Source organism: Mesorhizobium sp. Pch-S (genome assembly GCF_004136315.1).
In the GTDB taxonomy this organism is placed as follows: Bacteria; Pseudomonadota; Alphaproteobacteria; order Rhizobiales; family Rhizobiaceae; genus Mesorhizobium.
Window position 1 is genome coordinate 5,676,712 of sequence record NZ_CP029562.1, and the last position, 55,438, is coordinate 5,732,149.

General features: G+C 60.7%; 58 protein-coding genes and 1 pseudogene (2 of these 59 running past the window's edge). 37 read left to right on the forward strand and 22 right to left on the reverse strand.

Translation table 11 applies throughout. The annotated features are described in order from the left end of the window. The 3 genes from C1M53_RS26785 to clpA all read left to right on the forward strand — a co-directional run. Window positions 1–315: the 3' portion of a phasin family protein gene (locus C1M53_RS26785; protein WP_129415035.1), read on the forward strand. Its footprint begins 15 nt before the window's first position; 315 of the gene's 330 nt are visible here — the last part of the coding sequence; its start codon lies beyond the left edge, outside the window; the stop codon is at window positions 313–315. Window positions 316–580: 265 nt separating this feature from the next. Beyond that, window positions 581–907 (forward strand): ATP-dependent Clp protease adapter ClpS, encoded by a 327-nt coding sequence (gene clpS / locus C1M53_RS26790; RefSeq protein ID WP_165358363.1) that lies wholly within the window; start codon window positions 581–583, stop codon window positions 905–907. 6 nt (window positions 908–913) lie between these two features. Continuing rightward, a complete protein-coding gene (gene clpA, locus C1M53_RS26795; RefSeq protein WP_129415036.1) occupies window positions 914–3,379 on the forward strand; it encodes an ATP-dependent Clp protease ATP-binding subunit ClpA in 2,466 nt (821 codons plus the stop codon). A 126-nt stretch (window positions 3,380–3,505) separates the two neighbouring features. On the opposite strand, the gene C1M53_RS26800 is transcribed toward clpA, so the two are convergent. Then, window positions 3,506–4,300, reverse strand: a complete 795-nt coding sequence (locus C1M53_RS26800; RefSeq protein ID WP_129415038.1) for a class I SAM-dependent methyltransferase — start codon at window positions 4,298–4,300, stop codon at window positions 3,506–3,508. A gap of 141 nt (window positions 4,301–4,441) precedes the next feature. Here C1M53_RS26800 and C1M53_RS26805 point away from each other — a divergent pair, with 141 nt between their 5' ends. Together C1M53_RS26805 and C1M53_RS26810 are read left to right on the forward strand one after the other, a co-directional pair. Then, window positions 4,442–5,152 (forward strand): AzlC family ABC transporter permease, encoded by a 711-nt coding sequence (locus C1M53_RS26805; protein WP_245488303.1) that lies wholly within the window; start codon window positions 4,442–4,444, stop codon window positions 5,150–5,152. Further along, window positions 5,149–5,499 carry an AzlD domain-containing protein gene (locus C1M53_RS26810; RefSeq protein ID WP_129415041.1) on the forward strand — a complete coding sequence of 117 codons (351 nt, stop codon included), beginning with the start codon at window positions 5,149–5,151 and terminating at the stop codon, window positions 5,497–5,499. The genes C1M53_RS26805 and C1M53_RS26810 overlap by 4 nt, the downstream gene beginning before the upstream one ends. 12 nt (window positions 5,500–5,511) lie before the next feature. On the opposite strand, the gene C1M53_RS26815 is transcribed toward C1M53_RS26810, so the two are convergent. Beyond that, window positions 5,512–5,934: an HIT family protein gene (locus C1M53_RS26815; RefSeq protein WP_129415043.1), complete on the reverse strand. Its 423-nt coding sequence runs from the start codon at window positions 5,932–5,934 to the stop codon at window positions 5,512–5,514. 75 nt (window positions 5,935–6,009) lie between these two features. On the opposite strand from C1M53_RS26815, the gene C1M53_RS26820 reads away from it, so the two are divergent. Further along, entirely contained in the window at window positions 6,010–6,345 is a 336-nt protein-coding gene (locus C1M53_RS26820; protein WP_129415044.1) for a multidrug efflux SMR transporter, read from the forward strand. 56 nt (window positions 6,346–6,401) lie between these two features. On the opposite strand, the gene C1M53_RS26825 is transcribed toward C1M53_RS26820, so the two are convergent. From C1M53_RS26825 to C1M53_RS26835, 3 genes are read right to left on the reverse strand one after another with little or no spacing between them, the layout of a single operon-like run. Beyond that, entirely contained in the window at window positions 6,402–7,616 is a 1,215-nt protein-coding gene (locus tag C1M53_RS26825; protein WP_129415046.1) for a GNAT family N-acetyltransferase, read from the reverse strand. Window positions 7,617–7,657: 41 nt separating this feature from the next. Next, window positions 7,658–8,386, reverse strand: coding sequence for a glycerophosphodiester phosphodiesterase (locus tag C1M53_RS26830; RefSeq protein ID WP_129415048.1), 729 nt, complete (start codon window positions 8,384–8,386; stop codon window positions 7,658–7,660). A gap of 11 nt (window positions 8,387–8,397) precedes the next feature. Continuing rightward, on the reverse strand, window positions 8,398–8,862 hold the full coding sequence (locus tag C1M53_RS26835) for a RidA family protein (protein ID WP_129415050.1): 465 nt from the start codon (window positions 8,860–8,862) through the stop codon (window positions 8,398–8,400). A gap of 136 nt (window positions 8,863–8,998) precedes the next feature. Here C1M53_RS26835 and C1M53_RS26840 point away from each other — a divergent pair, with 136 nt between their 5' ends. The 5 genes from C1M53_RS26840 to tsf all read left to right on the forward strand — a co-directional run bounded on the left by C1M53_RS26840 (window position 8,999) and on the right by tsf (window position 12,875). Next, window positions 8,999–9,832, forward strand: coding sequence for a cell envelope integrity EipB family protein (locus tag C1M53_RS26840; RefSeq protein ID WP_129415052.1), 834 nt, complete (start codon window positions 8,999–9,001; stop codon window positions 9,830–9,832). Window positions 9,833–9,851: 19 nt separating this feature from the next. Beyond that, window positions 9,852–10,130: a DUF4031 domain-containing protein gene (locus C1M53_RS26845; RefSeq protein ID WP_129415054.1), complete on the forward strand. Its 279-nt coding sequence runs from the start codon at window positions 9,852–9,854 to the stop codon at window positions 10,128–10,130. Then, a complete protein-coding gene (locus tag C1M53_RS26850; RefSeq protein WP_129415056.1) occupies window positions 10,127–10,738 on the forward strand; it encodes a LysE family translocator in 612 nt (203 codons plus the stop codon). The genes C1M53_RS26845 and C1M53_RS26850 overlap by 4 nt, the downstream gene beginning before the upstream one ends. A 211-nt stretch (window positions 10,739–10,949) precedes the next feature. Then, window positions 10,950–11,735 (forward strand): 30S ribosomal protein S2, encoded by a 786-nt coding sequence (rpsB, locus tag C1M53_RS26855; protein WP_129415057.1) that lies wholly within the window; start codon window positions 10,950–10,952, stop codon window positions 11,733–11,735. Window positions 11,736–11,954: 219 nt separating this feature from the next. Continuing rightward, complete coding sequence (gene tsf, locus C1M53_RS26860) at window positions 11,955–12,875, forward strand: translation elongation factor Ts (protein ID WP_129415059.1); 921 nt, start codon at window positions 11,955–11,957, stop codon at window positions 12,873–12,875. A 112-nt stretch (window positions 12,876–12,987) separates the two neighbouring features. Here tsf and C1M53_RS26865 read toward each other — a convergent pair whose 3' ends face one another. The 4 genes from C1M53_RS26865 to C1M53_RS26880 all read right to left on the reverse strand — a co-directional run bounded on the left by C1M53_RS26865 (window position 12,988) and on the right by C1M53_RS26880 (window position 16,168). After that, on the reverse strand, window positions 12,988–13,491 hold the full coding sequence (locus C1M53_RS26865) for a hypothetical protein (RefSeq protein ID WP_129415061.1): 504 nt from the start codon (window positions 13,489–13,491) through the stop codon (window positions 12,988–12,990). 55 nt (window positions 13,492–13,546) lie between these two features. Continuing rightward, the gene (locus C1M53_RS26870) at window positions 13,547–14,149 is read right to left on the reverse strand and encodes a methyltransferase domain-containing protein (protein WP_129415063.1); all 603 of its coding nucleotides are present in this window, start codon (window positions 14,147–14,149) and stop codon (window positions 13,547–13,549) included. Window positions 14,150–14,230: 81 nt separating this feature from the next. Then, window positions 14,231–15,076 (reverse strand): AraC family transcriptional regulator, encoded by an 846-nt coding sequence (locus C1M53_RS26875; protein ID WP_129415064.1) that lies wholly within the window; start codon window positions 15,074–15,076, stop codon window positions 14,231–14,233. 156 nt (window positions 15,077–15,232) lie between these two features. Then, window positions 15,233–16,168 carry a LysR family transcriptional regulator gene (locus tag C1M53_RS26880; RefSeq protein WP_129415066.1) on the reverse strand — a complete coding sequence of 312 codons (936 nt, stop codon included), beginning with the start codon at window positions 16,166–16,168 and terminating at the stop codon, window positions 15,233–15,235. 97 nt (window positions 16,169–16,265) lie between these two features. Between C1M53_RS26880 and C1M53_RS26885 the strand changes: the two genes are divergently transcribed. From C1M53_RS26885 to lpxB, 14 genes and pseudogenes are all read left to right on the forward strand, one after another. Beyond that, on the forward strand, window positions 16,266–16,991 hold the full coding sequence (locus tag C1M53_RS26885) for an SDR family oxidoreductase (RefSeq protein WP_129415068.1): 726 nt from the start codon (window positions 16,266–16,268) through the stop codon (window positions 16,989–16,991). 42 nt (window positions 16,992–17,033) lie between these two features. Beyond that, complete coding sequence (locus C1M53_RS26890) at window positions 17,034–17,576, forward strand: nuclear transport factor 2 family protein (protein WP_129415069.1); 543 nt, start codon at window positions 17,034–17,036, stop codon at window positions 17,574–17,576. Between the two features lie 41 nt (window positions 17,577–17,617). Continuing rightward, window positions 17,618–18,724, forward strand: coding sequence for an aldo/keto reductase (locus tag C1M53_RS26895; RefSeq protein ID WP_129415071.1), 1,107 nt, complete (start codon window positions 17,618–17,620; stop codon window positions 18,722–18,724). 159 nt (window positions 18,725–18,883) lie between these two features. Continuing rightward, window positions 18,884–19,606, forward strand: a complete 723-nt coding sequence (gene pyrH / locus C1M53_RS26900; protein WP_054310889.1) for a UMP kinase — start codon at window positions 18,884–18,886, stop codon at window positions 19,604–19,606. Between the two features lie 55 nt (window positions 19,607–19,661). Then, window positions 19,662–20,216 (forward strand): ribosome recycling factor, encoded by a 555-nt coding sequence (gene frr, locus C1M53_RS26905; RefSeq protein WP_129415073.1) that lies wholly within the window; start codon window positions 19,662–19,664, stop codon window positions 20,214–20,216. Continuing rightward, complete coding sequence (locus C1M53_RS26910; protein WP_281040938.1) at window positions 20,149–20,967, forward strand: isoprenyl transferase; 819 nt, start codon at window positions 20,149–20,151, stop codon at window positions 20,965–20,967. The genes frr and C1M53_RS26910 overlap by 68 nt, the downstream gene beginning before the upstream one ends. Beyond that, complete coding sequence (locus tag C1M53_RS26915; RefSeq protein ID WP_129415077.1) at window positions 20,964–21,791, forward strand: phosphatidate cytidylyltransferase; 828 nt, start codon at window positions 20,964–20,966, stop codon at window positions 21,789–21,791. Before C1M53_RS26910 ends, C1M53_RS26915 begins: the two co-directional genes overlap by 4 nt. Before the next feature lie 96 nt (window positions 21,792–21,887). Next, window positions 21,888–23,030, forward strand: coding sequence for an RIP metalloprotease RseP (rseP, locus tag C1M53_RS26920; RefSeq protein WP_129415078.1), 1,143 nt, complete (start codon window positions 21,888–21,890; stop codon window positions 23,028–23,030). Window positions 23,031–23,250: 220 nt separating this feature from the next. Beyond that, window positions 23,251–25,643: pseudogene (gene bamA, locus C1M53_RS26925) on the forward strand (outer membrane protein assembly factor BamA). 75 nt (window positions 25,644–25,718) lie between these two features. Next, window positions 25,719–26,771: a UDP-3-O-(3-hydroxymyristoyl)glucosamine N-acyltransferase gene (gene lpxD / locus C1M53_RS26930; protein WP_129415080.1), complete on the forward strand. Its 1,053-nt coding sequence runs from the start codon at window positions 25,719–25,721 to the stop codon at window positions 26,769–26,771. Beyond that, entirely contained in the window at window positions 26,764–27,234 is a 471-nt protein-coding gene (fabZ, locus tag C1M53_RS26935; protein ID WP_054310883.1) for a 3-hydroxyacyl-ACP dehydratase FabZ, read from the forward strand. Before lpxD ends, fabZ begins: the two co-directional genes overlap by 8 nt. 14 nt (window positions 27,235–27,248) lie before the next feature. Next, a complete protein-coding gene (gene lpxA, locus C1M53_RS26940; protein ID WP_129415081.1) occupies window positions 27,249–28,082 on the forward strand; it encodes an acyl-ACP--UDP-N-acetylglucosamine O-acyltransferase in 834 nt (277 codons plus the stop codon). After that, window positions 28,057–28,962 (forward strand): UDP-2,3-diacylglucosamine diphosphatase LpxI, encoded by a 906-nt coding sequence (gene lpxI, locus C1M53_RS26945; protein WP_129415083.1) that lies wholly within the window; start codon window positions 28,057–28,059, stop codon window positions 28,960–28,962. The genes lpxA and lpxI overlap by 26 nt, the downstream gene beginning before the upstream one ends. Continuing rightward, the gene (lpxB, locus tag C1M53_RS26950) at window positions 28,959–30,128 is read left to right on the forward strand and encodes a lipid-A-disaccharide synthase (protein WP_129415085.1); all 1,170 of its coding nucleotides are present in this window, start codon (window positions 28,959–28,961) and stop codon (window positions 30,126–30,128) included. The genes lpxI and lpxB overlap by 4 nt, the downstream gene beginning before the upstream one ends. 24 nt (window positions 30,129–30,152) lie before the next feature. Here lpxB and C1M53_RS26955 read toward each other — a convergent pair whose 3' ends face one another. From C1M53_RS26955 to gltX, 4 genes are all read right to left on the reverse strand, one after another. After that, window positions 30,153–30,614, reverse strand: coding sequence for a hypothetical protein (locus tag C1M53_RS26955; RefSeq protein ID WP_129416382.1), 462 nt, complete (start codon window positions 30,612–30,614; stop codon window positions 30,153–30,155). Between the two features lie 142 nt (window positions 30,615–30,756). Continuing rightward, window positions 30,757–31,149: a DoxX family protein gene (locus C1M53_RS26960; protein ID WP_129416383.1), complete on the reverse strand. Its 393-nt coding sequence runs from the start codon at window positions 31,147–31,149 to the stop codon at window positions 30,757–30,759. A gap of 279 nt (window positions 31,150–31,428) precedes the next feature. Beyond that, on the reverse strand, window positions 31,429–32,718 hold the full coding sequence (gene gltA / locus C1M53_RS26965) for a citrate synthase (RefSeq protein ID WP_129415086.1): 1,290 nt from the start codon (window positions 32,716–32,718) through the stop codon (window positions 31,429–31,431). Window positions 32,719–32,895: 177 nt separating this feature from the next. Then, window positions 32,896–34,317: a glutamate--tRNA ligase gene (gene gltX, locus C1M53_RS26970; RefSeq protein ID WP_129415088.1), complete on the reverse strand. Its 1,422-nt coding sequence runs from the start codon at window positions 34,315–34,317 to the stop codon at window positions 32,896–32,898. A 334-nt stretch (window positions 34,318–34,651) separates the two neighbouring features. Between gltX and C1M53_RS26975 the strand changes: the two genes are divergently transcribed. Beyond that, window positions 34,652–36,934, forward strand: coding sequence for a ComEC/Rec2 family competence protein (locus C1M53_RS26975; protein WP_348630012.1), 2,283 nt, complete (start codon window positions 34,652–34,654; stop codon window positions 36,932–36,934). 27 nt (window positions 36,935–36,961) lie between these two features. Here C1M53_RS26975 and lexA read toward each other — a convergent pair whose 3' ends face one another. Both lexA and C1M53_RS26985 read right to left on the reverse strand, forming a co-directional pair. Next, window positions 36,962–37,684, reverse strand: coding sequence for a transcriptional repressor LexA (gene lexA, locus C1M53_RS26980; RefSeq protein WP_129415092.1), 723 nt, complete (start codon window positions 37,682–37,684; stop codon window positions 36,962–36,964). 186 nt (window positions 37,685–37,870) lie between these two features. Further along, window positions 37,871–38,764 (reverse strand): LysR family transcriptional regulator, encoded by an 894-nt coding sequence (locus tag C1M53_RS26985; protein WP_129415094.1) that lies wholly within the window; start codon window positions 38,762–38,764, stop codon window positions 37,871–37,873. Between the two features lie 115 nt (window positions 38,765–38,879). On the opposite strand from C1M53_RS26985, the gene C1M53_RS26990 reads away from it, so the two are divergent. Together C1M53_RS26990 and C1M53_RS26995 are read left to right on the forward strand one after the other, a co-directional pair. Further along, entirely contained in the window at window positions 38,880–39,230 is a 351-nt protein-coding gene (locus tag C1M53_RS26990) for an antibiotic biosynthesis monooxygenase (protein ID WP_245488304.1), read from the forward strand. A 264-nt stretch (window positions 39,231–39,494) separates the two neighbouring features. Next, entirely contained in the window at window positions 39,495–39,848 is a 354-nt protein-coding gene (locus C1M53_RS26995) for a DUF1236 domain-containing protein (protein ID WP_129415097.1), read from the forward strand. Window positions 39,849–39,924: 76 nt separating this feature from the next. On the opposite strand, the gene glp is transcribed toward C1M53_RS26995, so the two are convergent. Genes glp through C1M53_RS27020 form a run of 5 tightly spaced genes read right to left on the reverse strand, consistent with a single transcriptional unit; the run spans window position 39,925 to window position 45,349 of the window. Next, window positions 39,925–41,130 (reverse strand): gephyrin-like molybdotransferase Glp, encoded by a 1,206-nt coding sequence (gene glp, locus C1M53_RS27000; RefSeq protein ID WP_129415099.1) that lies wholly within the window; start codon window positions 41,128–41,130, stop codon window positions 39,925–39,927. Then, window positions 41,130–41,615: a cyclic pyranopterin monophosphate synthase MoaC gene (moaC, locus tag C1M53_RS27005; protein ID WP_129415100.1), complete on the reverse strand. Its 486-nt coding sequence runs from the start codon at window positions 41,613–41,615 to the stop codon at window positions 41,130–41,132. Before moaC ends, glp begins: the two co-directional genes overlap by 1 nt. A 2-nt stretch (window positions 41,616–41,617) precedes the next feature. Further along, window positions 41,618–42,430 (reverse strand): indole-3-glycerol phosphate synthase TrpC, encoded by an 813-nt coding sequence (gene trpC / locus C1M53_RS27010; protein ID WP_129415102.1) that lies wholly within the window; start codon window positions 42,428–42,430, stop codon window positions 41,618–41,620. 16 nt (window positions 42,431–42,446) lie between these two features. Further along, complete coding sequence (gene trpD / locus C1M53_RS27015) at window positions 42,447–43,457, reverse strand: anthranilate phosphoribosyltransferase (RefSeq protein ID WP_129415104.1); 1,011 nt, start codon at window positions 43,455–43,457, stop codon at window positions 42,447–42,449. After that, entirely contained in the window at window positions 43,454–45,349 is a 1,896-nt protein-coding gene (locus tag C1M53_RS27020; RefSeq protein ID WP_129415106.1) for a SurA N-terminal domain-containing protein, read from the reverse strand. Before C1M53_RS27020 ends, trpD begins: the two co-directional genes overlap by 4 nt. Window positions 45,350–45,468: 119 nt before the next feature. Between C1M53_RS27020 and tpiA the strand changes: the two genes are divergently transcribed. The 7 genes from tpiA to C1M53_RS27055 all read left to right on the forward strand — a co-directional run bounded on the left by tpiA (window position 45,469) and on the right by C1M53_RS27055 (window position 51,530). Further along, window positions 45,469–46,236, forward strand: coding sequence for a triose-phosphate isomerase (gene tpiA / locus C1M53_RS27025; RefSeq protein WP_129415107.1), 768 nt, complete (start codon window positions 45,469–45,471; stop codon window positions 46,234–46,236). A 141-nt stretch (window positions 46,237–46,377) separates the two neighbouring features. Then, complete coding sequence (secG, locus tag C1M53_RS27030; RefSeq protein WP_129415109.1) at window positions 46,378–46,857, forward strand: preprotein translocase subunit SecG; 480 nt, start codon at window positions 46,378–46,380, stop codon at window positions 46,855–46,857. A 169-nt stretch (window positions 46,858–47,026) separates the two neighbouring features. Continuing rightward, on the forward strand, window positions 47,027–47,410 hold the full coding sequence (locus tag C1M53_RS27035) for a rhodanese-like domain-containing protein (protein ID WP_129415111.1): 384 nt from the start codon (window positions 47,027–47,029) through the stop codon (window positions 47,408–47,410). A gap of 99 nt (window positions 47,411–47,509) precedes the next feature. After that, entirely contained in the window at window positions 47,510–47,788 is a 279-nt protein-coding gene (locus C1M53_RS27040; protein ID WP_129415113.1) for a DUF1905 domain-containing protein, read from the forward strand. 286 nt (window positions 47,789–48,074) lie between these two features. Then, on the forward strand, window positions 48,075–49,199 hold the full coding sequence (locus C1M53_RS27045) for a L,D-transpeptidase (RefSeq protein ID WP_129415115.1): 1,125 nt from the start codon (window positions 48,075–48,077) through the stop codon (window positions 49,197–49,199). 140 nt (window positions 49,200–49,339) lie between these two features. Then, window positions 49,340–50,977: a CTP synthase gene (locus C1M53_RS27050; protein ID WP_281040909.1), complete on the forward strand. Its 1,638-nt coding sequence runs from the start codon at window positions 49,340–49,342 to the stop codon at window positions 50,975–50,977. Window positions 50,978–50,990: 13 nt separating this feature from the next. Continuing rightward, complete coding sequence (locus tag C1M53_RS27055; RefSeq protein WP_129415118.1) at window positions 50,991–51,530, forward strand: DUF1697 domain-containing protein; 540 nt, start codon at window positions 50,991–50,993, stop codon at window positions 51,528–51,530. 90 nt (window positions 51,531–51,620) lie between these two features. Here C1M53_RS27055 and C1M53_RS27060 read toward each other — a convergent pair whose 3' ends face one another. After that, window positions 51,621–53,069, reverse strand: a complete 1,449-nt coding sequence (locus tag C1M53_RS27060; protein WP_129415120.1) for an NCS1 family nucleobase:cation symporter-1 — start codon at window positions 53,067–53,069, stop codon at window positions 51,621–51,623. Between the two features lie 197 nt (window positions 53,070–53,266). Between C1M53_RS27060 and C1M53_RS27065 the strand changes: the two genes are divergently transcribed. Next, a complete protein-coding gene (locus tag C1M53_RS27065; RefSeq protein WP_207213043.1) occupies window positions 53,267–53,785 on the forward strand; it encodes a GNAT family N-acetyltransferase in 519 nt (172 codons plus the stop codon). Between the two features lie 18 nt (window positions 53,786–53,803). On the opposite strand, the gene C1M53_RS27070 is transcribed toward C1M53_RS27065, so the two are convergent. Then, window positions 53,804–54,553, reverse strand: a complete 750-nt coding sequence (locus tag C1M53_RS27070; RefSeq protein ID WP_129416385.1) for a sulfite exporter TauE/SafE family protein — start codon at window positions 54,551–54,553, stop codon at window positions 53,804–53,806. Window positions 54,554–54,813: 260 nt separating this feature from the next. Between C1M53_RS27070 and C1M53_RS27075 the strand changes: the two genes are divergently transcribed. After that, window positions 54,814–55,438, forward strand: the 5' portion of a protein-coding gene (locus C1M53_RS27075) for a VOC family protein (RefSeq protein ID WP_245488305.1). 278 nt of this gene lie beyond the right edge of the window; 625 of the gene's 903 nt are visible here — the first part of the coding sequence; it begins with the start codon at window positions 54,814–54,816; its stop codon lies beyond the right edge, outside the window.

Sequence of the window (55,438 nt, forward strand, 5' to 3'; positions counted from 1 at the left end):
GAGGATTTCAGCAAATACGGCAAGGAATTCGCTGACACCGGCCTGAAGAGCTTTGCTTCGCTCTCCAAGGGCGTGCAGGCGATCGCCACCGAGGCGACTGAATACACCAAGAAGAGCTTCGAGAACGGCGCTGCGCACGTCGAAAAGCTTCTCTCGGCAAAGTCGATCGAAAGTGCTGTCGAACTCCAGACCGATTATGCCAAGCAGGCCTATGAGGCCTTCGTGGCCGAGGCGACCAAGATCAGCGAACTGTATGCCGATCTCGCCAAGGACGCCTACAAGCCGTTCGAATCGCTGACCGCCAAGGCGAAGTAAGCCTCATTTTTACGCCAGTTTGCGGGTTTCTGGCCCGCTCAACGAGCCCGGTTGCGCCTGCGCAGCCGGGTTTTTTCGTATCTGCCGGCGGGACGTCTTCACGTTTGCTAAAAACGGTACTGAATGAGGACCTAGCCATATTGTCAGCTAACCAGAAGGGCTTAAAATCCTGCATCGATACCCTACATGTCGGGTTCTGATGGGGATTCGATCCAGAAGGCAGGAATACGTGACCACCGGTAAGACTGCCACGAGCGTGGCGCGAATGCAGAACGGCAGCGACGGTAATGGTACCGGTCGCGGAACGGCCGTCATCACGCGCACAAAAACCAAGACCAAGAAACCCAGCCTGTACCGGGTTCTGATCCTCAACGACGACTACACCCCGATGGAATTCGTGGTTCACGTGCTGGAGCGTTTTTTCCAGAAGGACCGCGAGGCCGCCACGCGCATCATGTTGCATGTCCACAATCATGGCGTGGGCGAGTGCGGGGTCTACACCTACGAAGTGGCCGAGACCAAAGTGTCTCAGGTTATGGATTTCGCCCGACAGAACCAACATCCGCTGCAATGCGTGATGGAGAAGAAGTGAGGTAACATGCCGGCTTTCTCCCAGGGCCTGGAAAAGGCGCTTCATCAGGCGCTGACCTTCGCCAATGAACGTCATCATGAATATGCGACGCTCGAACATCTCCTGCTGGCCCTGATCGACGACAATGAGGCAGCTGCGGTGATGCGCGCCTGCAATGTCGATCTGGACGAGTTGAAGCAGACCGTCCTGACTTATATCGACACCGAACTCGACAATCTCGTCACCGGTTATGACGAAGATTCCAAGCCGACAGCGGGTTTCCAGCGCGTTATCCAGCGCGCCGTTATCCATGTGCAGTCGTCCGGCCGCGAGGAAGTCTCGGGCGCTAACGTGCTCGTTGCCATCTTCGCGGAGCGCGAGAGCCATGCTGCCTATTTCCTGCAGGAGCAGCAGATGACCCGTTATGACGCGGTCAACTACATCTCGCACGGAATAGCCAAACGTCCCGGTTCGTCCGAGAGCCGGTCGCCGCGCGGCGCCGAGGAAGAGCAGAGCGGGACCAATGGTCCCGAGCAGCAGGAAGAGGGTAGCAAGAAGAAGCAGCAGGACGCGTTGACAGCCTACTGCGTCAATCTCAACAACAAGGCAAAGGCGGGCCGCATCGACCCGCTGATCGGTCGTGCCTCCGAAATCAACCGCACGATCCAGGTGTTGTGCCGCCGCTCCAAGAACAACCCGCTTTACGTTGGTGATCCCGGCGTCGGTAAAACCGCGATCGCCGAAGGTCTGGCGAAGCGTATCGTCGAAGGTGATGTGCCGGAAGTGTTGTCCGATGCCACCATCTTCGCGCTCGACATGGGCACGCTGCTGGCCGGAACGCGCTATCGCGGCGACTTCGAGGAGCGTCTGAAGCAGGTCGTGAAGGAGTTGGAGGATTATCCCGGCGCCATCCTGTTCATCGACGAGATCCACACCGTCATCGGAGCTGGTGCGACGTCGGGCGGTGCCATGGATGCATCGAACCTGCTCAAGCCGGCCCTGTCGTCTGGCGCGATTCGTTGCATTGGCTCAACGACTTACAAGGAGTTTCGTCAGTTCTTCGAAAAAGACCGTGCGCTTGTTCGCCGGTTCCAGAAGATCGATGTCAATGAGCCGACCGTCGAGGACGCCATCGAGATCATGAAGGGCCTGAAGCCTTATTTCGAGGAGTTCCACAAGGTCAAATATACGAGCGAGGCGATCAAGGCTTCGGTCGAGCTTTCGGCCCGCTACATCAACGACCGCAAGCTGCCGGACAAGGCGATCGACGTGATCGACGAGACCGGTGCCTCGCAGATGCTGTTGCCCGAAGGCAAGCGCAAGAAGACAATCGGCATCAAGGAGATCGAAGCGACGATCGCCACCATGGCGCGCATTCCGCCGAAGACGGTTTCCGCCGATGACGAGAAGGTCCTCGCCGGTCTCGATGTCGAGCTGAAGCGTGTCGTTTATGGCCAGGATACGGCAATCTCCGCGCTCACTTCGGCGATCAAGCTGGCGCGTGCCGGCCTGCGCGAACCGGAGAAGCCGATAGGCTCCTACCTGTTCTCAGGCCCGACCGGCGTCGGCAAGACCGAGGTCGCGAAGCAACTCGCAGCTTCCCTCGGTGTCGAGCTGCTGCGCTTCGACATGTCGGAATACATGGAACGCCACACGGTCTCGCGGCTGATCGGTGCGCCTCCCGGCTATGTCGGGTTTGATCAGGGTGGTCTGCTGACCGATGGTGTCGACCAGCATCCGCATTGCGTACTTCTGCTCGATGAGGTGGAAAAGGCACATCCGGACCTGTTCAATATCCTGTTGCAGGTGATGGATCACGGCAAGCTGACCGACCACAACGGCAAGCAGATCGACTTCCGCAACGTGATCCTCATCATGACCACGAATGCGGGTGCGGCGGATGCACAGCGTGCGGCGATCGGTTTTGGCTCGACCAAGCGCGAAGGCGACGATGTCGAGGCGATCAACCGGCTGTTCACGCCGGAATTCCGGAACCGTCTCGATGCCATCATCCCATTCGGTTCGCTGCCGGTGCCAGTCGTGCACCAGGTCGTGCAGAAGTTCGTCATGCAACTGGAAGCGCAGCTTTCAGAGCGTGGCGTCACCTTCGACCTGTCGCCGGAGGCGATCGCCTGGCTCGCTGACAAGGGTTACGACGAGCGCATGGGTGCCCGTCCGTTGGGCCGCGTCATCCAGGAGCACATCAAGAAGCCGCTGGCCGACGAGGTGCTGTTCGGCAAGCTGAAGCATGGCGGTACGGTGCGTGTCAGCGTCGAGAAGAAGGAGACCGGCGAAGCCGGGCTCAAGCTCGAAACGCTGGCTGACGAGACGCCCGTGAAGCCGAAGAAGGAACCGGAAGAGGACGCACCGAAGCCACGCAAGGCGACCGCCAGGAAGGCTGTTGCCAAGAAGGCGGTCGCTTCCAAGACGGAACCCAAGGGCAAGGACAACGGCAAGCGCAGCCTGGTGCCGCAACTGCCGCGCAAAGGCTGATCCGCCGAGCGCAACTGCAGAAAAAGCCCCGGTGACGGGGCTTTTTTATTTCATCACGGAATGCGTGCGGGGGTGCGCGTCTTAAAGACAGCTGCGTGGTGGCCGTCCCGGCAATCGACTGGCTGGCTATGCCTTCGCCGGCTTGCGCAGCCGAAAATGCAGGAAGATGGGCGCGACCCGGGTATCAGCTACGACAGGTTCCGCCAGGGCAGTCTCTTCGCTTGCCATGGGTTCGCCCAACGCCTCGATGGTGAAACCGGCCTGCACGATCATGGCTACCCACTGGCTGAGTGTGCGGTGGAAGCGAGGTACTTGGAAAGGTTCGACCTTGGCTCGTTCCGCTGCTGGCGCGGCAGAAAAGTGCCAGCTTTCGATCGCGCCGTCCGTTGCCTGGAAATAGCGACCGACCTCGACGGCGAGCACCTCGCCGCTGTCGTCGCGGATGTTGCGGCGATAGGGCGGTACGAAACAGGGATGCAGGATCGAGAACTGGAAGAAACCACCTGGTTTCAGCACGCGATACGCCTGGACAAGTGCAACTTCCGGTCCGGCTATGTCCATCATCGACATGAAGGCCGTTGCGAAGTCGAACGTCGCATCGGGGAAGGGCAGTGCCGTTGCGCTGGCATGCCGGTAAGTAATGCCGAGTGGCGCGGCGGTTTCGGAGGCGCTGGCATGGCGAATGAAGGTAGGCGCGATGTCGATCGCCTGCATGCGGGCGCCCAGTCGCGCGAGCTGGCGCGTGTTCTCGCCTTCACCGCAACCAATATCCAAGCCTGACAGTCCCTGGACAGGCGGCAGGAATGCCAGAAATGCGGGTGTATTCAGCGCGTCGCGATAGACGTCGTAACCGGCGCGGACGTGCCGGGTCCATGTCTCGGCATTGGCTTCCCAGTATTGGCCGACTTGCAACTCATCCATCGTGGTATCTCCGGATAGGGTAGCCTGCATGCCATCTTTCCTGGATCAATGGAAAGATGGCATGCACCTTTTGGTGTGGTCGCGCCACACGATGGCCCGTGCTATGGCCGGGACATGTCGCCTTTGGTCTCCGACACGCCAATGTCCCGTTCGATATGGTTTTTGCGCGGCGTTCGTGCCGCTTTTTCTCTTCCCGGCCTGATCCTTGTGAGTTCCTTCGTCGGGTTTGCTGCACTGGCGAAAGATGCCGGGGTCACGATGGTGCAAGCCGCCTTCATGACCGGGACCGTCTGGGCATTGCCTTCCATGGTTGTTCTGGTGGGCGCGATCGTGTCGGGTGTCGCGCTGCCGGCTGCATTGTTTGCGGTGACGTTGTCGGCCATACGCCTGATGCCGATGGTGATGGCGCTCGTGCCCGAGATGCGGGCCGAGAAGACCCGGCAATGGGTGCTCTACCTGCTCGCGCATTTCGTGGCGGTGACTTCGTGGGTCCTGGCTATGGAGCGCTTCAAGCACATTCCGCGCGACATGCGTACGACCTTCTATGCTGGGCTCGGTGGCACGCTGGTAGCGTCGAACATCATTGTCGTTACCGCCGTCTATGCGGTGGCGGACGCACTGCCTTCCACCATTTCGGCGGCGCTGCTGATGCTGACGCCGATGTATTTCCTGACATCGTTGTGGGGTTCTGCACGTGAGCGAGTGGGGCACGTGGCGATGGTTCTGGGCCTTGTTCTCGGACCGTTCTTCCACGTGCTGTTACCGCAATTCGATCTTTTGGCCGCTGGAGTGGTTGGGGGCGCGGCTGCCTATGGCTGGCATCTTTGGCGGCGCAAGGCAGGCGCGGTATGAGTTATTTTTCCAGCACCGCCTGGTGGTGGCCATATCTGTTCATTCTCGCTGCCGGCTTCGCCGCCACCGATATCTGGCGCTTCCTTGGCGTCTATTTCGGCGGCAAGCTTTCCGAGGATTCCGACCTGCTGGTGCTGGTCCGCACGATGGCGACGGCGCTTGTCGCGGCCGTCATCGGCAACCTGATCGTCTTTCCCGGCGGTGCGCTCGCGCACACGTTACTTATCCTCCGTATCGCCGCGGCGGGCCTGGGCTTCATTGCCTACTTGTTGTCGGGAAAGCGCATGGTCGTCGGCATCATCGTGGCCGAACTTCTGCTGCTGGCGGGGCTCTATCTGGACTTCTGAGCCCCGGGGCGATCAACCGGCCAGAGCCGCCTTGATCTTTTCGGCATTCGCAGCAAGCACCTCGGGCTTCTCCATCTCGCCACTGTGCCGCTGGAGCGGCACGCCTTCGAAGCGTGGGATGACGTGCACGTGCAGATGGTAGACCGTCTGGCCGGAAGCTGCCTCATTGAACTGCATGATGGTGACCCCGTCGGCTGCGAAGGCTTTCTTCACGGCCTGCGCCATTTTCTGGGTGACGGCAAAGAGGGGAACCAGCGTCGCGGGGTCGGCGTCGAGCAGATTACTTGACGGCGCACGCGGAACGACCAGGGTGTGACCCGTGCCTTGCGGCATGACATCCATGAAGGCGATCACGGCATCATCTTCGTAGACGCGGTGCGAAGGAATTTCACCGCGCAGCAGCCTGGCGAAGATGTTGGTATCGTCATAGCTCATGATGTGCCTCTCGTGCTGTCTGGTGGACTGGGGTACTCATCGCGCAGGTTGCACGAAATCAGGCGGCGGAAAAGCATGTTGCAAAACTATATCTATCTCGTCGTCGCGATCCTGTTCGAGGTGGTGGCCACGACGGCGTTGAAGGAAACGCACGGATTCACGAGGCTCGCGCCGTCGCTGGTTTCCGTGGCCGGCTATGCACTTGCATTCTACTTTCTGTCACTGCCGCTGCGCACCATGCCGGTCGGAATCGTCTACGCGCTCTGGTGTGCGGCAGGCATTGCCTTGATCACGGCTATCGGCTGGATCTGGTTCCGTCAGGCGCTCGATACTCCGGCATTGATCGGCATGGGGCTGATCGTGGCGGGCGTAGTGGTGATCAACGTGTTTTCCAAGACAGTCGTGCACTAGCAAGACGCGCAATACAAAAGTTCAAAGCGTCTTCGGGCATCCTGGCTCGGTGCATATCAATCGATGACCGGCTCGCCTTTGCGGAACGGAGTATGCTCATCGAGATAGTCGCTCATTGCCGCGACTTCACGACGTTCTCGCACGAGATAATCGGCAACCGCCCGCCTGAGACCTGGGTGGGCGATGTAGTGTGCCGAATGCACCGTCACCGGCCGGTAACCGCGCGCCAGCTTGTGTTCGCCCTGCGCACCTGCTTCGACCACCTTCAGCCCATTTTCAATCGCAAAATCAATGGCCTGATGATAGCAGACCTCGAAATGCAGGAACGGATGATCCTCGATGCAGCCCCAATTTCGGCCGTAGAGAGTATCGGAGCCGATGAAATTGATGGCTCCGGCGATGTAGCGGCCGTTGCGCCTGGCCATGACAAGCAGGATATCATCGGCCATGCGTTCGCCGATCAGCGAGAAGAAACGGCGATTGAGGTAAGGGCGACCCCATTTGCGTCCGCCGGTATCCATGTAGAAGGCGAAGAAATCGTCCCAGGCTTGCTCCGAGATATCCTTGCCTGTCAGCCGCTCGATCGTGATGCCGGCGCCAAGTGCTTCGCGACGTTCCTTCTTCAGTGCCTTGCGTTTGCGCGATGCCAGCGTAGCCAGGAAATCATCATAGCAGCCATAGGCCTCGTTGAAGAAATGGAACTGCTGGTCTGTCCGATGCAGGAAGCCGGCAGCCTCGAGCGTGGCTATGTCGCCTTCCTGCGCAAAGGTAACGTGCGACGACGACACGCCAAGCCTTTCCGTGACGAGTTTCAGTCCAGCGGCAAGGCCGGCTCGGACGGTATCGGCGTCTTCACGGTGCGAGACGAGCAGGCGAGGGCCGGTGGCCGGCGTGAACGGCACCGAACATTGCAGCTTGGGATAGTAGCTGCCGCCTGCGCGTTCGAAGGCGTCGGCCCAGCCATGGTCGAACACGTATTCACCTTGGCTGTGTGACTTCACATAGCAGGGAACAGCACCCAGCAGCCTGCCGTCGGCAGCTTCCAGCCTGAGATGATGGCCCTGCCAGCCCGAGCGTGAAACGGCGCAGCCGGACTCCTCGAGAGAGTTTAGAAAATCAAATGAAATGAATGGATTGTAGCCGTTTGGCGATGTTCTTGTCGTGCCGACGAAGCCATCCCACTCTTCACGCGTGAAAGCATTGATGCCAGCGGCTATGCGCACGGCATAGCCTGCCTCATCGGGTTCCTTCACGTCGTCGCTCTGGTCCATGGCGTGTTATCTATGGTCCGTCGCAGCGCGTGCAAGATGGGTCACGCAACCCGCACGTGATCGGGCTCGAATCCTTCGAATGTCATCTGGTCGGCATATCTGAAGGTGAGGTCGATCGCGGGTTGGTCGCGGATTGTCCAGGTGATGACCGGCATGCCCAGCTTTTCCCTTACGAAGGAAACAAAGCGATTGGGCAGGTCGCCGGCTGCGTAGGATGTGAAGGCGATGCCATGCGCCAGCATGGAAAAATGCGCTTCGGTCTCGTGGTTGGCGGTGCCATAGGCGGTCAGGCCACCGGGGATGCCCGGTACTTCCGTCTCGAATTCCCGGATCAGCCAATGATCGAAGGACATGATGGCGACCTGGCCTTCGTAGCGCTTGAGCAGACGTCCTACCGCCTTGACCAACCCGGCGTCGTGTCCGGGCGTACCTTTGATCTCGACGACGAGCGGCACTCGTCCGTCGACGAGGTCAAGCAACTCGCGCAATGTCGGCGGGTGGTCATCGGTACCGCCGACACGCAACTGCGCCATCTCGGCCGCTGTCCGCTGCCAGACGAAGCCCTCGGTACCCGTCAAGCGGCGCAGGTCGTCGTCATGGATGACAATAGGCACTCCGTCGGCGGAAAGATGCACGTCGCATTCGATGGCATAGCCGCGCTCGATCGCGGCAGAGAAGGCGGAAAGCGTATTTTCCCAACGCTTGTCATTGAGGTCGTGAAAGCCGCGATGCGCGATCGGCCGGGCGGTCAACCAGGAGATATCGGTCATGATCGACTTGCCTATTCGACTTCCAGGATCGCTTCGATTTCAACAGGTGCGTTGAGCGGCAACGACGCACTGCCGACAGCCGAGCGGGCATGCTTGCCTTTTTCGCCGAGCACGGTCGCCAGCAGATCGGAGGCGCCGTTGGCGACAAGGTGCTGCTCGACAAAGTCGGGGGTCGAGGCGACGAATACGGTGATCTTGACGACGCGACGGATCTTCTCGAGGTCGCCGAGCGCTGCCTTGGCTTGCGCCAGGATGTTGACCGCACAGTATTTCGCGGCTTCCTGGCCGGCAGCGACGTCAACATCGCGACCCAGCAGGCCAGTTGCGGTAAGCTTGCCATCCTTCAATGGCAGTTGGCCGGAGGTCAGAAGGAGATTGCCGCTGCGGGCGAACGGGACGTAATTGGCGACCGGCACTGCGGGCACCGGCAAGCTGATCCCGAGATCGCTTAGCCGCTTTTCGATTGTTTCGCCCATGGTAATTCCCTATTGCTTGAAGGTGTCTCGTTGGTTGGGTCGAAACTGCATTGTTTGACACGCTTCCGCCACGACTTTTTGTGATGTGGATCATCTTTTGCGGCTCAGCTGTCAGCCGCACCGACCGGAGTTGCCCATGCGCGTGACGCGCCTTCCAGCCAGTGTCTTTCTGCTCTCCAGTGCTCTGTCCGCTGCTCCTGCCTTCGCAGCGCCGCTGCTGCAGCCACATCGCGCCGTTTATGACCTTGCATTGGACAAGGCTTCGGATCGGTCAGGTATCACCGGCCTGTCGGGACGTATGGTCTACGAATTCAACGGCTCGCCCTGCGAGGGCTATACGGTCAAGTTCCGGTTCGTGACGCAGATCGCGACCAACGACAACAACACACGCCTTACCGACCAGCAGACCACGACCTTCGAGGATGCGCAGGGCAAGACCTTCTCCTTCGTGACAAAGTCTTTCGTCGATCAGTCGATGGACAAGGAAATAAAGGGCACGGCGACCAGGGAGCCCAAGGATCTCAAAGTTGTTCTGGACAAGCCTGACAGGAAGACTCTGGAGCTGACCTCGACCCAGTTTCCGACCCAGCATCTGGTGGAACTGATCGGCAAGGCGGAGAAGGGCGAGACCTTCTACGAGACCAGCCTCTATGACGGCTCTGACACGGCAGACAAGGTGATGACGACGACGGTGGTGGTTGGCAAGCCCGTGGCTGCAGCAAAGGACGATCCGGAATTTTCAGCGCTCGCCAAATTCGGCAAGGATAAATACTGGCCGGTGGACATCGCCTATTTCGACCAGACCGACAAGGCCGACGGCGAAGAGCTGCCTTCCTACCGCATCTCCTTCAAGCTGCACGAGAATGGGCTGACGCGGGATCTCACGATGGACTACGGCGATTTCTCGATGACGGGCAAGCTGGTCAATCTGTCGTTGTTCGATACGCCGCAGAAGCCCTGCAAGCAGTAGCGGCACTGCTGCCGGTTCGATGGCTGTCTATGTCGATGCGGCAATCTGGAAATGGGCCGGCCACCGCTGGTGCCATCTGCTTGCCGACGACATCAACGAACTGCATGGGTTCGCAGCTCAGCTCGGCGTGAAGCGCTCTTCCTACCAGGGGCCGCCGAAGACATCGGCGCCGCACTACGATATTACGGGGTTCGAGCGCGATCGCGCGGTGCGGCTCGGCGCCGTTGAATGCAGTCGCGAGGAGATCGTCGCCGTGTTCCGGCGCGTGCGGATCAAGAACGGGAAGGTGAGGACATGACGCTGACGGCCTTCTTTGCCTACAGTACCGCGGTCGTCCTGGCGGCGATGACGCCGGGCCCGGCAATGTTTGCGGTGATCACCAATGGCGTTTCGCGGGGTTTCGCGCGGGCCTTCACCGCCGGTCTGGGAGTGGCGGCTGGTGACGCCGTTTTGGTGACACTGGCGCTGCTCGGGCTGGTCACCCTGGTGCAGACCTTCGAATGGATCTTCCTGGTCCTGAAATATGCCGGTGCCGCATATCTGATCTATCTTGGTATCAGGATGTGGCGCTCGGCCACGGCCCGGGCAGAAGACGGTGGCAAGGGCGAGAGCCGATTCGTTCGTTCCTTCGTGCTTGGGGCTTCGATTGCACTCGGCAATCCGAAGGCAATCCTGTTCCATGCCTCGATCATGCCGCTGATCCTCGATCTCCATGCCATGACTTTTGCCGATGGCCTTGTCGTGGTTGCTGTCGTGGTTTCGGCCAACATCCTGACCATGGGGTTCTATGCGGCATTGTCGGGCCGCGCGTCTTACTGGTTCAGGGTGCCTGCGCGCATGCGGTTGATGAACCGCGTCGCCGGTGGCGCCATGATCGGTACGGGAGCCTTCATCGCCGCGCGATAGCCGGATGAGCGGCTTGCGGGCTTGCTTTTGCGCTGCAACACGGTTATAGGCGCGACCATTCCACACACGGGCTTTGGTGTCTGTCCGGGAGAAATCCGGCTGAAACCTCCGGTGGCGGCTCAGGTTAACCCCCGAAAAGCAATACGCTTTCGATCCGGTTTTCCAGAAACCGTCAAATGTCCGTGGAGGTCAACCGGAAAGGAACTAGACAATGGCTCTGCCAGATTTCAGCATGCGTCAGCTTCTCGAGGCTGGTGCTCACTTCGGCCACCAGACCCACCGCTGGAACCCGAAGATGGCGCCTTACATCTACGGCGCCCGCAACAACATCCACATCATCGACCTGTCGCAGACGGTTCCGCTGCTGCACCAGGCCCTGAAGCAGGTTTCGGACACCGTTGCCCGTGGTGGCCGCGTGCTGTTCGTCGGTACCAAGCGTCAGGCCTCCGACATCGTTGCCGATGCCGCGCAGCGTTCGGCGCAGTATTACGTGAATTCGCGTTGGCTCGGCGGCATGCTGACCAACTGGAAGACGATCTCGAACTCGATCCAGCGTCTGCGCAAGCTCGACGACCTGCTCTCCGGTGGCGAAGCCCAGGGTTTCACCAAGAAGGAGCGCCTGAACCTCGACCGTGAGCGCGAGAAGCTGAACAAGGCTCTCGGCGGTATCAAGGACATGGGCTCGACCCCGGACCTGATGTTCGTGATCGACACCAACAAGGAAGCGAACGCAATTCTCGAAGCCAAGCGCCTTGGCATTCCGGTCGTTGCGATCATCGATTCGAACTGCGATCCGGACAAGATCGACTTCCCGATCCCGGGCAATGACGATGCTGCCCGCGCCATCCAGCTCTACTGCGATCTGATCGCCAAGGCTGCCATCGACGGCATCGCTCGCCAGCAGGGCGCGCTGGGCGTTGACATCGGCGCCGCGGCTGAAGCTCCGGTCGAGCCGGTTCTCGGCGAGACCCCGGCAGGCGAGACGCCGGAAGCGTAAGGCATTTTGCAGCCAGGTGGCGTCACCTGGCGTCGCACAAATGTGGTGAAGCAAAACTTGGAGCGGTTCCGCGTTTCCGTGAAAAACGGAAACGCTTCAAGGTAGAGGGCCGCCTCAGGCCTTCATCAATTTCATATCTTGGCGCGTTAAGCGCCTGAACGCGGCGCATCATCGAAGAATCGATGGTGCGCCAGCCTATTGCGAAACAAAGAGGCGACAATGAGCATTTCAGCAGCACAGGTCAAAGAACTGCGCGACCTCACCGGCGCGGGCATGATGGACTGCAAGGCGGCCCTGGCCGAAACCAACGGCGACATGGAAGCGGCGGTCGACTGGCTGCGCGCCAAGGGTATCGCCAAGGCCGACAAGAAGGCCGGCCGTACTGCCGCCGAGGGCCTTATCGCTGTGGACGCCGGCCTGCGCGAAGCCGCGATCGTCGAAGTCAACTCCGAAACCGACTTCGTTGCCCGCAACGATGCCTTCCAGGAGATCGTGGCCAATGTCGCCAAGGTCGCGCTGGCCTATGGCAAGACCGAGGCTGTTGCCGCTGCCAAGTATCCGGGCTCCGACAAGAGCGTCACGGACACCATCAAGGACGCAGTCGGCACCATCGGCGAAAACCTCGGCTTCCGTCGTTCCGACAAGCTGACCGTCGCTGAGGGCGCGGTTGCGACCTACATCCACAACGCGGTTGCCGACAATCTCGGCAAGCTCGGTGTGCTGGTCGCCATCGAGACCTCAGGCGATGCGCACAAGGCCGGTGCCTTCGCACGCCAGGTCGCCATGCATGTTGCTGCCACCAACCCGCTGTCGCTCGACGTCGACGCGCTGGATCAGGCGGCCGTCGAGCGTGAACGCGCGATCTTCTCCGAGCAGGCCCGCGCTTCGGGCAAGCCGGACAACGTCATCGAGAAGATGATCGAAGGCCGCCTGCGCAAGTTCTACGAGGAAGTCGTGCTCCTGAAGCAGGCTTTCGTGCTGAACCCCGACCTGACCGTCGAGCAGGCGCTGAAGGCTGCCGAGAAGGAAATCGGCGCCCCGGCGAAGATCACCGCCTATCTGCGCTTCGCCCTCGGCGAAGGCATCGAGAAGGAAGAGACCGACTTCGCGGCCGAGGTCGCTGCTGCGGTCAAGAAGTAATCGTTCCAGGCTTCATTCCAGCTTTTGATCGGCCGGGTGTCCGCAAGGATGCCCGGCCGATTTTTTCGTGCGGCGTTGATCCAGGCGGCGTCAGATTGAGATAGCCTCGGCATCACGTCGGAGACTGGCCATCTCGCGCGTCTGGCCGAGACCGACCGCAAAGTCCCATGCGCCAGTGCACGGCTATCTGCCCGCCCACATAGAACATGGCCCACGCCACCATGATCTCCGGTGAAATGCGCAGCATGCGAAGAACATATGCAAGTTCGCCAAACCCGGTGGTCGCTGCAATGAGCAGCAGCCCGGCCGCATAGTGAAGCAGGAGCAGGGTTCTGGTTACCCAAGCCAGTTTTGGATTGTCTGATGTCGCAATCATGGCGCCAAATGTGGCCCATACGACCGGTGCACCTGCAACAACCGAAACGGTGAAGCCGGAGGTGCCAAGGAAGGTCAAGACACCGAATGGCGCGGATGAAATCAGGAAGGGAATCCAGCTGCCGTGGCCCGCTCCCATTGCCGCGAACGCCAGAAGCGCCAGAATACATCCATAGGAAAATCCGATCAGTGCTCCGACAATGACCTTTCTGCTTCTCCCGTTGGCTTTGACATCTGCCATCAGGCGGCTCGCTCAAGAGAGGGCTCTGCCGAGAACGAAAAACGGCCACGCTGTTTCACGGTGATCTCCGGGCCAGGAATGTGTTCCATCCGTCATTGTCGCAGTCGACGCTGTACTCTTCCCATTCAACAGTGAAGCCTGCCGCTTCCATGCATGCGACGAAATCATCGCGCCGCCAGTATACGGTATGATAATCGCCGCTGGTCTCGCCGTCGCCGTCACGCATCGACACCAGGAATGCGCCATCCGGGCGCAGCGCCTGAGCGCTTCTCGTCAACACCTGACCAATCTGATCGCGCGGGACGTGGATAAGCACGCACAGGGCTACGATACTGTCATAGGGTCCACCAAGATCATCGGTGATCGCGTTCAGAAGGTCACCATGCTTGCCCCGTTGCGCCTGTAGTTCCAGAAACCGTCGCGTTGCATCGGTGCGCCGTACGGAGGCTCCCAAGGCCTCAAGGAAATCTGCCTCCCATCCCGGCCCAGACCCGATTTCGAGAACATGGCCGCGACCTCCGGTCGCTTCGACGATGCGTCGCAGTGCAGCCTCCACAGCGGGCGAGGGGCCGTCGAGACGGCTGTAATGGTCCGCGAACCCTTCATAGGAATCGATCGTTCGCTGGCTTTGCGCCAATGACTTCGCAGGAATCTTCATACGGCCTCCTGGAAAGCTTTATGCGACGACCTGGCAGACGAGCTGTGACAGGTGACCCGGACCGCAAAGACCGGCATGACCCTAGGCTCCGCTGTGGTCCTGCAGCGGGATGTAAATCTCCAAGCCACCAAAACCCGTGTCAGGATCGAAGGAGCTGTTGTGGAATTCCAGGACAGGGCTGTCTGCTACCTTGCGAGCCAGCCTGGGCAACGCCTCGTTCCAGACGGCCAGGTAAGTATCGAAAATCGTCGACACATGATCGTTGTGGGCGAAGACCGCATAGGTTCGATGTTCAGTCTCGAAGTATTCGAGTTCGGGCAGGCGATCTTCGAACGCCTTTACCGCAACCGCACAAACGTACCTGAAGCCGCCATCGTCGTCCGGAACTTCACACATGCCGATCGGTGGCATTTTGACCTTGTTCGGGATGGTATCAGAGTAGGTCGACATGAAACGTTGCCATTGCGCGGGTATGTGAATGGACTCGCCGAACGAACAAGGCGCGGCCAGGCCCACCAGCTTCAGCGCCCCGAGCGTCTTCAGCTGTGGCGATGGAGAAAGTACATTTCCATTGCGCAGCTGCAGCGGAGGCGTGGTCGCGAGACCATCGACACTGCCGCGATCGCGAACCTGCTCTGGCGATAGATTGAATTGCTCGCGAAACGCCCGGGTAAACGCTTCATGGGATCCGTAGCCGTGCTCGAGTGCTATCGTGAGGATATCCGAGGCGCCTCCTGCAAGTCGCCCCGCCGCTTCGGTGAGACGCCTGGCCCTGAGATATCGCATGACCGGCCAGCCGGTCGCTGTGCCAAAAGCATTGGCCAGATGCGAACGAGAGACACCGCAGGCGTCTGCGATGTTGTTCAAGCCAAGGGCGTGCTCGGAGTTTCGTTCCATGACCCACAATGCCCGATCAACGATGCTCATGCTGTTCTCCCCTTGCGGCCATTCAGGCAGGTATACGAGGGGTCGCGACAAAGCGTTTGATCGAACGTCCACTCACGGCAGATTTTTTTAGGACGCGATCGGCCGGCAACGGGGGCTCGTGGAAACTGCAGGTGAAGCGCACGGTTGCCCGAGGCATCAGACCGCAGTGCTGGAATGAACAGATGCGCGCGAGGATGCCCGGCCGATTTCCTGTGCGGTGTCGATGAAGGCACGCAGCTTCGGTGCCATCGAGGCGCGGCGTGGAAAATAGAGGAACAAGCCTGGTTCCTCGATCGATGTCTCGGGCAAAACCTCAACCAGTCTCCCGGCCGCAATATCTGGCCGCAGCAGAGGCTCGAAGGCGTAGGCCAGCCCTATTCCGGAAAGTGCAAGGTCGCGCGCCGACATCGGGTCGCTGACGATCGCGGTGCCGCGCGTTGCCACGTTGACGTCCTTGCCATCTTCCAGGAGATCCCAGCGATAGAGCGCGCCGGAACGCAACAGCCGATAACCGATGCAGTTGTGGTCGGCGAGTTCACCCAGGTTTTTCGGTTTGCCATTTCGGCCGATATAGGCGGGCGAGGCAACGATGGCGGTGCGAATGGGCGGTGTCAGGCGTACCGTGACCATATCCTGCGCGATCATCTCGCCCAGCCGAACGCCGGCGTCGAAACCCTCTCCGACGATGTCGGTCAGCCGCTCATCGGTGAAGATCTCGACGGTCACATCCGGGTAGCGCTCCGCCATTGCGGTCAACACCGGCAGTAGCGCCAGCGTCAGCGCCACCCGCGAGGTGTTTAGCCGCAACAAGCCGCTGGCACGGCCCTTCACGGCACGGATGCGCTCCATACGTTCGGCAATATCGCCCAGAGCGGGTTCGGCTATGGCAACGAGCGCTCGTCCTGCCTCCGTCAAGGCGACAGAACGGGTCGTACGGGCGAACAGCGGTTGCCCTATCCGTTCCTCTACCAGCCGTACTGCATGACTGACTGCCGATGGACTCATGCCGAGTTCTGCCGCTGCAGGCGCAAAACCGCCGCGCCGCGCCACGGCGACGATGACAGGCAAATGACCAAGCAGATCGCGCTCCATTCATGAATGATATCGCATAATAAGTGCTGATAAAACGACATTATCAACTTGTCCTTGAGCCGCCATCTTGGGTGCGAACCTCATGCAGGAGCAGTCGATGTCGTTCGAAGGGAAGACCGCAATCGTGACTGGAAGTTCGCGCGGCATCGGTCGCGCGATTGCTGAAGAGCTGGCCGATGGCGGTGCCGCCGTGATCGTCAACTATCTCGAGAACGAAAGCCGCGCGCGTGAAGTCGTTCAGGGAATCAAGGCCAGGGGTGGAAAGGCGATCGCGCTCCAGGCCGATGTATCGAAGGTGATCGACATCCGACGCCTGTTCGACCAGGCGGAGGCGACATTCGGAAAGCCGGACATCGTCGTGGCGAATGCAGCAATGGCGATCATCAAGCCGCTCGTCGATGCGACTGAAGAAGACTACGACCAGGTCTTCGACACCAACACCAGAGGTGTCTTCTTCATTCTGCAGGAAGCGGCAAGACGCTTGCGCGACGGTGGAAGGATCATCGTCACCTCGACGGGGGGCACGAGAATGTTCTTCGGCCAGACTTCCCTCTATCTCGGCAGCAAAGGTGCGGTGGAACAGTTCGTACGGGTGCTGTCGCGCGAACTTGGGCCACGCAACATCACCGTGAACGCCATATCGCCGGGTTTCACCGACACCGAGCTCCTGCCGGATCGCGATCGCGCTGTTGCGGCAGGCATGTCGCCCTTCGATCGCATCGGCCACCCGAAGGAAGTCGCCGAAGTCGCTGCGTTCCTTGCCAGTGATGCCGCGGGCTGGGTCACCGGCCAGAATGTCGGTGCCGGTGGCGGCGTCTTCTGACCATCCTGTCCCCAACAAAAGATACCGAAAAGAGGAACGACGATGAACGCTCTGACGCGCCTTGCGCTTTACGCTGCCGTAGCGGCCGCTCCAGATATGGGGAGCAGCGCCGCAGCGACCGAACCCTCGAACGCGGAACTGCGAAGACTTGTCGACGAGCGTGCACTGATCCGCATTGTCGACCAGATCGACCGCGCCGTCGACGCACAGGACTGGAAGCTGGCACGCGGCTACTTCGCCGAGCGCGTGCGGGTCGATTTCAGTTCACTCAGCGGCCAGCCCGAAACCATCGTCCCGGCCGACGATCTGATCGCCGGCTGGGCCGGGAACCTGAAGGCCAGCAAGACCAGCCTGCATCTGCGCACCAACCATGACGTGTCCGTCGATGGCGACAGGGCAATGGTGAAGTCGAATGGCTACGCCTGGAACCGCATGGAGGGCAATGGCGACCCGCTGTGGGAAGTGTGGGGCACCTATACGGCGGAAATGGTGCGCGGCAACGGAGGGTGGAAAGTGGACGCCTTCGCTTTTCGCAAGACCCACGAGCGCGGCAACAACTGGGTGAAGATCACACCCGGACGATGAACCTCGCCTTGATGGCAGCATTTTCGAGTTCGGAGACTTCCATGAGCATGATCTACTACACGCTTGGCAACAGCGGCCTCAAAGTGAGCCGGCTCGCGCTTGGTGCGATGACCTTCGGCACGGAATGGGGCTGGGGCGCCGACAAGACCGCTGCGCGCGCATTGTTTGATACCTATGTCGAAGCCGGTGGCAACTTCTTTGACACCGCCGACGCCTATACGGGCGGTACATCCGAGACTTGGCTTGGTGCGTTCATCGCGGAGAGGGGACTGCGCGACAGGGCGGTCATTGCCACGAAATTCAGCATGAATCTGGAAGGGCCGGACCCCAACACCGGGGGCAACGGCCGCAAGAATATCGTGCGGGCGCTGGATGCCTCATTGAAGCGGCTCGGAACCGACTATGTCGACCTCTACATCCTGCATTGCTGGGATCGGTTGACGCCGCCGGAAGAGGTGATGCGCACGCTGGACGATCTGGTGCGCGCCGGCAAGGTTCGACATGTCGGTCTGTCCGACGTGCCGGCCTGGTATGCCAGCCGCGCGCAGGCCGTTGCGGAATTTCGCGGCTATGAACCGATTTCGACGCTGCAGTTGGAATATTCGCTGGTGGAACGCAACATCGAGCATGAGTTCGTGCCATTCGGCACCCGGCACGGTGCCGGCATCATGGTGTGGAGTCCGCTGGGCAGTGGGCTGCTCAGTGGCAAGTACCACTCCGGTGATGCTCGGAACGTGAGCGGGCGCCTGGAAACCGTGCGTGGTACGACCAATCCCGGTTTCCAGAAATTCACCGATCGAAATTGGGCGATCGTCGCCGAACTCGAAAAGGTCTCGGCGGCGCTTGGCAGAAGCATGGCGCAGGTGGCGCTGAACTGGGTGACAACACAACCCGGCGTAGCCTCCACCATCATCGGTGCGACCAGGGTGGAGCAATTGCAGGACAATCTCGGTGCCCTGGATTTCGAAATTCCGGCGGAGTTGCGGGCAAGGCTCGAACTTGTCAGCCGCCCCGCTGTCCCGTTTCCTTATTCCTTCTTCGGGTCGGAGATCCAGGGTGGCATCAGCGGTGGCGCCACCGTCGGTGCCAAGCCCTCGGGCTATTGTCCAGAAGTTCTGGTTGAGGGAACCTACGCCGGCGTCAGTTAAGGAAAGCCGGCGAATCCATCAACAGGTTCAGGCCATCGGAGGAGGGCGCGGCGTGACATGGCCGCGCCCTTCGTGTATCGGGTGCAGCACATCGCCAACTGTACGGGACAGCGCCGGCTTCGCCCGGGACCATCCCGCGACATGACCCCAGGGGACCCAATGACAACCAAACCGCTCTACCGACGTGTCCTGTTGAAAGCGTCGGGCGAGGCGTTGATGGGCGAGCAGCATTTCGGCATCGACGTTTCGGTCGTCGACCGCATTGCATCCGACATTGCCGAGGCGAGGGCGCTCGGCGTCGAAGTCGGCGTCGTCATCGGCGGGGGCAATATTTTCCGCGGCGTGGCTGTTGCCTCCAAGGGCGGCGACCGGGTGACCGGCGACCACATGGGGATGCTGGCCACCATCATCAATTCGCTGGCCCTGCGCACGTCACTCAACAAGATTGGTGTCGACGCTGTGGTGCTCTCGGCGATCGCCATGCCGGAGCTTTGCGAGAGTTTCTCGCAGCGCCAGGCGACCGCTTACATGAACCAGGGCAAGGTGGTGATCTTTGCGGGCGGGACCGGCAATCCCTTCTTCACCACCGATTCGGCAGCGGCGCTGCGCGCGGCCGAAATCGGCGCAGATGCCTTGTTCAAGGGTACGCAGGTGGACGGCGTCTACTCGGCCGATCCCAAGAAGGACCCGACAGCAACCCGTTTCGATCGCATTACCCACGCCGAAGTCATCAATAAGGGCCTCTCCATCATGGATACGGCTGCAATTGCGCTTGCGCGGGAAAACAACATTCCGATAATCGTCTATTCGATCCACGAAAAGGGCGGTTTCGGCGAGATATTGAAGGGCGGCGGCCACTGCACGGTGGTAGCCGACAATTGACAACAGGGCTCAGCCCTGACGCAAGTGGCCCGGACAGCGGGCCGGGGAGACGACAATGAGTGGCGACTACAACGATCTGAAGCGACGCATGGACGGGGCGATCGCCGCCTTCAAGCAAGACCTTGCTTCGTTGCGCACGGGGCGCGCGTCCTCCAACCTGCTCGATGCCGTGCATGTCCAGGCTTATGGCTCGGCGATGCCCATCAACCAGGTTGCAACCGTTTCGGTGCCGGAGCCACGCATGATTTCGGTATCTGTGTGGGACAAATCGATGGTGGGTGCCGTCGACCGGGCCATTCGCGAATCCAACCTCGGTTTCAATCCGATCGTCGATGGCACCAATCTGCGCATTCCGCTGCCTGAACTCAACGAACAGCGCCGCAAGGAACTGGTCAAGATTTCGCATGGTTATGCTGAAAACGCCCGTGTTGCTGCCCGCCATGTGCGCCGCGACGGCATGGACTACCTGAAGAAGGCCGAAAAGGACGGCGATATCAGCGAAGACGATCATCGCAAGGAGTCCGATCGCGTTCAGAAGCTGACTGACGAGACGATCACGACCATCGACCGGCTGCTTTCCGAGAAGGAAGCAGAGATCATGCAGGTTTAGGCTCGGCCACAGCCGACGCGAAAGCAGAACCATGGCAACGCCCGCGCATGTCGCGATCATCATGGACGGGAACGGACGCTGGGCCAAGGCGCGCGGTCTTCCGCGTGTCGCCGGTCATCGCGCCGGCGTGGAGGCCGTGCGCCGTACCGTGAAGGCAGCTCCCGACCTCGGTATTTCATACCTCACGCTTTACGCGTTTTCGTCGGAAAACTGGTCACGGCCGAAGTCCGAAGTCTCGGACCTGATGGGATTGTTGAAACTGTTCATCCGCCGCGATCTGGCCGAACTGCATCAAAACGGCGTCCGGGTCAGGATCCTTGGCGATCGCGCAAGCCTGCAGCCCGATATTCGCAACCTGCTCGTGGAGGCGGAGACCCTCACCGCGGGCAATTCGAAGCTGACGCTGCTGATTGCCTTCAACTATGGCAGCCGCGACGAGATCGTGCGCGCAGCACGCAAGCTGGCCGCCGCTGCCATAAATGGCGAGATCGCACCCGAGCAGATCGACGCGGAGAGTTTCGCCAGGCATCTGGATACGGCAGACATACCGGATCCGGAACTTCTCATCCGCACCAGCGGTGAGATGAGGCTGTCCAATTTCCTGCTCTGGCAAGCCGCGTACAGCGAGCTTGTCTTCCTGCCTTGCTATTGGCCGGATTTCAGCCGCGAGCATCTGGCAGACGCCATTCGCGACTTCGGCGGGCGTGAGCGCCGGTTTGGCGGTCTCGCCGCGCAAGACGTCGCCTCATGAGCAATGAGCTCAGCAATCTTCAAATTCGGGTGGTATCGGCGGTTGTGCTTGGCATCGCCGTACTGGCGCTGACCTGGTTCGGCGCCTTGCCATTCAGGCTTCTTGCAGCACTGATCGCCGGCGCGATTTTCTACGAATGGACCCATATGGCCCGCGCCAACGGCGCAAACCGGCTCGGCTTTCTTCCGGAAGCCTTGATGCTGGTCTTTATCGGCGTGCTCGTTGCAGGGGTATCGGCTTTGACGACGGCGGCCGTGCTTGCGTTGCTGGTCGCCATCGCCGCGATCTGCGTGGCACTGCGCGGAGCGGGGCAATGGGATGCGGCCGGTCTCGCTTACGCAGGCCTTTCCGGGTTCGCGCTGGCTTTCCTGCGCGATAGTGACCGGGCGGGCCTTGCCGCTGTGCTTTTCCTGTTTGCGGTGGTCTGGGCAACCGACATTTTTGCCTATTTTGTCGGAAAAGCCGTTGGTGGACCGAAGCTCGCACCTGCCATATCGCCTGGCAAGACACGAAGCGGCGCATTGGGCGGGGCGTTTTTCGGAGTTGTTGCGGGCGTTCTGGTTGCGGCGGCTCTCGGCCAGCCCAATCTTGCTTCGCTTGCTGTCGTTGCGCTGGTGCTGTCAATCGTCGCGCAGGCTGGTGATCTGTTCGAATCCTGGGTCAAACGTCGCCATGGCGCCAAGGATTCCAGCACGATCATTCCGGGACATGGCGGTGTCATGGACCGTGTCGATGGACTTGTGGCTGCGGCCGTGGCCCTGTACCTGATTGGCTGGGTGGCAGGGTCTGCCGATCATCCGGCGCAGGGGCTCTTTCCGGTCTGAAGTTTTGACGTGCACAGCGCATGGGTGCCACGGATTTGCCTGGATTGATGTCACATTTGCGATGCGGACCAAGGACCGGGGAATTGAGGACGTGAATTGAACGAGTTTCTTTCCGCGCTGTTGAGCACCCAGGGCTTTGTGCTCGGCACGCTTGTGCCGTTCCTGTTCGTCCTGACCGTCGTCGTGTTCGTGCACGAGATGGGGCACTACCTTGTCGGCCGCTGGTGCGGCATCGGCGTGCGCGCTTTCTCCATAGGTTTTGGTCCGGAATTGATCGGCTTCAATGACCGCCGCGGCACGCGCTGGAAACTCTGTGCGATCCCGCTCGGCGGCTATGTCAAGTTCGTCGGCGACATGAACGCGACTTCGAGCCAGCCCGGCGAGGAGGAACTTGACAAACTCAGCGACAGCGAACGCAGCATTGCCTTCCACACCCAGCCGGTCTGGAAACGCGCGGCGACGGTGTTTGCCGGTCCTCTGTTCAATTTCCTTTTGACCATTGCTGTTTTTGCGGTGCTGTTCATGACTTTCGGCCGCTCGGTACTGGAACCGGCGGTGGCCGAGGTCCGGCCCGGCAGTCCCGCGGCGGAGGCCGGCATTCTTCCTGGCGACCGCTTCGTCAGTGTCGATGGCACGAAAGTCGAGAGTTTTGCTGATGTCCAGCGGCTTGTTTCCGGCAGGGCGGGTGATGCGATCACCTTCATCATGCTGCGTGACGGCAAGGACGTCAGTGTGGTCGCGACGCCACAGTTGTCCGAACAGGAAGACGCGCTTGGCAACAAGGTCAAGATCGCGGTGATCGGCGTGACCACCAACAAGGAGGTCGGCCAGCCCAGGCATATAACCTATTCGCCGGGTGGCGCGGTCGTTGCTGCTGTCGAGGCGACCGGCCAGATCATCGAGCGTACCGGCCTTTTCATGAAGCGTTTCGTGGTTGGCCGTGAGGACAAATGTCAGCTCGGCGGGCCGGTCAAGATAGCCGGTATGGCAGGGCAAGCCGCCAAGCTCGGTTTTGAGTGGCTAGTGCAACTTGCCGCATTGCTGTCTGTCGGGATAGGGATACTCAATCTTCTGCCGATTCCGCCACTGGACGGCGGCCATCTTCTCTTCTACGGGATTGAGGCTGTCATCAGGCGGCCAGTGTCCGAGCGGATGATGGAGGCGGTTTATCGGACGGGAATGATTCTCGTCCTGGGGTTCATGGGTTTCGTGTTCTGGAACGATTTGTTTGGATGCTGAAATCATGAAGGAATTTGGCTCGTGGGGCGGGTTTGTTGAGGCGCCGTTTACCATGAGCAGGGATATGAGTGACGCGAAAGCCACGCTGGGAACGTAAGTAAATACAAATTAACCAGAAGCCTTGCGTGTAGGGAAAATCCGGTTAATACGGTACGGGAAAATGACCGCGACGTCCGGTTTTCTCGCCGTGGGGACTACGAGAAAAAGGTTTTATAGCCCGATGAAGGCAGCATCCAAGTTTCTGAGCGCCGCGTCCGCGGCGGCTTTATCAGCCGCCCTGGTTGTTCCGGGTTCGCTCGCTGTTCAGTTTGTGTCGGTGTCTGCTCCCAGGCGGCTGTGGTGAGCCGCATCGACGTCAACGGCAACACGCGCGTCGATGCCGAGACGATCCGCAACTATGTGAAGATCAAGCCCGGCAAGGCGTTTTCGAACGCCGACATCGACGAAGCCGTCAAGGCGCTGTTCGGTACCGGCCTGTTCTCGGATGTCCGTATCAACCAAGCCGGTTCTGCTCTGGTCATCAGCGTCTCCGAGTACCAGGTCGTCAATCAGGTCATCTTCCAGGGCAACAAGAAGATCAAGGACGCCCAGCTCTCGATGGCCGTGCAGCTGAAGCCGCGTTCGTCCTATTCGCAGGCTGCCGTCGATGCCGACATCGAGGCGATCAAGGAAGCCTATCGTCGTATCGGTCGTGATGACGCTGCGGTAACCAGCCAGATCATGGATCTGGGCGAGAACCGTGTGAACGTCGTCTACAACGTCAACGAAGGCGAGCGCACCAAGATCGTCTCCGTCAACTTCGTGGGCAACAAGGCATTCTCCAGCCGTCGTCTGACCGACGTCATCGGCACCAAGAAGTCGAGCTGGCTGTCATTCATCCTGCGCGACGACGTGTTCGATGCCGACAAGCTGAAAGCCGACGAGGAGCTGCTGCGCCGCTTCTACTACAATCGCGGCTATGCCGACTTCCAGGTCGTGTCCGCCACGGGTGATCTCGATAGCGCCAACAACCAGTACACCGTCACGATCACGGTGGATGAGGGCGAGCGCTACGACTTCGGTGACATCAGTGTCGACTCGTCGATCCCGGAAGTCGATGCGCAGGCGCTGCAGTCGGTGGTTCAGACCTATAAGGGCGATACCTACAACGCCAAGAAGGTTGAAGATTCGATCATCGCACTGACCGAAAAGGTTGCAGGGCAGGGTTATGCCTTCGCCCAGGTGACGCCGCGTGGCGATCGCAACTTCGAGAACAAGACCATCTCGGTTACCTATACGGTCGACCAGGGTGCCAAGGCCTATATCGAACGCATCGAAATCCGCGGCAATGTTCGCACCCGCGACTACGTGATTCGCCGTGAATTCGACCTCAGCGAAGGCGATGCCTTCAACCAGGTGCTCGTGCAGCGCGCGAAGAAGCGTATCGAAGCGCTTGATTACTTTGAGAAGGTCGACATCTCGACTCAGCCGGGTTCCGAGCCTGACCAGGTTGTGCTCGTCGTCGATCTCGTCGAGAAGTCGACGGGTGACTTCTCGGTTGGTGCCGGTTATTCGACCGGTGGCGAAACGCCTGGTCCGTCGGTGATGGGTTCGATCACCGAGCGGAACTTCCTGGGCCGTGGCCAGTTCATCAAGCTGTCTGCCGGTGGTGGCAGGAAGTCGCGCGACTACAGCGTGTCTTTCACCGAGCCGTATTTCCTCGGTCGCCGCATTGCTGCTGGCTTCGACATCTACCGCTCGACACGCGAATACGATGCCTACGATTCGGAAACGACCGGCGCGACGATCCGCTTTGGCCTGCCGATCACGCAGAACCTGTCGACGCAGCTCGCCTACAACCTCTCGCAAGAGAAGTATAAGTACGACAAGGGTTGCTACGATGCTTCCGGCGTCTTCAACCCGTTGCTCTGTAACGTTTCGCAGGCGATCCAGAACGCGATCACCGATCCGGTAACGGGAAATCTGCGTGGCGCCTGGATCAAGTCGTCGGTCAGCGGTTCGCTGGTCTACAACACCATCGACGACATGAAGAACCCGCACTACGGCATCTATGCCAACGGTGGCGTGGAAGTGGCTGGTCTTGGCGGCGATGCCAAATTCGTCAAGCTGACAGCGCGTGCCTCGATCTACCAGACGCTGTCCGAAGAGCTCGATATCGTTGGCCTGGTGTCCGGTGGCGCTGGTCACATCATGGGTTATGGCGACAAGGACCTGCGCGTCTTCGATCTGTTCCAGAACAACGACCGCATGATCCGCGGCTTCGAGTTCAACGGTATCGGTCCGGCAGCGGCCCGGCCCGGCGGCGGCTATGACCATCTGGGCGGCACGACTTACTTCAATGCGTCGGCTGAAGCTCAGTTCCCGCTTCCGCTCGTGCCGGAGAGCCTCGGCTTGCGCGGTGCGGTCTTCGCGGACGCCGCGACGCTTTATGGCAACGACGTTTCGGGTGTCGACGGAACGACAACCGGCATGAAGCTCCGCGCATCTGCTGGTATCGGCCTGATGTGGGCATCGCCTTTCGGTCCTCTGCGTATCGACTATGCGATCCCGCTCAAGAAGGAAAAGACGGACGACGTCCAGGAATTCAACTTCGGCATTTCGACCCGATTCTGATTTGCGAACCATGGCGGCTTCCGGACATTTCTGTCCGGGAGGCCAAGGTCTGATTTGGCTGGATACCGCTCAGGAATGACCGAACCGGTGTTTTTTGTGGCTTCGCGCCGGTTCACGGTGGCCGAAGTCGCGAATCTGACTGGTTCGGCGTTGCCCAACGAGGCATATGCCGAGACCGTCATCGAGACGATCGCGTCAGCAACCGATACCAACGACAAAGCCCTGGTCTTTGTGGACGGCAAGCGTAACGTTGGCCTGATGCCGACCTTGAACGCCGCCGCGGTGCTCTGCACGGCGGATATCGCTGACAAGGCGCCTGCTGGTGTGGCTGTGCTGATCAATCCACGTCCGCAGCAGGCTTTCGCCATGATCGGCCGGCTGTTGTATCCCGATGCTTCCACACCCGTTGCCCTGACGTCGGAGAAGGGTATTTCGAGCCGCGCTTTCGTTGATGATACCGCTCATGTCGAAGACGGGGCCATCGTCGAGGCTGGTGCTGTGATCGGCGCCGGCGCATATGTCGGCAGCGGCACGGTGATTGCCGCCAACGCGGTTGTCGGACGCAACTGCCGCATTGGCCGTGACGGCTACATCGGCCCAGGCGCCAGCGTCCAGTATGCCCTGGTCGGCAATCGCGTCATCATCCACGGCGGAGCTCGCGTCGGGCAGGACGGTTTCGGCTTCGCCGGGGGCGCCAAGGGACCTGAGCGCATGCCGCAGATTGGCCGCGTCATTATCCAGGACGACGTCGAGATCGGCTCGAACACCACGGTGGATCGCGGCGCGATGGCCGATACCGTGATCGGTGAAGGGACAAAAATCGACAATCTGGTTCAGATTGCCCACAATGTGCGTATCGGTCGCGGCTGCATCATTGCCGGCCATTGCGGTCTTTCCGGTTCCGTGACATTAGGCGATTACGTCATGCTGGGTGGCCGCGTGGGTATCGCCGACCACATTACCGTGGGCGACAGGGTACAAGTGGCCGCATCCTCCGGCTTGATGTATGACATTCCTGCGGGCGAGCGCTGGGCCGGCATGCCTGCGCAGCCAATGCGCGACTTCTTCCGGGAGCTCTCGGCGATCCGCGCATTTACGAAGCATTCCAAGGGGGACAAGAATGGCTGATACGGCCGGTTCGACGCTTGAAGTCGTCGATCTGATCGGGCTGATGAAAATCCTGCCCCATCGCTATCCGTTCCTGATGATCGACCGCATCATCGATATCGATGGCGACAACTCCGCCATCGGCGTCAAGAATGTCACGGTCAATGAACCGCACTTCATGGGCCATTTTCCGGAACATCCGGTGATGCCGGGTGTGTTGATCCTGGAGGCGATGGCACAGACCGCGGGCGCGATCTGTATCCGCGCGGCGGGTGCTGAAAAGCCGTCACTTGTCTATCTGCTGACCATTGACGGCGCCAAGTTTCGCAAGCCCGTCGTTCCGGGTGATCAGCTGCTGATCCATGTGCGCAAGCTCAAGAAGCGCGGCAATCTTTTGAAGTTCGCTTGCGAGGGCAAGGTCGACGGTGTCGTCGTAGCCGAGGCCGAGGTGCAGGCGATGATGGTCGAGAACGAGCGACCGTAAATTTTCAGGTACGCATGACAACCGAAACGTTCATTCATTCCGCCGCCGTTGTTGAGTCCGGTGCCCAGATCGGCGTCGGAGCCCGCATCGGGCCATTCTGCCATGTCGGATCCGATACGGTTATTGGCGACAATGTCGAACTGGTGAGCCACGTCTCCGTGCTGGGCGGAACGACCATCGGCGCCGGTACCAAAGTTTGGCCGATGACCGTGCTGGGCGGACCGCCGCAGAACACGAAGCACAAGGGTGGCCGCACGACACTGGTCATAGGGGCCAATTGCACCATCCGTGAAAACGTGACGATGCATCTCGGCACCGACAACAGCCGTGGCGAAACGACCGTTGGGGACAACGGCAATTTCCTTGCCTATGCACATATCGGTCATGATAGCGTTGTCGGCAAGAACGCGACATTCGCCAATGGCGCAACGCTTGGTGGTCATTGCGAGGTCGGCGACAATGTCTATATCGGCGGCCTGAGTGCCGTTCACCAGTTCGTGCGTGTTGGCGATAATGCTTTCCTGGCCGGCTGCTCCGCCTTCGTTGGCGATGTCATTCCTTATGCCATTGCCATGGGCAACCGCGCCAAGCTGCGCGGCCTGAATATCGTCGGCTTGAAACGGGCCGGTCTGCCGCGCTCCGAAATATACCTGCTTCGGCGCGCCTACCGCGCGATCTTCGATCCGTCGCGCACTGTTGCCGAGAATGTCGAGCTGGCCAAGGCCGAGTTTTCCGGTTCGCCAGCGGCGATGAAGATCATCGACTTCATTACCAGCCGTGGCAAGCGGCACTACACCGTGCCGCCGCTGAAGGGCGGGGCCGATGACGACGCCGACGACGACAGCTGAGGGCGGTAGCCGCCTTCAGCTCCCGCCGGACGCCAGGGTCGGTATCATTGCCGGTGGTGGCAGGCTTCCAACCGACGTTGCCGATGGGCTCAGCGAACAGGGGCATAAGCCCTTCATCCTGATGGTGCAGGGTGAGGCTTTGCCGGAGAGCGGGCTCGGGCAATTTGAGCACGAGGTGCTTTCGCTTGAGAACATCGGTTCGCTGGTCGGTATCCTGAAACGCCGCGGCATCACGCATGTCGTGCTCGCCGGCGAAATAAAGCGACGACCACGGCTTGGAGCCATGCGCTTCAACCTCGGTCTGCTAGCCGTTGTTCCTCTTGTTGTTTCCGCGCTGGCACGGGGGGATGACGGCCTCCTCAAGGTGGTGGTTCGCGGGCTCGAGGCGCGTGGTTTCATCGTTGTCGGGGCACATCAGATCGTCCCGAACCTGACGGCGGAAGAAGGGGCGTTGACCCGTCTTGCCCCGTCCAGGGCCGACTGGAAGGATATCGAGGCTGCACACGAGGCTGCGATCGCCATCGGCATGCTCGACATAGGGCAGGGTGCAGTGGCGATCGGCGGTCGCGCCATCGCGCTGGAGGGGATCGAAGGAACGGACGGCTTGCTGGCGCGCGTGAGAGAATTGCGCGGACACGGCCGGCTGGCCGGAAAGAAAGGCGGCGTGTTGGTCAAATGCGCCAAGCCTGGGCAAGAGCTCAGGGTCGATTTGCCTTCCATCGGCTTGCAGACAGTCGAGGGCGCTCACGCTGCTGGTCTGGCGGGCATCGCTGTGGAAGCTGGCCGCTCGCTGGTTCTGGATAGTGCGGCGGTTATTGCAAGGGCGGATGCACTCGGCCTTTTTGTGGTCGGCCTGCCAGCCAAGGAGCGGATCACATGACGGCTGGGCCGCTCAGGATCGCCATTGTGGCAGGTGAGGAGTCCGGTGATCTGCTGGGTGCCGATCTGATCGCTGCGCTAAAGGCAAAGACTGGTCGTGAGATCCGGCTCGTCGGTCTTGGCGGGCGTCATCTCAAGGCGCTTGGTCTGACCCCGCCATTCGATGCCAGCGAGATCGCGCTGATGGGCTTCAGTGCCGTGCTCGCCGGCTTGCCACGCTTGATCCGCCGTATCGGCCAGGTTGCCTCGCTGATTGCGACCGAAAAGCCAGACTGCCTTGTTACCATCGACAGCCCGGATTTTTCGCTGCGCGTGGCGAAAAAGGTACGCGCGGCCAACCCGACCATTCCGATCGTGCACTATGTATGTCCGAGCGTCTGGGCATGGCGACCGGGCAGGGCGCCGGCGATGAAACCATACGTCGATCACATCCTTTGCATCCTGCCGTTCGAGGCGAAGGCGTTGGAGCGTCTCGGCGGGCCGCAAGGAACCTATGTCGGCCACAGACTGAGCCACGATGCCAATGTGTTGCGTGCTGCTGCAACGCAGAACGCGCCTCGTGATCTTGGTGTAGACCGGGAAAAGACGCTCCTGCTTCTGCCGGGCTCACGGCGTGGCGAGGTGAAGAAGCTGCTCGAACCATTCGGAGAAACCGTCGCCGTGCTGGCCGAGCGCGGCCACAGGATGCGCTTGTTGCTGCCGACCGTGCCGCATGTGGCGGAGTTCGTAAAGGCTACCGTTTCGTCCTGGCCGCAACAGCCGGAAATCATCCTGGATGCGGCACGCAAATGGCAGGCGTTTGGCGAAGCCGACGCTGCGTTGATCGCGTCCGGTACCGTGTCATTGGAACTGGCATTGTCGGGCGTGCCGATGGTGTCGACCTACAAACTCGACCCGGTGGCGAAGTTGCTCCAGAAACTCATCACCACCTGGTCTGCATTGTTGCCGAACCTCATTGCCGACCGTGCGCTGGTGACCGAATTCTATGACATCTATGTGCGGCCGCAGAATCTTGCCCGCCAGATCGAAGCCTTGTGGTCGGACGGTGGTCTGCGTTCCTGGCAGAAGGACGGATTTTCCGAGGTGCGTCGTCGCATGGCGACTGACCATCCTGCGGGGGAGATCGCCGCGCAGGTGGTTCTCGGTGAGATAGGAAAGCGCCGCTAAGCCAGCAGTCGCGAAGCTGGCGGCTCAGCCTGCTGAGCCGGATTGGACGAGTTCGGCATTTTTCTTCCAGTCACCCGTCGTGTTCCACCAACGGTTAGGGTTCTTGCTGTCATCCAGGCCCCTTGATCGGCTGCCGAGGATCGACTGGATGCGGATTACGGGCTCCTGGTAGCTGTGGGCTTGAAAGATTGCCTCGACCACCTTCTCAGCCAGCTGTTGGTCCTCGGGTATTTCAAAAAATACTTCGACGACCCCGGGGCGCTTGCGGAGTTCAGATTCCGGCCCTGCTGCCGCGCCCTGCAGGGGGCGATAGCGTTCCATGCCCTCGGCGGTCTGATAGGAATTGCTGTCATATTTGCCCATGACGAGCGGGATGATCGCGGTGACGTTGGTCATGATACGATCGACGTCTTCCATTGGTGCCTGAAAAGTCACCAGCAGCATGGATTGCAGGGTGACGGACCGGGTCTCAAATGCGTTCAGCATCTCGGCATGCTCCGTGAAAAGAACCGAACCGAGAATAGCCATGTCCTCCTGACAGAGTTGAGTCAGGAGCCGCCGGTGCCGAAACGAAAACAGCCGGCCACGTAGCCGGCTGTCCATCGATGGTCGGAAGTTTGCGGTCTGACTACTTGTCTTTGCCAAGCGCCGCGTCGACGCTCCACGCGCCGGGACCAGCCGCGGCGATGAAGAGAAACACGAAACAGAAGAGCATGGCGGCTTCACCACCGTTGAGGACCGGGAAGAAGCCCTGCGGGGCATGTGCGATGAAGTAGGCGAATGCCATCAGGCCGGAGAGGATGAAAGCGACCGGGCGCGAGAACAAACCAATGATCAGCAACAGGCCCCCGATGATTTCCAGGACGGCAGCCGTCGTGGTCAGGCCATTGAGCGGGTAGGGGAATGGGGCCGGCCAGCCGAGCAGCTTCATGGTGCCGTGGGTCAGGAAAGTGGCTGCGGTCGTGATGCGCAGGATGCTGAGCAGCTGTGGTGCCCAGGACTGCAGAAAACCAAATTGCATAATATCCCTCAATATCTTGGTTGAATGGTTGCGGGTGATCTCAAATGCAGCGTGCGCTGCCAATTCCGCACCTAGCGGGGATTCGGGACATTAACCACCGGGCTCCGGTCACATGAGAGCCGCCTGAAATCAACTGTTGTTGAGGAAGTCGTGAGCTCGGCCGTGCGGCTGGCGCGCATAAATCGACCAAAAGAACCGCTTGCACCGCTTCTCTCGACGAAAAACCGCCCCTCATGCGGTGCATGAGAGGCGGCGAAACGTCAGCCTGGATGTGAACGATCAACGCTTGGCGATGGGCACATAGTCGCGCTCGGGCGCGCCGGTGTAGAGCTGCCGTGGGCGACCGATCTTCTGATGCGGATCCTCGATCATTTCCTTCCACTGCGCGATCCAGCCGACGGTGCGGGCGACAGCGAACAGCACGGTGAACATGGTGGTCGGGAAGCCGAGCGCCTTCAACGTGATGCCCGAATAGAAGTCGATATTCGGATAGAGCTTCTTCTCGATGAAATACTCATCGGTCAGCGCGATCCTCTCAAGTTCGATCGCAACGTCGAGCGTCGGATCGTCCTTGATGCCGAGTTCACCCAGCACCTCGTGCGTGGTCTTCTGCATGATCTTGGCGCGCGGATCGTAGTTTTTGTAGACGCGGTGGCCAAAGCCCATCAGGCGGAACGGATCATTCTTGTCCTTGGCGCGGGCGATGTATTCCGGGATGCGGTCGACGCTGCCGATCTCGGACAGCATGTTGAGCGCGGCCTCGTTGGCGCCACCGTGCGCCGGTCCCCACAGGCAGGCGATGCCGGCCGCGATGCAGGCGAAGGGATTGGCGCCCGAGGAGCCGGCCAGGCGCACCGTGGAGGTCGAGGCGTTCTGCTCATGGTCGGCATGCAGGATAAAGATGCGCTCCATGGCGCGCGCGAGCACCGGATTGACCTTGTACTCCTCGCAAGGCACGGCAAAGCACATATGCAGGAAGTTGGCGGCGAAATTGAGCTCGTTCTTCGGGTAAACGAAGGGCTGGCCAATGTGGTACTTGTAGGCCATTGCCGCTATCGTCGGCATTTTGGCTATGAGGCGCACGGACGCAACCATGCGCTGGTAAGGGTCGGAAATGTCGGTCGAGTCGTGGTAGAAGGCCGACAGGGCGCCGACCACGCCGCACATGACCGCCATCGGGTGCGCGTCGCGGCGGAAACCGGTGAAGAACCGGGTCATCTGCTCGTGCACCATCGTGTGGCGCGTGACGCGGTAGTCGAAGTCGTCTTTCTGCGCCTTGGTCGGCAGTTCGCCGTAGAGCAGCAGGTAGCACACTTCCAGGAAATCGCCGTGTTCGGCGAGCTGGTCGATCGGGTAGCCTCGGTGAAGGAGCACGCCGGCATCGCCGTCGATGTAGGTGATGGCCGACTCGCAACTCGCCGTCGATGTGAAGCCGGGATCGTAGGTGAAAGCTCCGGTCGTCGAATAGAGCGCACCGATGTCGATAACGTCCGGACCGACCGAACCGCTTCGGACCTTGAACTCGTGCGTCTTGCCGTCGAGCTCCAGTTTTGCCGTCTGTCCGGTCATCGCAAACTCCTTCTTGTTCCCTTGTCTGCAGGCCAAGACGGTCCGCTACGCGGAACGCCACAAGCCCTTGAAATGCACGAGATTACAGCCGCCGGAATAGTTAGGGCTGATTGATCCGGCGGCAATGTTGCACCGCAAAAGAAACCTTTCAATGCTAAAGTTCTTGGACCAGAACTCCTAATCGATTTGATCCGCGATGCGAGCAAGACTTTCGTCACGACCAAGCACGGCCAGTACGTCGAAAACGCCCGGTGAGGTGCTGCGGCCGGTCAATGCCGCGCGCAAAGGCTGCGCCACCTTGCCGAGCTTGACGCCCGCCGTCTCGGCATAGGCACGTACCGCGGCTTCGGTCGTGGCGCCGGTCCACTCACCAAGCGCCTGGAAATGGCCGAGCACGGCTTTGAGAACAGCCTTGGCGTCAGCGTCGAGCAATGAGGCTGCTTTTTCGTCCAGTTGCAGCGGGCGCTGGGCGGCGATGAAGTAGAGGCTGTCGGCCAGTTCCACCAGCGTCTTGGCGCGTTCCTTCAGGCCGGGCATCGCCTGCTGCACCTGGACTTTCTTCTTCTCATCCAGCTGAGTGGCCAGCGCTTCGCCGTTGGGCAGATGAGGCAGCGTATCGAAAAACACCTTGGTCAGCGCTGCATCATCCATGCCGCGCATGTGCACGCCGTTCAGTGCCTCGAGCTTGGCAAAGTCGAAGCGGGCAGCACCCTTGTTGACGTCGGAGATATCGAACCACGACACCATCTGTTCGATCGACATGACTTCATCATCACCATGGCTCCAGCCAAGGCGGGCAAGATAGTTGAGCAGCGCCTCCGGCAGGTAGCCCATGGCGCGATAGGCCTCGACGCCGAGCGCGCCATGACGCTTGGACAGCTTTGCGCCATCCGCGCCGTGGATCAGCGGGATATGCGCCATCTTCGGCACATCCCAGCCCATGGCACGGTAGATGGCGGTCTGCCGGGCAGCGTTGGTCAGGTGATCGTCGCCCCGGATGATATGGGTGACACCCATATCATGATCGTCGACCACGACAGCGTGCATGTAGGTCGGCACGCCGTCCGAGCGCAGGATGATGAAATCGTCGAGATCCTTGTTGGGAAAGCGCACCTCTCCCTGCACGAGATCGCTGACAACGGTCTCGCCTTCGCGCGGCACCTTGATGCGGATCGCACCTGCCACACCCTTCGGAGCCTCGGAAGCATCACGGTCGCGCCAATGGCCGTTGTAGCGCGGCGGTAGTCCCTGCGCGCGGGCGGACTCACGCATGGCATCCAGCTCGGCTGGCGTCTCATAGGCATAGTAGGCCTTGCCCAGCCGCACCAGTTCCTCGGCGACTTCGCGGTGGCGGGCGGCACGCTGGAATTGCGAAACGGCCTCGCCGTCCCAGGTCATGCCCAGCCAGGTCAATCCTTCGAGGATGGCGGCGGTGGCGGCGTCAGTCGAGCGCTCGCGGTCGGTATCCTCGATACGCAACAGCATCTTGCCATTGGTGTGCTTGGCATAGAGCCAGTTGAACAGCGCCGTACGTGCACCGCCAATGTGCAGATAACCGGTGGGAGAGGGAGCGAAACGGGTTACGACCTGATCGGGCATGGAACTCTCGGGAAGAAGCGCGGGAGCGCGGACTTTCGTTGTTTGGGCGTTCATGTAGCATAGGAGGTCAGGGGCGCAAGGGGCAGGCCCGATGGCTGGACCGGGGAGGGTTGGGCGAGGGGGCGCTGATGCCGAACAAGGCATCAACGAGCGTCTTCTGTTCGCGTCTTCCCCGGTGAATGACGGTCAGGCTGCGGCAGCATCGCCTGACACTCGGCCGATCAGAAGGTCATCGCCGCTCGATGATCTGATCTCTGCCCCCCGGCATCCTGGTTCCGATGCCGGGGGCATGCCTCCAGGCGACCGGCAATGGCCGACAACCCGCTGGCAAGATTTGCGAAAGCTGATTGGCAGAGACCTGTTCGCCAAGGCGATCGCATTGGAGTTCGATCGCGGCATGGCGTTCCTGTTTGCGCCGGTTTTTCTCGGGGCGGGGGCGACGATCTACTTCTCCCTCGATCACGAGCCGGCCTTCGCGCAGTTGATTGCAGGCTGCCTCGCCCTCGCTGTCGTTGCGCTGCTTTTGCGATCCCGCCCTGCCGTGCATCTCGCAGTGACGACCGCCCTGTTACTCGTACTCGGCGTCCTCGCCGGAAAGGTCGAGACGTGGCGCATGCCGGGCGGCATGCTGGCAGCGCAGGTGTCGACCAGCGTGACGGGCCGGGTCGTTTCGGTCGAGCCGATGGCCAGTGGACGCACGCGATTGACGCTCGACGTCATCGACACTGAAAGACCCAAGCTGCGCTATCAGCCTGAGCGGGTGCGGCTATCGGCCTTGGCAATGCCGGCCGATATCCGCGCCGGATCGATCGTCTCCGGCTATGCCCGGCTGATGCCGCCTGCCGGCCCGGTGCGGCCCGGCGGCTATGATTTTTCCTTCGAAAGCTATTTTGATGGAATCGGCGCGACGGGCTTCTTCATGGGAAAGCCCAGGGTTGTTGCACTGGAGGGTTCCACGCCGCTCTCGACGCGGCTGTCGGTTGCCATCGAGACTGCACGCGAAACGATTGCGGATCGCATCCGTGCCTCGATTGGTGGGCCGGAAGGTGAGATCGCTGCGGCACTGATCGTCGGCGTGCGCGCCGGCATTCCGGACTCCGTCAATGAAGCGATGCGAAGGACGGGCATCTATCACATCATTTCGATTTCAGGCCTGCACATGGCATTGGTCGCAGGAACCGTGATGTTCCTGCTACGCGGCGCTTTCGCGCTGTTTCCGGATTTCTCGGCGCGCCGGCCGGTCAAGAAATATGCTGCCTTCGCAGCCCTTTGCTCCATATCCGCCTATCTCGCGATCTCCGGGGTGGTGGTGGCGGCGGAGCGCAGTTTCATCATGCTGTCGGTGATGTTGATCGCTGTTCTGTTCGACCGAGCGGCGCTGTCGATGCGCAACCTGGCGATCTCGGCGATGATCGTGATCCTCACCGCACCGCATGAAGTGGTCGGTCCGTCTTTCCAGATGTCATTTGCCGCGACTGCTGCCCTGATCGGCGCCTACGCGGCTTGGGCGCAGCGGCGTGAAGTCATGCCTGCTCCCGCGCCGCAGGCGCGCTCGTTCGCCGGTTTCCTCGCGCACAAGTCGCTGATAGCGGTTGCTGGCATGGCTGCGACCTCGATCATCGCCGGGCTTGCCACGGCACTGTTCGCGGTCTGGCATTTCCAGCGGGTCTCGCCCTTGAGTCTGTTCGCGAACCTTGCCGTGATGCCAGTGGTTTCGTTTGTCATGCTGGCTGCCGTTCTCAGTGCGATTGCCATGCCGTTTGGCGCCGATGGCCCGTTTCTCTATGCGATGGGCAAGGGACTGACGGTGATGATGGCGATCGCGGACTGGATTTCGGTACGCTCGCCTGTCGATGGTGTTGGTCTCGTTTCGACGCAATCGGTGCTCTTCGTTGCCGTAGCGCTCGCCATCGGTGCGATGGCGACGACATGGCTGCGCTTGCTGGCGGTGCCCTTTGTGCTGGCCGGCCTGGTTGTCATGGGCAATGTCGAAACGCCCGATGTGTTGATCTCGGAGGACGCGCGTCTCGTTGCCTTGCCAATCACCGGTGACGAGCTTGCTGTCAGCCGGGCGCGACCCAATCCATTCACGCTCGACAACTGGCGCCGGGCGCTCAACGTAGAAACGACGATCCTGCCGGAAGATGTTTCGAATGACGCTGAACTGACTGTCGAAAATGCACTCGACATGCCGCCTGGCATGCCATTCCTGTGCGCTCGACGGATGTGTTTCGCCCGCCACATGTCGGGTGCGGTCGTCGTAACGGCGGCTAGTGCCGACATCGCCAAATCGGCCTGCGGGGTCGCGTCGCTCATTGTCATCGACGATGCAACTGCACCTGACCCCTGCAACGATCCGGCAGTGTTGGTTGTCACCAAGCAGGATCTCGCCCGCGTCGGCAGTGCAGCCGTACGCTTCGATTCTTCGGCTGATAAGCCGGCTAACATCCTGTTCGCGCTCGATATCAAAGACCGGCCCTGGCATGCCCAGCGAGGATTTACGCGCGAGGCGAGAGGATTGCCGCCTCGCCCTGAAAAAGCGTTCAAATCCAAGCCAAGACCGACAAACTCGAACCGCTCCGCCTATTCCGACAAACCGGTCTTCAGAAAGCTGTAGTCGGCTAAATTTCCTGGCTGCCTGCGCTCAATAACGGCGGATCAATCCAACCAGTTTACCCTGCACCTTGACCCGGTCCGGTCCAAAAATCCGTGTCTCATAGGCAGGATTGGCTGCCTCCAACGCGATCGAGGCACCCTTGCGGCGGAAACGCTTGAGTGTAGCCTCTTCCTCGTCGACCAGTGCGACGACGATTTCGCCCGGATTGGCCGAATTGGCGTTGCGGATGATGACCGTATCACCGTCGAAAATGCCAGCTTCGATCATGGAATCGCCTTTGACCTCCAGAGCATAGTGCTCGCCCCCCGAAATCATGTCCGGCGGTACGGAAATCGAATGGGTACGGTGCTGGATCGCGTCGATCGGTACACCGGCAGCAATGCGTCCCATGACGGGGATTGAAACGGAAACCGCGACGTCGTCGTCGTTGCTGGGCGCCTGCAGACGTTGCGGTTCCTTGGGCACGGGACGCCCCAGGCTGCCCTGGATGACTGCCGGCGAAAACTTCTTGGCCGCGTTGAGGCCGGGAGCAATCGAATCCGGCAACCGTAGCACTTCCAGCGCGCGAGCCCGGTTCGGCAATCGGCGGATGAAGCCACGCTCCTCGAGAGCAGTAATCAGCCGGTGGATTCCGGATTTGGAGGCCAGGTCCAGCGCCTCCTTCATTTCGTCGAAAGAAGGGGGGATTCCACTTTCCTTCAGCCGTTCATGGATGAAGAGCAAGAGCTCGTGTTGCTTGCGTGTCAGCATCGCCACCCTCCGTGGAACGGAACCGGAATCAGAAAAACAAACCCGGAACAAACACTATCTGTTCCATTTGTGTTCCGCAACCATTTAAAGTTTAATGAATTTGTTGACGCTTTGTTCAGCGTGGCGAGAAGGCTGGCGGTTCTCTGTTGCGAGATCCCACGTCGCCGGCCGCCAAAAGATACTGTCTCATCCTTGCTCGGCAAATAGATTTTCAGCCATGTAATCCACGAACACCCGCACTTTGGGCGAGAGGTGGCGATTTGTCGGCCACAATATTCGGAACGTACCCGTTTCGCTGAGATGATCCGTCAGCAGTGATACCAGCGTGCCTTCGACCAGTTCCGCAGACACGGCGAACGGCGGCAGGCAGGTGATACCGAAGGAGCGCTCGGCGAGGTAGATCAGTGGCTCCAGCGTGCTGGCAACGGAGGTCACGGGAAGATCGAGTTTCAGGTCGCGACCGCTGCGCACGAGGGGCCAGGGCTCGAGCCGCCCCGAATTCGCGTAACGATGATGGAGACAGCGGTGATTGAGCAGGTCCTCCGGCACTTCGGGCGTACCGTATTTGGCGAGATATTTCGGTGCCGCCACGATTTTGTGCCGAAAAGTGCCGAGTTTGCGGCTCATCAGGCGCGTGTCCCGTATGTCTCCCGTGCGGATCACCGCATCAAAGCCCTCTTCGATGACGTCGACCAGCCGGTCCGTAAAATCAAGGTCGAGATTGATATCCGGATATTGTTCCATGAAGGCCGATATGGTCGGCATCAACAGCATGCCTGCAAGCGGCAGAGAGACGCGAAGCTGTCCTCGGGGGCTCGCCTGCGATCTCGAAAGCTGGATCTGCGCTTGTTCGTATTCCGATTGAATGCGCCGGCAGGTTTCGAGGAAGAAACTTCCTTCTTCGGTCAGAGCCATGCTCCGCGTCGAGCGGTGAAAGAGGCGGGCGCCCATTTCGTCTTCGAGCCGGGCGATCGCCTTGCCTACGGCCGAGGCTGTGAGGCCGAGCCGTTGTGCTGCGCCGACAAAGCTCCCGGCTTCCGCTACCTGCACGAAGATGCCGAGTGTTCCAAGTTTGTCCAATTGCGGAATTTTCTTCGTTAGTAATGAGATCACACGAATATTTATCTGCCTGTTTGTCCTGAATATCCAGAGGTCGCCGCGGCAAGAAGGCCGCGATCGTCAGATGGAGACACTTATGAACGAACTCACCGCAGGTTTTTCAGCATCCCCTCAGCCGACGACCTTCGTCGTCAACGTCATCCATGCCCATCCGGGGAAACAGGAAGAGGCTTTCGCCATTATCCAGGACGTCGTGCATTACGTGGCCGAGCGCAAGGAAGGCTTTCTCTGGAGCACACTCGCCAGGAGCACCGATGGTGAAACCGTCGTCAATGTGGAAGCGATCCAGGGCGCCGGCAATGTCGATGAATTTTTCTCCGATCCTGTGTTCGTGGAGAAATTCCGGAAACTCGACACCGTATCGAAAAGCGAATTCCACACCTACACGGTCGATGATCTTGTCTTGCCGAAGCGCTCAGTGGAGTGATCGTCAGGTGAACTGCTCGAGGTAGCGCGTCCAGTCTTATCACTGCCGCTGACAGGATATCGGGAGCCAGCCGCGGTCAGGAGTCTGCATGGTTAGTGCTTCAGTCCGAACAGAGTCTGTTGTCGGCTCCCGGTATTGTTTCAGAGACCGCTGCCTCGGGTCTGGTTCGCACAAAGTTGCCGCAACAAGACCTTAATTCATTGGGAACGGGCTAAAGCGATCCGCATTCTCCTTTCGAGCAATCGTGCTTGAAAGGAGAGAACGATGAGAACGCTTCTTCCCATGTATGCCGTTTGCGCAATGCTCGCAGGCGTTGGCGCCACCTACGCACAGGATACCGTGTTGGTTCCCGAAACGCGGACCGTGGTGGTCCCCGAAGCACGGCCCAATGCGATCGTGATCCAACCGGAGCAGAAGACCGTCATTCGCGAATATGTCCACAAGAATCCGGTGGCTTCGATCAATGTGCTGGGCTTGGAGCTCAATCTGGGCTCGAGGGTGCCCGAGACAGTAACGCTCTATGAGGTTCCCGATACACGCTATCGCTACACTGTCATCGACAACAGGACAGTTCTCGTGGATCCGGAAACCCACGAAATCGTCGAAGTCCTGAATTGATGCGATGTTCGAACCCTGGCTGACGGAAGTCAGCCAGGGTTTTCGCTATTGGTACCTCACTGCCGGAACGCCGGGATCAGCGCAGCATCAACACGCTGCAGGCCGAGCCGGCCTCAGCTGCTGCCGCATATGGCGCCCGAATGATCAAGCCATTGGCCTCCGAGAGAGTTCGGAGCATCGAGGAATCCTGCACGCCAAACGGGGTGGCCGTTAACGTATCGCCGTCCTGCTCAATCCGGGCACGGATGTAATCCTGACGGCGGTCATTGGCCCCCATGTTGGTCGCGAGTCGCGCTTCGCGAATGTTCTGGCTGAAAGGTCTTCCACCAAGCCGCGCAAGCAAGGGTTTCAGGAAAAGTTGCGAACAGACGAGACTCGCCACGGGATTCCCCGGCAGCCCGATACAGCGGATTGCCCCCATGCGGCCGAACATCAGCGGTTTTCCGGGCCGCATGGCGAGTTTCCAGAAATCCAATGTCATGCCTTCACCGGTCAGGACCTGATGGACGAGATCATGGTCTCCGACGGAAGCGCCGCCCAGGGTGACGATCACGTTGGCGCCAGCCTCGACTGCCTGCCGTACGGCAGCAGCGATTGCGTCCCTGTTGTCGGGGGCGATGCCAAGATCCAGCGCATGCGCGCCGACAGACTGGGCGGCGGCTGCCACGCCAAAGGCATTGGACGAGATGATCTGATCCGGCCCTGGCGTACTGCCGGGTGGAAGCAATTCGTCGCCGGTGGCGATGATCGCGACCAGTGGGCGGCGCACCACGGCAAGGGCGGGATGGTTGGCGGACGCGGCGAGCGACAGCGCGGCGGCATCGAGAACCCGGCCCTTGCTGAGCAAGACGTCGCCGGCATTGAAATCCAGGCCTTTGCGACGGACATTGCGCCCTTCGGACGACGGCTCCTGAACCTCGATGGTACCATCGCCGAGATCGCGTACGTTTTCCTGGATCACGATGGTGTCGGCTCCCGCGGGCAGAGGTGCGCCGGTAAAGACGCGCACCGTCTCGCCGATGCCGACTGTGCCCTGGAACGCCCGACCTGCGGGCGCGCTGCCGATCACTTTCAATCGGACCGGCGTTGCCGCAACGTCCGCGGCTTTCGTCGCATAGCCATCCATGGCGGAAGCATCGAAAGGTGGCTGCGTGCGCAGCGCCGCCAAAGGTGCCGCCAGCACGCGATCAAAGGCGTCCGCCAACGCGACGGTCTCCGCACCGAGCGGTTCGGCATCGCTCAGCAGTCTCTGCAACGCTTCTTCGACCGGTACCAGCGACATCAGGCACCCGCCTTGTAGTCGCCGGACTTTCCGCCGGTTTTCTCTACCAGCCTTATGCCGGAAATGGTCATGGCGCGGTCTATTGCCTTAGCCATGTCATAGATGGTGAGACAGGCGACTGAGGCGGCTGTCAGCGCTTCCATCTCGACGCCGGTCTTCCCGGTGACGCGGGCAAGTGCCGTAACCTTCAATCCTGGCAAGGCATGGTCCGGCTCAATATCGACCGAAACCTTGGTCAACAGCAGGGGATGGCAGAGCGGGATCAGTTCATGCGCCTTTTTGGCGGCCATGATGCCGGCGATGCGGGCGGTTCCCAGCACATCGCCTTTCTTGGCGTTTCCGTCCAGGATCATGGCCAGCGTCGCAGCCTGCATCGAAACGAAACCTTCGGCCACCGCGGTGCGCACCGTTTCGCCCTTGTCGCCGACATCGACCATGTGCGCCTCGCCCTGCGCACCAAGATGGGTGAGGGCGTTCCCGGACATCTTCAGACGGCCTCGGCTTTGGCGTCGAGGCCGAGCAACTCGCGCGTTGCCGCCGTCACGTCAGCCTGCCGCATCAGGCTTTCGCCGACGAGGAAGGTGCCGATACCGCTTTTTTCCATTCGGAGGCAATCGTCATGGGTGAAGATGCCGCTTTCGCTGACCAGCAATCGATCGGCCGGCACCATCGCCGCCAGCCGCTCCGAGGTTTCGAGACTGGTCTCGAACGTGCGCAGGTTGCGATTGTTGATGCCGAGCAGGCGTGACCTGAGTTTCAAGGCGCGCTCCGTCTCTTCCTCGTCGTGCACTTCGACCAGCGCGTCCATGCCGAGCAAAAAAGCGGTATCTTCAAGCTCTGCAGCCAATTGATCATCGACACTTGCCATGATGATGAGGATCGCATCGGCGCCCCAGGCGCGCGCTTCGTAAACCTGGTAAGGATCGAACAGGAAGTCCTTTCGCAGTGCCGGAAGAGCGACAGCCTCGCGGGCCGAGGTCAGGAACTCAGGCGCACCCTGGAATGAAGGTGAATCGGTCAGCACCGACAGACAGGCAGCTCCGCCTGCCTGATAGGCTCTCGCCAGAACGGGCGGGTCGAAGTCGGCGCGGATCAAACCTTTGGACGGACTTGCCTTCTTGATCTCCGCGATGAGCGCAAAGGCGCCGGCAGCTCGCCTGGCTTCGAGTGCGGCCAGGAAACCGCGCGGACGGTCGGCGTCGGCAGCGCGCGCCTTGATCTCGACGAGTGGCAGGCGCGCCTTGGCGGCGGCAATCTCTTCGCGCTTGTAGGCTTCGATCTTTCGCAGGATATCGGCCATTGTCGTCGGTCCTGACCTATTCGTTGGAAACCTTGACCAGCGTTTCCAGCACTGCCCTGGCTTTGCCGGTGTCGATGGCTGTGGCGGCCTGTTTCACCCCGTCTTCCAGAGTTGCCGCCCGGCCGGCCACCACCAGGCCTGCACCGGCGTTCATCAACACGGTATCACGATATGCACCCGGTGCGCCGGAAAGCAGTCTGCGCAGCGCCTCGGCATTGTAGCTGGCATCGCCACCGCGCAGGTCCTGCTTGGTGTGGCGTTTCAACCCGACCATCTCCGGCGTCAGCTTGAAGGTACGGATCGCACCGCCAACCAGCTCAGCCACGTCGGTCTCGCCGGTCGTGGTGATTTCGTCATAGCCGTCGCCATGCGCCACCCACGCGTGATCGGCACCAAGTGCCTTCAAGGCCTCCGCCACGGGAACGATCCATTCCGGGGCGAACACGCCGACCATCTGGCGGCCTACGCCCGCCGGATTGGAGAGGGGGCCAAGCAGGTTGAAGATGGTGCGGGTGCCGAGCTCGCCACGCACCGGGCCGACATGTTTCATGGCCGGATGATGCGAGGGGGCGAACATGAAGCCGACGCCTGCCCTGGCAATGCAATCGCCGATCGCTTCGGGCGTGAGGTCGATCTTGATGCCGAGGCCGGTCAACACGTCGGCCGAACCAGTCTGCGAGGACAGGCCACGATTGCCGTGTTTGGCCACAGGTACGCCGGCACCTGCTATGACGAAAGCGGATGCCGTCGAAATGTTGAGCGAATGCGAGCCGTCCCCGCCGGTGCCGACGATGTCGACTGCTCCGGCTGGGGCCTCCACGCGCAGCATCTTGTCGCGCATGGTGGCCACCGCGCCGGAAATTTCGCTCACGGCCTCGCCACGCACACGCAGCGCCATCAGGAAGCCGCCGATCTGGCCGGGCGTCGCATCGCCCGACATGATGATGTCAAAGGCCTCGCGCGCCTCCTCGAAGGACAGCGTCTTGCCCGCTGCAACCTTGGCGATATGAGGCTTCAGCGCACTCATTGGATCTGCTGAGCCTGCTCGATCGCCACCTGGTCGACCTTGACGCTGAACTGCGACTGCAACTGTGCGACCATCTCCTCCAGCAGGTCGTCGGACATGCCGGATGCGAAGGACTTCTTGACGTCGTCGGGAACCGCCGACGCGTCGGCGGCAGCCGGTTCGAACACTTCCGCCACCTTGAACAGGATCTTGGCCGTACCTGTCGGGGCAGCGACGATGCCGGAGCCACCTTCGGCGACGGCGAAGGCAGCGGTGGTGCCTTCCTTGCCGAAGTCGGCGTCGTCGGCTTCACGCTTCAAACCGCGCTTCGTCTGCTTTTCGAGCTTGAGTTCGCCGGCGACGGTATCGAGGGTGGTCCCAGCCTTGACGCGCTTTTCCAGTTCGTCCGCCTTGGCCGCAAGCCGCTTTTCAGCTTCGGCCTCGGTCCAGTCGGCGATTACCTTCTGGCGCACTTCGTCCAGCGTGCGATCACGCGCCGGCGTGACGCCGTTCAACTCGTAAAAGACATAGCCGTTGTCGGCGGTGGTCAGACCTTCATTCTCGATGCCCTGTTCGGCGTCGAATATGGCGCGGATCAAAGACACGGATTCCGGAAGGCCGGTCACCACCGTACCGTCCGGCCGCTGGCCAGTCCGGTCGATGGCCTCGATCGGGACGACCTTCAGCTTCAGCTTGTCGGCGGCTTCCTGCATGGTCGAGCCGCCAGCACGTGCATCCTCATAGGAATCGTGTGTATCGAGCAGGATGCGGCTCGCTTCGTTGACGGCCAGTTCCTTGCGGATCTGATCGGAGACTTCGGCCACCGACTTCACCACTTCCGGCTTGATTTCGGTGACGCGAAGCAAGACCGGGCCAAAGGCACCCTTGACGACCGGGCTTACCTCATTGGCCTTGAGTGCAAAGGCGGCCTCCGCCACGGCTTTGTCGGCGATCTTGTCCTTGGCCAACGTTCCAATCAGCGTGTCGGCAGGCGTCTTGCCTTCGGCTGTCACCAGCTTGTCGAAGGTCGCGCCGCTGCGCAGCGAATCGAATGCTGCGGTTGCCGCTTCGGGTGACTTGAAGACGAGCTGCTCGATCGTGCGCGTCTCCGGCGTCGTGTAGCGGGCCTTGTTCTTCTCGTAGTCGTCCTTGATCTGCTGCTCGGTCACCGCGGAGAGGTCCATGATGTCCTCCGGCTCGAGGCGGACATAGGAGAACTTCCGGTATTCGGGGGCAGCATATTTCTTCTTGTTGGCCTCGAAATAGGTGCTGAGATCGCTGTCGGACGGCGCCGGGATCGGCTCGACCAGCGACTTCGGCAGGACCAGATAGTCGATGGTGCGGTCTTCGCCGCGATAAAGCGCAACAGCCTTCAGGAACGTGTCCGGCGCCTGCATGCCGTCGGACACTGCTTCGACGATCTGCTGGCGGGTCGCCACCTGCACGCGGTTCTTCAGATAGTCTTCCGGCCGCATGCCGATCTGGCGCAGCACGTAATCGAACAGGCGGCGGTCGAACTGGCCATTGCCGCCCTTGAAGGCTGGGTCGTCGCGGGTGAGTTCGGCAACGCGATCCTCGGAGAGGCCAAGGCCAAGCTTGCGGGCCTGCTCATCCAGCACCGCGCCTGAAACAAGTTGCACGAGCACGCGGTTGTCGACGCCGAGCGCCTTGGCCTGTTCCCGCGTCAGGCGCTGGCCGAACTGCTGCGACATGACATTGAGCTCGCGATCGTAGGCGAGGCGATATTCCGTGACGGAAACGGACGTGCCGCCCGTCGTCAGCACGCTGTGGTGCCCGGCAATGGTGCCCATCATACGGCTGGAGATGCCCCAAACAGCGAAGCTGACCACCAAGAGGGAGAGCAGGGCTTTCGCGACCCAGGTTCCCGCCGCGCTTCGCAATGTAGAGAGCATGATGATGTCCGTATTTGAAGTAAGCCAAGCGCAATAGCGTCCTTCAGGCCTACTGTCGATTGCTTTGTGGCCGGTTTTTGGTAGGGAAGGCGCGAACAGAACGATCGGAGAACCGCAGAATGACGCCAGGTATACGTCCCCTTGTGGCAGGCAACTGGAAGATGAACGGGACCGGCGCTTCGCTCGGTGAACTGCGTTCGATCAGCCAGGGCTTCATGAGTGGCCTGGACACGGAGACCGATGCACTTGTCTGCGTTCCGGCAACGCTGCTTTCGCGTGCCGCCGAGGCGGTTGCGGGCACTCCGGTCAAGATTGGCGGCGAAGATTGCCACAGCAGGGAAAACGGTGCGCATACCGGTGATATCTCGGCGGAGATGCTGAAGGACGCCGGTGCCAGCCATGTCATCGTCGGACATTCCGAGCGTCGCACCGACCATGGCGAGGATGATGCGACCGTCCATGCCAAGGCAGAAGCCGCCTGGCGCGCCGGTCTTGTCGCGATCATCTGCATTGGCGAGACCCGCGAGCAGCGCGAGCAAGGTGCCACACTCGATATCCTGTCCCGTCAGGTTGCCGGTTCGGTGCCCGCGAGTGCGACGGCTGTGAATGCTGTCCTGGCCTACGAGCCTGTCTGGGCCATCGGTACCGGCTTGACGCCGACCGCAGGTGATGTCGCCGAAGCACACGCCCATATCCGCGCGAAACTTGCCGAGAAGCTCGGGGCAGTCGAAGCCGCAAAGATTCGCATTCTTTACGGGGGGTCCGTCAAACCTTCCAATGCAGTTGAATTGCTGGGGGTTGCCAATGTCGACGGGGCGCTGGTCGGCGGCGCCAGCCTGAAGGCGGCCGACTTTCTCGGCATCGCCGAAGCTTATCGGAGCCTCTAGGAACCCGGTCGGCGGTTGCAAAGGCAACCCCGATCCCCATATTCGGGTGCCGGGCTTGGAAATGCCACGAAAGCATTGTATGAGCCGCCACCTGTTCACCGGTCGCCGCTGGTGTCCGAGCCAGTTTTGCCAAGGTAGACAATGCAAACCGTCCTGATCGTCATCCATCTCATGATCGTGCTCGCGCTTGTCGGCGTGGTGCTCCTGCAACGCTCGGAAGGTGGCGGTCTCGGCATCGGTGGTGGCTCGGGTTTCATGACCGCGCGTGGTGCAGCCAACGCGCTGACGCGGGCAACCGCGATCCTGGCGGCGGCATTCTTTGCCACCTCTCTCATCCTTTCGATTTTCGCCCGCTATGGCGGCAAGCCGACCGACTTCCTGGATCGTGCTCCGATCACGCAGCAGACGGGTGGCAAGGGCGTCCTCGACCAGCTTCCGGGCAACACGACGCCGGCTGCACCGGCCGGCAGCACTGCTCCGACCCCGCCGTCGGGCGATGCTGCCAAGCCGCAGTCGACGCAGCCTGCTGCACCTGCCAACGGTGCTGCTACTCCTGCGGCCAACGGCGCGACGGCTCCCGCGACACAGCAGCCTGCTCAGCCGCAGGTTCCAAACCAGTAAGAATTGGACGGAAGGCTTTCCGTCATGAACGCCTGCCAGGCCGACCGGTCCGGCGGGCGTTTTCGTTTTTGGCGATGACTTGTCCTCAAGGCGTAAGCCTTTCGAGGGGCTATCCAGAGGTCAAGGGTCCTACTAGGCTCCGTGCGGTTCGTCCCGGAGGAGCCTGGCAGTGCCAAGCAGTATCAAAGAGATGATGGCGTCCGCGAATGCGGCGGTGCCGAAGATTACGGCGGATGAGGCTCGAAAACTTGTTGCCAGTGAGGGTGCCCTGGTTGTCGACGTGCGCGACGCGCCGGAAGTCCTGTCCAGCGGCAAGATCAAAGGTGCAATCAACATCTCGCGCGGCATGCTCAAGTTCCGCGCCGACCCGGAGACGCCCTATCGCAATGCGGAGCTTCGCAAGGACCGGCCGCTCATTCTCTATTGTGCTTCGGGTGGGCGCTCGGCGCTGAGCGGCAAGGTGCTCAAGGACATGGGCTACCAGAAAATCTATAACCTCGGCGGTTTCAAGGATTGGGCCGAAGGCGGTGGCGATGTTGAACCAGATGCTTAGCTGGAGGCCGCGGCGCTCGCCGAACGCCTGAAATCTTCTGCCTCTTGTCGGAACGATGGCACATCGCGCGTCCTTGGTGAAACCCACCGGGAGGTTAGAATGGGACAATTTCTCGACACATCCTTTGACGCGCAGATACGCAAAAGCGTGACCAAAGGCGGCTGGACCTATGTCATCTGGCCGCATTCGGCTGAGTTTTTTGGGACGCGGGGGTTGGTGAAGGTTCGTGCAACCGTCGATGGCGTCGCGTTTCAGAGTTCGTTCATGGCGCTCGGGGATGGCAATCACAAACTGCCGCTGAGGGCCGAGCTTCTCAAGGCGATCGGCAAGCGTGCCGGCGATTGGGTCGCGATCACGCTGAGCGAACGCCTGAATTGAGCCGGTTAGCATTTTCCCGGGATCGAGCGGAAACGTGGTGTCCCGATTGGGCACAGTCGCTGAGGAAGTAACTGTCGGCACGGCACAGTAACACTATTACCTGTTGTTCCTGGAACACAGTTGGCGCAAATGCGATGCCATCACGAAGATTCGATCTTGCACCGTGGACAAAGCGGCTTGAGCGGTCGCCACCTGTTCGATTATAGCGAAATTGCGGCAATTGCGGTGCCTTGAGGGCGCCGCCTGTTGCCGTGGGCAACACGATTCTTCTGGACGGAACTTCGCCATGCGGCTTCGCAGTTTCATTCTCGCCGGCCTTTGTGCCGCGCTCACCATCGGTGCGCCTGCCTATGCGGCGGCACCTGCCAACCCGAAGGCAACCAAGGCCGACAGCGCCAAGACCAAAAGCGCGGCCGTCGAGCTGAAGCAGCTCAAGAAGAAAAAGAAACCGACCGACGCCGATCTCGCTCGTATCGAGGATCTGGAAAAGCAGGTCCTGGTAGAGCGTGCTCTCGCCAAGGAAAAGGCGCTCGAGGCTCGCAAAATGGCGATGCGCGAGGCTGCCAAGGTCAAGGCTGAAGCTGCCCGCCAGGAATTCCTGACCAAGAAGGGCCAGAAGCCGGTCATCCAGTCGGCTGAGCCGGTGGAGGACGCCAAGCAGGCAAAGAAACTGGTCAAGCTCGAACTCGCCAAGCCAATCGAACCGATGCCGGCGGTGGTAGAGGAGCCGCTGACGGCGGAAGCTGAGGACGTTGTTGCCAATGGCAACAATGGCGAGCTGCGCAGTGAGCCGCGTGCCGGCGAAGCCCGCCCGCGCAACAACAACGGTCTGTTTGCCGGGCTGTTCGGCGGCAATGCCGGTTCGTCCTCGATGTCCATGCTGCCGCAGACGCGGGCGCTGGACGCTGTCATGGACAAGAAGTCGGCCAAGAAGCCGTTCAAGGTGAAGGCGGAATATGAGCCGCAAGAGGTAACTTTCACCGGTTATGAGCCCGGCACCATTGTCATCAACACCGCTGAACGCCGTCTCTATCTGGTTGAATCCTGGTCCACGGCCCGTCGTTATGCGATCGCGGTGGGCAAGGAAGGCCTGCAGTACAAGGGCGACACCACAGTTGGCGACAAGCAGGAATGGCCGCGCTGGATCCCGACGAAGGACATGCAGGAACGTGAGCCGAAGAAGTACGGCCAGTACAAGGACGGTATGCCCGGCGGCGGCATGAACCCGCTCGGCGCGCGCGCCATCTACCTCTATGACGGCAAGAAGGACACGCATCTGCGCATCCACGGCACCATCGCTCCGCAGACGATCGGCACCAGTTCCTCCAACGGCTGCTTCCGCATGATCAATGATCACGTCATCGAGCTCTACAACCGCGTCAAAATGGGCACCAAGGTCGTCGTCCTGTAGCGCGGTACGAACAAATGGCGGAAGGGCCGGCTCCAGCCGGCCCTTTTGTTTTGGCTGCAACCCGGCCAAGCGAGTAGTTCCGGGAAAAACCACGCGCGGCGGTTTTTCCACTGGCGGAATCGATCAGGCCGCGCTAAGCGATGGTTCCCATGGCGCGATATGTATTCATCACCGGCGGCGTGGTTTCTTCCCTTGGAAAAGGCATAGCCGCAGCGGCTCTCGGAGCCCTGTTGCAAGCGCGCGGTTACCGCGCGCGCATCAAAAAACTCGACCCCTATCTCAATGTCGATCCTGGCACGATGTCGCCTTACCAGCACGGTGAGGTGTTTGTGACGGACGATGGCGCCGAGACCGATCTCGATCTCGGCCATTACGAACGCTTCACCGGTCGTTCAGCAAACCAGAACGACAACATCACCACCGGCCGCATCTACAAGAACATCATCGAGCGCGAACGCCGCGGCGACTATCTCGGTGCAACCGTGCAGGTCATTCCGCACGTCACCGACGAGATCAAGAACTTCGTCCTCGACGGCAACGAGGACTATGACTTCGTGCTGTGCGAAATCGGCGGCACGGTGGGCGACATTGAAGCGATGCCGTTCCTGGAAGCCATCCGGCAGCTCGGCAACGACCTGCCGCGCAACAATGCCGTCTACGTACACCTGACGCTGATGCCCTACATTCCGGCAGCTGGTGAATTGAAGACCAAACCGACGCAGCACTCGGTCAAGGAACTGCGTTCCATCGGCATTGCGCCCGATATCCTCCTGGTGCGTGCCGACCGGTCGATCCCGAAGGAAGAGCGCCGCAAGCTGTCGTTGTTCTGCAACGTGCGCGAGTCGGCCGTCATCCAGGCGCTTGACGTCGGACACATCTACGACGTGCCCATGGCCTATCACAACGAAGGACTGGACACGGAAGTGCTCGCTGCCTTTGGTATCGAGCCGGCGCCGAAGCCGCGCATGGAGCCATGGCAGGGCGTGGCGGAACGCATCCACAATCCGGAGGGCGAGGTTACCATCGCCATCGTCGGCAAATATACCGGCCTCAAGGATGCCTATAAGTCGCTGATCGAGGCATTGTCGCATGGTGGTCTGGCCAACCGCGTCAAGGTCAAGCTCGACTGGATCGAAAGCGAGGTCTTCGAGAAGGAAGACCCGGCACCGTTCCTGGAAAAAGTGCACGGCATCCTGGTGCCTGGCGGCTTCGGGGAACGCGGCTCGGAAGGCAAGATCCTGGCAGCCAAATTCGCCCGCGAGCGCAAGGTGCCGTATTTCGGCATCTGCTTCGGCATGCAGATGGCCTGTATCGAGGCGGCTCGTTCGCTGGCAGGCATCGAAAACGCCTCGTCGACGGAATTCGGCGCGACCAAGGAGCCGGTCGTCGGCCTGATGACGGAGTGGTTGAAGGGCAACATGCTGGAGAAGCGGCAGGCCGCCGGCGATCTCGGCGGCACCATGCGCCTCGGCGCCTACGATGCACGGCTGGAAGCCGGTTCCAAGATCGCTGCGATCTATGGCGATACCGACATTTCCGAACGTCATCGCCATCGCTATGAGGTCAACATCGACTACAAGCAGCGACTGGAAGACTGCGGGCTGGTCTTTGCCGGCATGTCTCCCGATGGCGTGCTGCCGGAGACGGTCGAATATCCCGACCATCCCTGGTTCATCGGCGTGCAGTACCATCCGGAGCTGAAGAGCCGTCCGCTGGATCCGCACCCACTGTTCGCCTCTTTCATCGAGGCGGCCGTCGAACAGAGCCGGATGGTTTAACAAGGGCAGGGCGGTGCGGACCTATATTGCGCTGCTCTATTCCATTGTGCTGACACCGCAGCGTCGCGTCGTGATGGCCGATCTCAAGGCGATGGCCGAGGGGCTGGGATTCACCAACACGCGCACGCTCGCCGCCAGCGGCAACCTGGTATTCGATGCGCCTGAAATGCCGATAAGGGAACTGGAGAACCAGCTCGAGGCGGCATTTCCAGATGCCTTCGGTCGGCATGTCGACATCATCGTGCGCGATGCGGCCGGCTGGCCTGCATTCGCAGCGGGTAATCCGTTTCCGCAGGAATCAGCCGAGACGGCGGATCAGGTCGCTGTTCGCGTCATGCGTCAGCCGGTGCCCGCAACGGCGCTCGATGCGCTGGAGTCCTATGCGGCGGCGGACGAGAAGATCGCACTGGTGAATGGCGATATCTGGATCGTCTTTTCGCGGGAGAGACCGAATTCGCGTCTGCTCGGCGCGGTTGGCCACAAGCGGCTTGGTATCGGCACTTCGCGCAACTGGAACACGGTGCGCAAGCTGGCCGATATGGTAGAACTGTAAGCTCAGGCTTACAGTTGATGTCCAATGATCTCGACCAATTCGGAATGAACGACGCGCGCTCTTGCGAGTGCGCGCCGTTGTCTTGTCCCGTCAAGCTCTTGCCGGCACCCGTACCGAGGTGGAGCGCAGGACATAGTAGATGATGCCGGCGATGGCGACGCCGAAGAACCAGCCATAGACACCCCACCATGAAGGTAGCCAGTCGGTGAAGTTGGGCAGGATCGACGAGAAGATGGCGCCGATGCCCGCGGCGATGAAGGCATTGACATGCCAACCACCCTGGAACCGGAACTCTCCGTCCTCCCGGTAGAGCGCCTCGACGTCGACCTCACCTTTCCGGATCAAGTAATAGTCGACCATCATGACGCCGAAGATCGGTCCCATGGTGGCGCCGATGATGCCGACAAACGTAGCGGCGCTGCCTTCCCAGGGGGCGAATGGGTAGAGCGCCAGGGCGATCAAGGCCGCGATGTAGCCGCCTTTCTTGAAGTCGATCTGCTTCGGGAAGACGTTGGCAAAATCGAAAGCCGGCGAGACGAAGTTCGCCACCACATTGATGCCAAGCGTGGCCACGGCAAAGGTCAGCGCTGCCAGCAGCGCAAGGAACCAGCTGTCGAACTTGGCCGAGATCTGGTCTGGATGCAGCAGAACTTCACCATAGACATCGTAGGCGGCAATGGTGGTTACACCTGCAACCAGCGAGAACAGGATAAGGTTGACGGGCAGGCCCCAGATGTTGCCCTTGCGCAGGGCAGCCTTGTCTGGCGCGTAGCGCGCGAAATCGCAAAAATTCAGGTAGAGCGCCGAGAAGTAGGTAACCCAGATGGCGGCCACCCCAAACAGCGCCGTCCACGAGCCGGGATCGCCCGGAATGCCGGCATCCTTGGTCTTTTCGCGCAAGACATCCAGCGGGATATCGCTCGTGAAGGCGAATTTGCCTGATTTCACACAGAGATAGACGGCCAGGATCAGCATCATCACCCACACGGCCGGACCGGCCCAGTCCTGGAACCGGCGAACCGTTTCCATGCCTTTCTGGATGATGAGCAACTGCAGCGCCCAGATCACGACGAAACAGATCACCTCCAGTGTCGAGTGGCCGAGCATGTGGCTGCTCTGGTGGAAGGCAAGCATGCTTTCGTTGCGGACAAGCAATGCGACGATGGCACCGGAAGCCGCAGCGGTCTGCGCGCCGTACCAGAAGCAGGCCACGATGGCGCGTACCAGTGCCGGTATATTTGCGCCCCATATGCCAAACGACGCACGCGCCAGGACCGGGTAAGGTACTCCGGTCTTGACCCCGGCATAGCCCACCATGTTCATCAGCGCGTAGATGATGAGCGAGCCGATGCCGATCGCGACGATGAAGTTGAGAAACCCGCCGCAGAACAGAAACAGGCTGGCAGCGAGATAATAGCCCCACAGGCTGTGGACGTCGGACGTCCAGACGTTGAAGATCGAGAACGGTCCCCAGTTGCGGACCTTGGCAGGCGCGAGGTCCTCATTGTAGAGATTGGGTGAAGCACCGGGTATGGTCATAGCAGTCCCCTCTCATGACCTTGTATTTTTTGCGGAAAGGTTATGCCTGCCGCAGGGGAAGGGGAAGAAACCGATTTGCCGGTTTTCCCGAAAAAGACATTCAACGAGAAAAGGGCTTCTCGCCGACCATTTCGATTTGAGGACGCGAGAGGCGAGTCGGCATATGTTCATGGCCGGACCGGGCGGGAGACTTGCAGATGATGGTTGCGCAAGATGGCCGCATAGCGCTGGAGACATGGTCCCCAGGTGATATCGACATCCTCGAACGCTGCAACACGATCGAGGCCAAGCGTTACATTGGTGGTCCGGAAACGCCGGAAAAATTGCTCGGCCGTCACCGGCGCTATCTGGAAAAGGCCGTTCCGGGCGAAACCAGGATGTTCCGGATTTCCCATGACGGGCTTGGTGCCGGGTCGATCGGCTACTGGGAGCGGACGTGGCGCGGTGGCCCTGTCTACGAAACCGGCTGGGCGGTGGTGGGCGCTCTGCAGGGGCATGGCATCGCAGGCAAGGCGACAGGCCTGCTGATCAACGTGCTGCGCGGTGAGCGGCGACATCGCTATCTGCACGCCTTTCCCGCGCCCGAAAATCCCGCGTCCAATGCCATCTGCCGCCGGCTCGGTTTCGAGCTGATGGGCGAATGCGACTTCGAGTATCCACCGGGCAATGCGATGCGCAGCAACGATTGGCGGCTTGACCTGCAGGCTTGCACCTGATTTGGCGACGACAAGAGCTCAGAAGAACGGCCTCATTGTCATCTCCAGCCCCAGCAAGAGCAAACCAAGCAGAAATATCCTGCGGAACAGTGCTGGCCTGATCCTGCCCCGCAAGACCTGCCCGAACCACATGCCGGCAAGGGCTGGGACAACCGCGAAGGCCGAGAATGCAAGGTTCTCAGCCTGGAAGGCTCCGCGTGCCGCCAGTCCGATGGCCAGAGCAACTGTCGAAACAGTGAATGACAGGCCAAGCGCCTGCACCAGATCATCCTTTCCCAGCTGAAGAGCCTGCAGATAGGGCACGGCGGGAATGACGAATACGCCAGTGGCACCGGTAATCAGACCGGTGACCCCGCCGACAAGCGGCGACAGTGCTCGCTCCAAGCCCTTGCTGACGCTGAGCTGGTGAGCCAACAGCGTGTAACCGGAATAGACGACGAGCGCGATACCGAGCGCCATGGTTGTCGGGGCGGTGTCGCCTTTTGCAAGCCATGCAGAGCCCAGCATCGTTCCCACGACGAGCGCCAGCATCATCGGCCAGAGCCTGCGGATGAGCAGGGTGATGTTCGGTCCCGCCAGCAGCTGCCAGATATTGGTCACGGACGAGGGTATGATCAAAAGATTGGCCGCCGCCAGAGGCGAAATGAGCGCCCCCAGCACACCCATCGCCACCGTTGGCAGGCCCATGCCGGTGACACCCTTGACGATACCGGCAACGAAGAACGTCACCGCGACCGAGACGAGAAGCGGAACCGAAAGATCAAACACGGGTAGCGAAAAGCGACGTTTGGCCAATCATTTCCGGTTCCCTCCATTGGGTGCAGCTGCTTGCCAGATGAACGCCACCGGGACAGCTCAAGACTAACGGATCGTCAAACTCTATGATTTCATCGTCGTCGAAGCGTCGACGATGCCTGTGGGATGCATGTCCCGCCAGGCTGCTTCCTCGGCCCGTCATGCGGCTGACGCAGGACCGTGGCAGGGACTTTGGCACTTGAAGAGCCATTTTCCTTGAACCGGCAGTCGGAATGATGCACACCGCCGCCAACATGCAGCGACCAGTCCATCCGCTTGATCACATCGTTTTGCCGACGGCGACGCTCGAAGGCGCGGAGGCGCGTCTTACGGCATTGGGATTCACCGTGGCGCCGCGCGGCGTTCATCCCTTCGGCACCGAAAACTGCTGTGTCTACCTCGCGGACGGGACCTTCCTGGAGCCCCTTGCCGTGGGGGACGCTGAAATAGCGGCGCAAGCGATCATGGCTGGCAATGTCTTCGTGGCCCGCGATCACACATATCGCGAAGATCATGGTGCTGAAGGATTTTCGGCGATTGTCTTCGGTACTGATGATGCCGATCATGACCACCGCGCCTATGTCGAAGCTGGCATTTCGGCAGGTGAGAAGCTCGATTTCTCACGCCCATTCACCGACCGTTCGGGCAAAAGCGACACGGTCTCGTTCAGGCTTGCCTTCGCATCGGGGCGCGACACGCCCGATGCCTTCGTCTTCGCCTGTCAAAGGATCAACGCCCCCAAAGTGGATCGCGCCGCCCTGCAGGCGCATGCCAATGGCGCCACAGCCATCCAAGGCATCGTGGCTGTGAGCGACGATCCAGCCTCGCAGCGGGCTCTCCTGACGAAGGCTGCTGCCA

Excerpts from the sequence above, each read along its gene's own strand:
- clpS (WP_165358363.1), top strand. The coding sequence starts at position 581 with ATGCAGAACGGCAGCGACGGTAATGGTACCGGTCGCGGAACGGCCGTC.
- C1M53_RS26805 (WP_245488303.1), top strand. The coding sequence starts at position 4,442 with ATGTCCCGTTCGATATGGTTTTTGCGCGGCGTTCGTGCCGCTTTTTCT.
- rpsB (WP_129415057.1), top strand. The coding sequence starts at position 10,950 with ATGGCTCTGCCAGATTTCAGCATGCGTCAGCTTCTCGAGGCTGGTGCT.
- C1M53_RS26870 (WP_129415063.1), bottom strand. The coding sequence starts at position 14,149 with ATGAAGATTCCTGCGAAGTCATTGGCGCAAAGCCAGCGAACGATCGAT.
- trpD (WP_129415104.1), bottom strand. The coding sequence starts at position 43,457 with ATGAGTGCGCTGAAGCCTCATATCGCCAAGGTTGCAGCGGGCAAGACG.
- C1M53_RS26990 (WP_245488304.1), top strand. The coding sequence starts at position 38,880 with ATGAACGAACTCACCGCAGGTTTTTCAGCATCCCCTCAGCCGACGACC.
- lexA (WP_129415092.1), bottom strand. The coding sequence starts at position 37,684 with ATGCTGACACGCAAGCAACACGAGCTCTTGCTCTTCATCCATGAACGG.
- tpiA (WP_129415107.1), top strand. The coding sequence starts at position 45,469 with ATGACGCCAGGTATACGTCCCCTTGTGGCAGGCAACTGGAAGATGAAC.
- C1M53_RS27020 (WP_129415106.1), bottom strand. The coding sequence starts at position 45,349 with ATGCTCTCTACATTGCGAAGCGCGGCGGGAACCTGGGTCGCGAAAGCC.
- pyrH (WP_054310889.1), top strand. The coding sequence starts at position 18,884 with ATGACAACCAAACCGCTCTACCGACGTGTCCTGTTGAAAGCGTCGGGC.
- C1M53_RS27060 (WP_129415120.1), bottom strand. The coding sequence starts at position 53,069 with ATGACCATACCCGGTGCTTCACCCAATCTCTACAATGAGGACCTCGCG.
- glp (WP_129415099.1), bottom strand. The coding sequence starts at position 41,130 with ATGTCGCTGGTACCGGTCGAAGAAGCGTTGCAGAGACTGCTGAGCGAT.
- C1M53_RS26820 (WP_129415044.1), top strand. The coding sequence starts at position 6,010 with ATGTTGCAAAACTATATCTATCTCGTCGTCGCGATCCTGTTCGAGGTG.
- C1M53_RS26835 (WP_129415050.1), bottom strand. The coding sequence starts at position 8,862 with ATGGGCGAAACAATCGAAAAGCGGCTAAGCGATCTCGGGATCAGCTTG.
- moaC (WP_129415100.1), bottom strand. The coding sequence starts at position 41,615 with ATGTCCGGGAACGCCCTCACCCATCTTGGTGCGCAGGGCGAGGCGCAC.
- C1M53_RS27040 (WP_129415113.1), top strand. The coding sequence starts at position 47,510 with ATGGGACAATTTCTCGACACATCCTTTGACGCGCAGATACGCAAAAGC.
- lpxD (WP_129415080.1), top strand. The coding sequence starts at position 25,719 with ATGACCGAACCGGTGTTTTTTGTGGCTTCGCGCCGGTTCACGGTGGCC.
- C1M53_RS26800 (WP_129415038.1), bottom strand. The coding sequence starts at position 4,300 with ATGGATGAGTTGCAAGTCGGCCAATACTGGGAAGCCAATGCCGAGACA.
- C1M53_RS26960 (WP_129416383.1), bottom strand. The coding sequence starts at position 31,149 with ATGCAATTTGGTTTTCTGCAGTCCTGGGCACCACAGCTGCTCAGCATC.
- C1M53_RS26845 (WP_129415054.1), top strand. The coding sequence starts at position 9,852 with ATGGCTGTCTATGTCGATGCGGCAATCTGGAAATGGGCCGGCCACCGC.
- C1M53_RS27045 (WP_129415115.1), top strand. The coding sequence starts at position 48,075 with ATGCGGCTTCGCAGTTTCATTCTCGCCGGCCTTTGTGCCGCGCTCACC.
- clpA (WP_129415036.1), top strand. The coding sequence starts at position 914 with ATGCCGGCTTTCTCCCAGGGCCTGGAAAAGGCGCTTCATCAGGCGCTG.
- C1M53_RS26830 (WP_129415048.1), bottom strand. The coding sequence starts at position 8,386 with ATGACCGATATCTCCTGGTTGACCGCCCGGCCGATCGCGCATCGCGGC.
- C1M53_RS26815 (WP_129415043.1), bottom strand. The coding sequence starts at position 5,934 with ATGAGCTATGACGATACCAACATCTTCGCCAGGCTGCTGCGCGGTGAA.
- secG (WP_129415109.1), top strand. The coding sequence starts at position 46,378 with ATGCAAACCGTCCTGATCGTCATCCATCTCATGATCGTGCTCGCGCTT.
- C1M53_RS26955 (WP_129416382.1), bottom strand. The coding sequence starts at position 30,614 with ATGCTGAACGCATTTGAGACCCGGTCCGTCACCCTGCAATCCATGCTG.
- lpxA (WP_129415081.1), top strand. The coding sequence starts at position 27,249 with ATGACAACCGAAACGTTCATTCATTCCGCCGCCGTTGTTGAGTCCGGT.
- C1M53_RS26875 (WP_129415064.1), bottom strand. The coding sequence starts at position 15,076 with ATGAGCATCGTTGATCGGGCATTGTGGGTCATGGAACGAAACTCCGAG.
- C1M53_RS26915 (WP_129415077.1), top strand. The coding sequence starts at position 20,964 with ATGAGCAATGAGCTCAGCAATCTTCAAATTCGGGTGGTATCGGCGGTT.
- lpxB (WP_129415085.1), top strand. The coding sequence starts at position 28,959 with ATGACGGCTGGGCCGCTCAGGATCGCCATTGTGGCAGGTGAGGAGTCC.
- C1M53_RS26825 (WP_129415046.1), bottom strand. The coding sequence starts at position 7,616 with ATGGACCAGAGCGACGACGTGAAGGAACCCGATGAGGCAGGCTATGCC.
- C1M53_RS26895 (WP_129415071.1), top strand. The coding sequence starts at position 17,618 with ATGAGCATGATCTACTACACGCTTGGCAACAGCGGCCTCAAAGTGAGC.
- C1M53_RS27050 (WP_281040909.1), top strand. The coding sequence starts at position 49,340 with ATGGTTCCCATGGCGCGATATGTATTCATCACCGGCGGCGTGGTTTCT.
- frr (WP_129415073.1), top strand. The coding sequence starts at position 19,662 with ATGAGTGGCGACTACAACGATCTGAAGCGACGCATGGACGGGGCGATC.
- C1M53_RS26995 (WP_129415097.1), top strand. The coding sequence starts at position 39,495 with ATGAGAACGCTTCTTCCCATGTATGCCGTTTGCGCAATGCTCGCAGGC.
- lpxI (WP_129415083.1), top strand. The coding sequence starts at position 28,057 with ATGACGACGCCGACGACGACAGCTGAGGGCGGTAGCCGCCTTCAGCTC.
- gltA (WP_129415086.1), bottom strand. The coding sequence starts at position 32,718 with ATGACCGGACAGACGGCAAAACTGGAGCTCGACGGCAAGACGCACGAG.
- trpC (WP_129415102.1), bottom strand. The coding sequence starts at position 42,430 with ATGGCCGATATCCTGCGAAAGATCGAAGCCTACAAGCGCGAAGAGATT.
- tsf (WP_129415059.1), top strand. The coding sequence starts at position 11,955 with ATGAGCATTTCAGCAGCACAGGTCAAAGAACTGCGCGACCTCACCGGC.
- C1M53_RS27065 (WP_207213043.1), top strand. The coding sequence starts at position 53,267 with ATGATGGTTGCGCAAGATGGCCGCATAGCGCTGGAGACATGGTCCCCA.
- C1M53_RS26840 (WP_129415052.1), top strand. The coding sequence starts at position 8,999 with ATGCGCGTGACGCGCCTTCCAGCCAGTGTCTTTCTGCTCTCCAGTGCT.
- gltX (WP_129415088.1), bottom strand. The coding sequence starts at position 34,317 with ATGCCCGATCAGGTCGTAACCCGTTTCGCTCCCTCTCCCACCGGTTAT.
- C1M53_RS26850 (WP_129415056.1), top strand. The coding sequence starts at position 10,127 with ATGACGCTGACGGCCTTCTTTGCCTACAGTACCGCGGTCGTCCTGGCG.
- C1M53_RS26885 (WP_129415068.1), top strand. The coding sequence starts at position 16,266 with ATGTCGTTCGAAGGGAAGACCGCAATCGTGACTGGAAGTTCGCGCGGC.
- C1M53_RS26865 (WP_129415061.1), bottom strand. The coding sequence starts at position 13,491 with ATGGCAGATGTCAAAGCCAACGGGAGAAGCAGAAAGGTCATTGTCGGA.
- C1M53_RS26880 (WP_129415066.1), bottom strand. The coding sequence starts at position 16,168 with ATGGAGCGCGATCTGCTTGGTCATTTGCCTGTCATCGTCGCCGTGGCG.
- C1M53_RS26810 (WP_129415041.1), top strand. The coding sequence starts at position 5,149 with ATGAGTTATTTTTCCAGCACCGCCTGGTGGTGGCCATATCTGTTCATT.
- C1M53_RS26890 (WP_129415069.1), top strand. The coding sequence starts at position 17,034 with ATGAACGCTCTGACGCGCCTTGCGCTTTACGCTGCCGTAGCGGCCGCT.
- fabZ (WP_054310883.1), top strand. The coding sequence starts at position 26,764 with ATGGCTGATACGGCCGGTTCGACGCTTGAAGTCGTCGATCTGATCGGG.